The organism is Clostridium sp. AM34-9AC (assembly GCF_003480225.1).
GTDB lineage: Bacteria > Bacillota > Clostridia > Lachnospirales > Lachnospiraceae > Acetatifactor > Acetatifactor acetigignens.
The window spans coordinates 1-57,671 of sequence record NZ_QUIU01000025.1; the positions used below are offsets into that span (position 1 = coordinate 1).

General features: G+C 47.9%; 45 protein-coding genes, 1 tRNA gene and 1 riboswitch (1 of these 47 running past the window's edge). Of the genes, 6 read left to right on the forward strand and 40 right to left on the reverse strand.

Translation table 11 applies throughout. The features are described 5' to 3' along the window. Positions 1-315: 315 nt before the first annotated feature. The 19 genes from DW835_RS13925 to acpP form a co-directional block, all read right to left on the reverse strand. Positions 316-822, reverse strand: coding sequence for a CvpA family protein (locus tag DW835_RS13925; protein WP_022312771.1), 507 nt, complete (start codon positions 820-822; stop codon positions 316-318). 12 nt (positions 823-834) lie between these two features. Next, on the reverse strand, positions 835-2,034 hold the full coding sequence (locus DW835_RS13930; protein WP_118731306.1) for a DUF5711 family protein: 1,200 nt from the start codon (positions 2,032-2,034) through the stop codon (positions 835-837). 126 nt (positions 2,035-2,160) lie between these two features. Further along, positions 2,161-3,453: a LysM peptidoglycan-binding domain-containing protein gene (locus DW835_RS13935; RefSeq protein WP_182430323.1), complete on the reverse strand. Its 1,293-nt coding sequence runs from the start codon at positions 3,451-3,453 to the stop codon at positions 2,161-2,163. 137 nt (positions 3,454-3,590) lie between these two features. Further along, positions 3,591-4,640 (reverse strand): aldose epimerase family protein, encoded by a 1,050-nt coding sequence (locus DW835_RS13940; RefSeq protein WP_118731308.1) that lies wholly within the window; start codon positions 4,638-4,640, stop codon positions 3,591-3,593. 46 nt (positions 4,641-4,686) lie between these two features. Then, positions 4,687-5,283 (reverse strand): recombination mediator RecR, encoded by a 597-nt coding sequence (gene recR, locus DW835_RS13945; RefSeq protein ID WP_118731309.1) that lies wholly within the window; start codon positions 5,281-5,283, stop codon positions 4,687-4,689. Then, positions 5,283-5,627 (reverse strand): YbaB/EbfC family nucleoid-associated protein, encoded by a 345-nt coding sequence (locus DW835_RS13950; RefSeq protein ID WP_022152832.1) that lies wholly within the window; start codon positions 5,625-5,627, stop codon positions 5,283-5,285. The genes recR and DW835_RS13950 overlap by 1 nt, the downstream gene beginning before the upstream one ends. Positions 5,628-5,717: 90 nt before the next feature. Beyond that, positions 5,718-7,292 carry a DNA polymerase III subunit gamma/tau gene (gene dnaX, locus DW835_RS13955; protein WP_118731310.1) on the reverse strand — a complete coding sequence of 525 codons (1,575 nt, stop codon included), beginning with the start codon at positions 7,290-7,292 and terminating at the stop codon, positions 5,718-5,720. Between the two features lie 86 nt (positions 7,293-7,378). After that, positions 7,379-8,452: an ATP-dependent 6-phosphofructokinase gene (locus DW835_RS13960; RefSeq protein WP_117466362.1), complete on the reverse strand. Its 1,074-nt coding sequence runs from the start codon at positions 8,450-8,452 to the stop codon at positions 7,379-7,381. Between the two features lie 216 nt (positions 8,453-8,668). Continuing rightward, entirely contained in the window at positions 8,669-12,577 is a 3,909-nt protein-coding gene (locus DW835_RS13965) for a hypothetical protein (protein WP_118731311.1), read from the reverse strand. A 248-nt stretch (positions 12,578-12,825) separates the two neighbouring features. Then, the gene (locus tag DW835_RS13970) at positions 12,826-13,377 is read right to left on the reverse strand and encodes a MarR family transcriptional regulator (protein ID WP_337763073.1); all 552 of its coding nucleotides are present in this window, start codon (positions 13,375-13,377) and stop codon (positions 12,826-12,828) included. Positions 13,378-13,391: 14 nt separating this feature from the next. Continuing rightward, the gene (locus DW835_RS13975; RefSeq protein ID WP_182430324.1) at positions 13,392-14,480 is read right to left on the reverse strand and encodes a beta-ketoacyl-ACP synthase III; all 1,089 of its coding nucleotides are present in this window, start codon (positions 14,478-14,480) and stop codon (positions 13,392-13,394) included. Next, entirely contained in the window at positions 14,477-15,538 is a 1,062-nt protein-coding gene (locus DW835_RS13980; protein WP_243037190.1) for a nitronate monooxygenase family protein, read from the reverse strand. Before DW835_RS13980 ends, DW835_RS13975 begins: the two co-directional genes overlap by 4 nt. Before the next feature lie 24 nt (positions 15,539-15,562). Beyond that, entirely contained in the window at positions 15,563-17,218 is a 1,656-nt protein-coding gene (accD, locus tag DW835_RS13985; RefSeq protein ID WP_118731312.1) for an acetyl-CoA carboxylase, carboxyltransferase subunit beta, read from the reverse strand. 73 nt (positions 17,219-17,291) lie between these two features. Further along, entirely contained in the window at positions 17,292-17,720 is a 429-nt protein-coding gene (gene fabZ, locus DW835_RS13990) for a 3-hydroxyacyl-ACP dehydratase FabZ (protein WP_118668822.1), read from the reverse strand. A 107-nt stretch (positions 17,721-17,827) separates the two neighbouring features. Continuing rightward, complete coding sequence (gene fabF / locus DW835_RS13995) at positions 17,828-19,069, reverse strand: beta-ketoacyl-ACP synthase II (RefSeq protein ID WP_118731313.1); 1,242 nt, start codon at positions 19,067-19,069, stop codon at positions 17,828-17,830. Positions 19,070-19,167: 98 nt separating this feature from the next. Next, a complete protein-coding gene (gene fabG, locus DW835_RS14000) occupies positions 19,168-19,923 on the reverse strand; it encodes a 3-oxoacyl-[acyl-carrier-protein] reductase (protein ID WP_118731314.1) in 756 nt (251 codons plus the stop codon). Further along, positions 19,917-20,903 carry an ACP S-malonyltransferase gene (gene fabD, locus DW835_RS14005; protein WP_118731315.1) on the reverse strand — a complete coding sequence of 329 codons (987 nt, stop codon included), beginning with the start codon at positions 20,901-20,903 and terminating at the stop codon, positions 19,917-19,919. Before fabD ends, fabG begins: the two co-directional genes overlap by 7 nt. 139 nt (positions 20,904-21,042) lie before the next feature. Further along, positions 21,043-21,981 (reverse strand): enoyl-[acyl-carrier-protein] reductase FabK, encoded by a 939-nt coding sequence (gene fabK / locus DW835_RS14010; protein WP_118731316.1) that lies wholly within the window; start codon positions 21,979-21,981, stop codon positions 21,043-21,045. A 319-nt stretch (positions 21,982-22,300) separates the two neighbouring features. Beyond that, positions 22,301-22,525, reverse strand: coding sequence for an acyl carrier protein (gene acpP, locus DW835_RS14020; protein WP_117466369.1), 225 nt, complete (start codon positions 22,523-22,525; stop codon positions 22,301-22,303). A gap of 447 nt (positions 22,526-22,972) precedes the next feature. Between acpP and DW835_RS14025 the strand changes: the two genes are divergently transcribed. Then, a tRNA-Ser gene (locus tag DW835_RS14025) sits at positions 22,973-23,058 on the forward strand. 94 nt (positions 23,059-23,152) lie between these two features. On the opposite strand, the gene DW835_RS14030 is transcribed toward DW835_RS14025, so the two are convergent. From DW835_RS14030 to DW835_RS14050, 6 genes are all read right to left on the reverse strand, one after another. After that, entirely contained in the window at positions 23,153-23,392 is a 240-nt protein-coding gene (locus tag DW835_RS14030; RefSeq protein ID WP_022312878.1) for a cysteine-rich small domain-containing protein, read from the reverse strand. A gap of 129 nt (positions 23,393-23,521) precedes the next feature. Then, complete coding sequence (locus tag DW835_RS18080) at positions 23,522-23,683, reverse strand: hypothetical protein (RefSeq protein WP_022312877.1); 162 nt, start codon at positions 23,681-23,683, stop codon at positions 23,522-23,524. 152 nt (positions 23,684-23,835) lie between these two features. Further along, positions 23,836-24,702 carry a carbohydrate ABC transporter permease gene (locus tag DW835_RS14035; RefSeq protein ID WP_022154584.1) on the reverse strand — a complete coding sequence of 289 codons (867 nt, stop codon included), beginning with the start codon at positions 24,700-24,702 and terminating at the stop codon, positions 23,836-23,838. 12 nt (positions 24,703-24,714) lie between these two features. After that, positions 24,715-25,629, reverse strand: coding sequence for a sugar ABC transporter permease (locus tag DW835_RS14040; RefSeq protein WP_118668825.1), 915 nt, complete (start codon positions 25,627-25,629; stop codon positions 24,715-24,717). A gap of 233 nt (positions 25,630-25,862) precedes the next feature. Next, positions 25,863-27,278, reverse strand: coding sequence for a carbohydrate ABC transporter substrate-binding protein (locus DW835_RS14045; RefSeq protein WP_118668826.1), 1,416 nt, complete (start codon positions 27,276-27,278; stop codon positions 25,863-25,865). 99 nt (positions 27,279-27,377) lie between these two features. Then, a complete protein-coding gene (locus DW835_RS14050) occupies positions 27,378-28,400 on the reverse strand; it encodes a LacI family DNA-binding transcriptional regulator (protein ID WP_118668866.1) in 1,023 nt (340 codons plus the stop codon). A 491-nt stretch (positions 28,401-28,891) separates the two neighbouring features. Between DW835_RS14050 and DW835_RS14055 the strand changes: the two genes are divergently transcribed. Beyond that, positions 28,892-31,327 (forward strand): glycosyl transferase, encoded by a 2,436-nt coding sequence (locus tag DW835_RS14055; protein WP_118668827.1) that lies wholly within the window; start codon positions 28,892-28,894, stop codon positions 31,325-31,327. A 289-nt stretch (positions 31,328-31,616) separates the two neighbouring features. Here DW835_RS14055 and DW835_RS14060 read toward each other — a convergent pair whose 3' ends face one another. Both DW835_RS14060 and DW835_RS14065 read right to left on the reverse strand, forming a co-directional pair. Then, positions 31,617-32,831, reverse strand: a complete 1,215-nt coding sequence (locus DW835_RS14060) for a cation:proton antiporter (RefSeq protein ID WP_118668867.1) — start codon at positions 32,829-32,831, stop codon at positions 31,617-31,619. A gap of 67 nt (positions 32,832-32,898) precedes the next feature. Then, positions 32,899-32,995: riboswitch (Fluoride riboswitch) on the reverse strand. A gap of 72 nt (positions 32,996-33,067) precedes the next feature. Next, positions 33,068-34,021 (reverse strand): DUF3298 domain-containing protein, encoded by a 954-nt coding sequence (locus DW835_RS14065; protein ID WP_118539393.1) that lies wholly within the window; start codon positions 34,019-34,021, stop codon positions 33,068-33,070. A gap of 190 nt (positions 34,022-34,211) precedes the next feature. On the opposite strand from DW835_RS14065, the gene DW835_RS14070 reads away from it, so the two are divergent. After that, on the forward strand, positions 34,212-35,201 hold the full coding sequence (locus DW835_RS14070) for a 2-hydroxyacid dehydrogenase (protein WP_118504952.1): 990 nt from the start codon (positions 34,212-34,214) through the stop codon (positions 35,199-35,201). A 128-nt stretch (positions 35,202-35,329) separates the two neighbouring features. Here DW835_RS14070 and DW835_RS14075 read toward each other — a convergent pair whose 3' ends face one another. Beyond that, entirely contained in the window at positions 35,330-40,840 is a 5,511-nt protein-coding gene (locus DW835_RS14075) for a LysM domain-containing protein (protein WP_118731317.1), read from the reverse strand. Between the two features lie 450 nt (positions 40,841-41,290). Here DW835_RS14075 and DW835_RS14080 point away from each other — a divergent pair, with 450 nt between their 5' ends. Next, entirely contained in the window at positions 41,291-42,337 is a 1,047-nt protein-coding gene (locus DW835_RS14080) for an ATP-binding protein (RefSeq protein WP_118668829.1), read from the forward strand. Positions 42,338-42,353: 16 nt separating this feature from the next. On the opposite strand, the gene DW835_RS14085 is transcribed toward DW835_RS14080, so the two are convergent. The 7 genes from DW835_RS14085 to DW835_RS14115 all read right to left on the reverse strand — a co-directional run bounded on the left by DW835_RS14085 (position 42,354) and on the right by DW835_RS14115 (position 50,789). Beyond that, the gene (locus tag DW835_RS14085; protein WP_118668830.1) at positions 42,354-43,097 is read right to left on the reverse strand and encodes an anaerobic ribonucleoside-triphosphate reductase activating protein; all 744 of its coding nucleotides are present in this window, start codon (positions 43,095-43,097) and stop codon (positions 42,354-42,356) included. A 3-nt stretch (positions 43,098-43,100) separates the two neighbouring features. Next, positions 43,101-44,135, reverse strand: a complete 1,035-nt coding sequence (locus DW835_RS14090; RefSeq protein WP_022312441.1) for a LacI family DNA-binding transcriptional regulator — start codon at positions 44,133-44,135, stop codon at positions 43,101-43,103. Between the two features lie 29 nt (positions 44,136-44,164). Beyond that, a complete protein-coding gene (gene malQ, locus DW835_RS14095; RefSeq protein ID WP_118668831.1) occupies positions 44,165-45,658 on the reverse strand; it encodes a 4-alpha-glucanotransferase in 1,494 nt (497 codons plus the stop codon). A 25-nt stretch (positions 45,659-45,683) separates the two neighbouring features. Beyond that, positions 45,684-46,523, reverse strand: coding sequence for a carbohydrate ABC transporter permease (locus DW835_RS14100; RefSeq protein ID WP_022312439.1), 840 nt, complete (start codon positions 46,521-46,523; stop codon positions 45,684-45,686). Further along, positions 46,523-47,365 carry a sugar ABC transporter permease gene (locus DW835_RS14105; protein WP_118504942.1) on the reverse strand — a complete coding sequence of 281 codons (843 nt, stop codon included), beginning with the start codon at positions 47,363-47,365 and terminating at the stop codon, positions 46,523-46,525. Before DW835_RS14105 ends, DW835_RS14100 begins: the two co-directional genes overlap by 1 nt. Positions 47,366-47,503: 138 nt before the next feature. Then, positions 47,504-48,910, reverse strand: coding sequence for an ABC transporter substrate-binding protein (locus DW835_RS14110; protein ID WP_117466388.1), 1,407 nt, complete (start codon positions 48,908-48,910; stop codon positions 47,504-47,506). Between the two features lie 466 nt (positions 48,911-49,376). Then, positions 49,377-50,789, reverse strand: coding sequence for an alpha-glucosidase/alpha-galactosidase (locus tag DW835_RS14115; protein ID WP_118668832.1), 1,413 nt, complete (start codon positions 50,787-50,789; stop codon positions 49,377-49,379). A 260-nt stretch (positions 50,790-51,049) separates the two neighbouring features. Between DW835_RS14115 and DW835_RS14120 the strand changes: the two genes are divergently transcribed. Further along, positions 51,050-51,994 carry an AraC family transcriptional regulator gene (locus DW835_RS14120; RefSeq protein ID WP_118668833.1) on the forward strand — a complete coding sequence of 315 codons (945 nt, stop codon included), beginning with the start codon at positions 51,050-51,052 and terminating at the stop codon, positions 51,992-51,994. A 58-nt stretch (positions 51,995-52,052) separates the two neighbouring features. On the opposite strand, the gene rsmA is transcribed toward DW835_RS14120, so the two are convergent. From rsmA to DW835_RS14145, 5 genes are all read right to left on the reverse strand, one after another. Further along, complete coding sequence (rsmA, locus tag DW835_RS14125; RefSeq protein WP_118668834.1) at positions 52,053-52,907, reverse strand: 16S rRNA (adenine(1518)-N(6)/adenine(1519)-N(6))-dimethyltransferase RsmA; 855 nt, start codon at positions 52,905-52,907, stop codon at positions 52,053-52,055. A gap of 11 nt (positions 52,908-52,918) precedes the next feature. Continuing rightward, positions 52,919-54,037: a DHHW family protein gene (locus DW835_RS14130; RefSeq protein WP_118668835.1), complete on the reverse strand. Its 1,119-nt coding sequence runs from the start codon at positions 54,035-54,037 to the stop codon at positions 52,919-52,921. Positions 54,038-54,057: 20 nt separating this feature from the next. Beyond that, on the reverse strand, positions 54,058-55,473 hold the full coding sequence (locus tag DW835_RS14135; protein WP_118668836.1) for an MBOAT family O-acyltransferase: 1,416 nt from the start codon (positions 55,471-55,473) through the stop codon (positions 54,058-54,060). A 16-nt stretch (positions 55,474-55,489) separates the two neighbouring features. After that, entirely contained in the window at positions 55,490-56,122 is a 633-nt protein-coding gene (locus tag DW835_RS14140; RefSeq protein ID WP_117466393.1) for a DUF4358 domain-containing protein, read from the reverse strand. A 105-nt stretch (positions 56,123-56,227) separates the two neighbouring features. Next, positions 56,228-57,142 (reverse strand): AEC family transporter, encoded by a 915-nt coding sequence (locus tag DW835_RS14145; RefSeq protein ID WP_117466394.1) that lies wholly within the window; start codon positions 57,140-57,142, stop codon positions 56,228-56,230. Between the two features lie 222 nt (positions 57,143-57,364). Here DW835_RS14145 and DW835_RS14150 point away from each other — a divergent pair, with 222 nt between their 5' ends. Continuing rightward, on the forward strand, positions 57,365-57,671 hold the beginning of the coding sequence (locus DW835_RS14150; protein ID WP_022312428.1) for an ABC-F family ATP-binding cassette domain-containing protein. The gene runs 1,247 nt beyond the window's last position; the window shows 307 of its 1,554 coding nt (coding positions 1-307); its start codon is at positions 57,365-57,367; the stop codon falls past the right edge of the window.

Consider the following 57,671-nt stretch of genomic DNA (forward strand, 5'->3'; position numbering starts at 1 on the left):
ATATCTTATCATAACCGCTTTCGTTTGTCAACAACTTTTTTGAAATCTTTTTTCGTCTTGGAAAACTTTGTTTTCCGTGACAGGTATTTATGTTAACATATCTGTCAGACTTTGTCAACAACTTTTTTTGAAATCTTTTCAAGTTTCTTTCGAGCTGTTGTGTTGTCTCGGTGCTGCCTCAACAACGAATCTGAGTATATCATCCCCCACTGTACTTGTCAACACTATTTTTCGAATTTTTTGCACAAATTATCCCCTGCTACGTCAATTCCGCATAAACAGGGGATTTTTGCCATGTTTCTATTCTGTTTTTTACTATTTTACAAAGAACGGAAGCTTTTGTCCGAGCTGTTCCACCAGATATGCCAGATAGTTATTTTCATACAAACATGTAAGTATTCTGCTGTCTCTGGTATAATCTACGATCACCTGGCCCAGGGTTCCCAGGTCTCTGAAGATATTAAATGCGTATATTGTCCAAACAATTAGAACAGTTTCCAACATTCCAACCACAATCCCTAGTAATTTGTCCAGGCTATGTACTATAGGTAGTTTCACAATCATCTTTGCCGAGAAAAATACGATATTAAGAAGATGATGCACCAAACCGATCGCCGCCAGCAACAGTATTGTCAGGATCACATTGAATATCTTTCCATCAAAGTAACTGCTCAGACCATTCCCGATCAGGAACAGCACCACACAGGTAATCAGCAGGGAGATCAGAGAGATCAGGGATTTTACCATTCCCTTCTTGTAGCCGTCCATCACCATGCAGATCAATACTACTGCCATGATGACCAGTAATAAATTCAGATTCATTGGTATACTCCTTTATTTTAACTGTATCGTATCTATTGTACTATCTGTCACCAGATAATATTTGTAGGAACCTCCTGCAGGAAGCAGAAGCCGGGCACTCTTACCGAAGCTGCCATGGTATTTTTCCACACCGTCCGTTGTAAAGATCTGGCACTCCGATTCGTTGTAGATCACCATGTCATCATCCCCGAAGAAAATATCCGTATAATCCACATCAAAATAGTAGCTGCCCACCTTTGCCGCCGAAGTATTGTACACATCCATGCGGTACTTGGTCTCCGCCTGGTCCGAAAGGAATACCAGTCCTACATATTTATCACTGTAGAAAATCGACTGGATCTCGTCGTCATACAGGTATTCTCCCGCCGTCACAGGCTTCTGGGTACCCGAGTAGATCATAAGGCGGCTGTCTCCTACCGCAAACGCTGTATCATTATTCATAAACTGCACTTTCGGCACGACCAGGTCGGAATAAGAATATGCGCTGACCATATAATCGCTCTGATTCTCGCCCACCGGTCCGAAATTGTAGAATGTCACATTACTTTTTACTACGCCTGCATCCACATACAGGTAACTGATTGCCAGAAGCTCTCCGTCCGGTGACAGGCTGATGGATACCGGATACCCTCCGTCCGTCATATGTGCCTGTCCCGTATAGCTGTTGGTACCGTCCGCTTCGTAAGTCATGATCCAGGCTACATCCGTATCTGCCAGCACCGCTGTCACTCTTCCCGTTTCCGCTACTGTGATATTTCGGATCGGCATGGTCGTTGTAATAGTTCCCAGTTGCTTGTCCGTATTCTGCACGTAGATCTCACGGCCGTTATAACTGCCGATAGCTGCCACATCGCCACAAGCAGCGATCTTCACATCCTGGATCACATAAGTCTGATTCCACTTTACATTTCCCTTGGCATCCGTACAGTGAGCGCCGTCTTTACTATATGTAAGAATACTGTTTTTCAACCGTATGTCTGTGGCATCCGATGAGACCTCCCGGCTAATGGAAGATACGGTGTCATATCCCGTATAGATATGTCTCTTTGCCTGTACCACCACAAGAGCAAGTGCCGCTCCCAAAGCCGCCACCACCAGCAGCACCCGGTACACAATAGTCAGCCGGTGTTTACGGATCTTTTTCTTATAGTCATCCTGACTCTTTTGCCGCTTTTCTTTTTCCTTCAGATAATTCTTGATATCTGCTGCCATGTATCTGTTTCCTTATGTATTATCGTAACTATTAAGAATCGCATTCGCAAAATTACTGCGGCGCAGTCTGCTTTTTGCTCATGTAGTTACAGTATAACACACTTCCCCTTTTTGAAAATAAGTTTTTTACGGGAGAAGGATTTCCTGACCGATCTTGATATCATCGGGGTCAGCAATACCGTTCAGGGAACAGATCTCAGATACTTTACTGTTGCTGCCGTAGTTCCGCAGAGAAATACCGATCAGTGTGTCCCCTCTCCGGATAGTATAATGTGTGGGTTGAGCAACCGCCTCCACTGTAGGAGTCTCTGCCACTGCAGAGTCTGCCGTCTGTGTCACATCCTGTATTGTTTCCTGTGTCGTGTTCTGTTCTGTTGCCTCCGTCACATCTGTCGTATTTTTTGTGACATTGCTGTCCGCAGAGGTTCCATCCGCTACACTGCCCGTATTTTCTTCCGTCGGATCTACAGCACTGTTTCCTGTTCCATCCATTGATGCATTTTCCGTGCCTTCCGGCATCACTGTCTCTGCTGCAGTCCCAGTAGTATTTCCCGCCGCAGCATTTTCCTGTCGCAGGGCGTCCTCCAGCTTGTCCTCCGCCACCAGCGTGCTGATCTGGCTCTGTTCCTCCACCGCATCCGGCAGTTTCTGCTCCATCAGGTTGCTCATGGCCTGCCTGGCTGTCTCCCCCAGGGATTCTCCGGTGCTTTCCTGCTGCATCAATGCCAATGCCATCACGCAGAGCAGAACAAAGACACCGGCAGCCGCCATTTTCATCCGACGCAGCCCCGCCGTTGGCATAGGTATAATATTATCCGGCTCCTTACGCCTGGTTGCCGCAGCTCTGCGGTATTCCACGGATGTATTCTCCGTATGTCCGGCGGCACGGGAGGCATATCCGCTCTCCTGTCTCTGCCTGCGTTCCTCCTGCCGCTTCTTCACCACTTCGTATTTTTCCTGATCCACCTTCTCCGGTTCTGCCTCTTCCCCCCGGTTCTCCAGCATATACGCCAGCATACTGTCATTCTTTTCATAGAACTGCGCATACCCCGCCACATACCGGCAGATCTCCTGTTCGCAGATCTGGAAACCTTCCACCATCTCACCATTCAGGATCTGGTAGCCTAAAAAGGTCATTTCCGAAAAATACTTTCTCCGCAGCTTCTCAATCTCCTGTTCCTGCGCCTGGGACAGGTGCCGCACCGGCTTCTGCAGGAAATTCAGCTTTGCGGAGCCATAGGCGAATAGATATGCCACACCGTCCTCTGCTGTCTTCCTGCCGTATAATGCTATGGCAATATCCTTGTTCTGTGCCATTCCATTCATTTGTTTTATGTAAGATACCACATAATCTTCCACATAGATTCTGCAGTGTTTGTCCGCCTCTCCGATCTGCGTTATGTTCTTCGGTAATTCCATACAAAAAACACCTCCCATGCCGTTTCTATCCGTTATTACTAACTATAGCATCCGCACAGGAGGTATTTTAGCGTTCTTTGTCGCGTCTCTTCAAAAACAGTTCGACAAAGTTTGCATCATGTTCTATGTATTTTTATCTATGCTTCGAACTTATATACGGTAACAGAATCGTATTCTCTGCCATTCTCCCCACCAAATACATAGGAAGGGAAATTCTCATGATGAATGGTATCCGGGAAATACTGGGTTTCCAATGCAAAACCGCAGCGGTTGCCGTAGGTCACCCCATCTTTTCCGGGCTGTACACCAATAAAATTGCCTGCATAAAACTGTACTCCTGGCAGGGTGGTGTATGTCTTCAGAACTCTGCCGCTCTTCGGGCCTTTTACTGTAGCAATATGCCGCAACGTACCGTCCCAGTCATCAATGACAAAGTTATGATCATAACCGCCGGTCAGGAGTAACTGTTCATAATCGTCCCGGATATCTCTGCCGATCTTCTTCGGCTGTGTGAAATCCATGGGGGTTCCTGCTACCGCACGGATCTCACCGGTAGGGATAGATCCGGCAACCACCGGGGTAAAATGAGAGGCCCCCAGCCATACTTCATGCTCTTCAATGCTGCCTGCGCCGTGCCCGTCCAGATTGAAATAGGAATGGTTGGTCAGGTTAATGATCGTTTTCTTATCGCTGGCAGCGTGGTAATGCAGCATCAGCTCATTATCCTCATTTAAAGAATATGTCACAGACACCTTTTTATTCCCGGGAAATCCCAGATGACCGTCCTCATCTTCCAACGAAAATGTCACACTGTTCTCTCCGGTTTCCGCATTCCAGAGTCTCTTGTGAAAGCCCAGCTGTTTATGAGTATGGAGATTATTCTCACCGTCATTTTTGTCCAGCTGATAAGTAACACCATCCAGCGTATATGCAGCACCGCCGGTCCGATTCGCACAGGGGCCGATCACTGTTCCGAAAAAGCTGCCGTTTCCGTAATAACTCTCGCCGTCATCAAATCCCAACACCAGATCATCCACCTTGCCTGTAGCATCCGGCACCAGTACACGCACCAGAATAGCTCCCAGATCTGTCACCGCTGCCTTCATACCCTTACTATTACTCAGGGTATACAGCGAGATCTCTTTACCTTCCGGGCTTTTCCCAAATAAACTTTTTGTTACTGCCATTGTCTTTCCCTCCCACTTTTATCCATTTTTATTTCATGCATACTGTCTATAATTCCACTCTGCCCTCTAAAGCGCGGAGTAATGTTACCTCATCAATATATTCCAGATCTCCTCCTACAGGGACACCACTGGCAATTCTGGTCACCTTGATTCCTGTGGGCTTGATAAGCTTGCTGATATACATTGCCGTGGTCTCACCTTCCAGGCTGGAATTGGTTGCGATAATGACCTCCTCCACATCACCCTGCAGACGTTCCATCAGTTCCTTCAGCTTGATGTCACCGGGTCCCACACCCAGCATCGGGGAAATGGCACCATGCAGTACATGGTACACGCCCTCATATTTGCCGGTCTTCTCATAAGCCGCCAGATCTCTGGTGTTCTCCACCACCATAATGGTACGATGATCCCGTCTGGGATTCGCACACACCGGGCAGAGTTCCTTATCCGTCAGAGTATAGCATTCCTTGCAATAGCGGACATTGGCTCTGGCTTCGATCATGACGTTTGCCAGCCTGTCCACGCGTTCCTTCGGCATATTGATCAGATGAAAAGCCAGTCGCTGTGCGGACTTACTGCCAATCCCCGGAAGGGCTGCCAGTTCTTCTATTAATTTATTGATCTGTCCGCTGTAGAGTTCCATTAGAAAGGAAATCCTCCTAATCCTCCGGTCATTTTGCCCATAAGTTCTGCATTGGCTTCATCCGCCTTGCGCAGTGCTTCGTTGGCTGCTGCCACGATAGCATCCTGCAGAGTCTCGATATCCTCGGGATCCACGATCTCCTCTGCCAGCTTGATGGATGTGATCTCTTTTTTACCGTTGATGGTCACTTCCACAGCTCCTCCACCTGCGGATGCGGAGAACTCCTTGGTCTCCAGTTCCTTCTGTCCTTCTTCCATCTGACGCTGCATTCTCTGTGCCTGCTTCATCAGATTATTCATATTACCGGGCATTGCGCCTCCGGGAAATCCACCTCTTTTTGCCATGTTGCTGTTTCCTCCATATTATTTATAATTGAGTTATTATTCTATCTTACCTTATCTGCAAGTCTGCCGCAATCCCAAATTCACGCAGGATCACTCTTCCTCATCGATCTCCATGTTGATGACCTTACTGAGATCCACATAGTTGTCTTCGAATTCTCTGCTGCTTTCCACCGTCTGGATCGTCACTTCAATCTCTTTGCTGGAAAAATCGGACAACAGCATTTCCAGCTGCTGCTTGTTCTGTTCGTGGGCTTCCCCCTTGAAATAATCGGAAGCCAGTCCGTCTTCCAATACCACCATGAGTTTGTTGTCTCCGCCCAGACTTAATCGGGCGTTTTTCAGATACATCTTCATGGGATTCTCAGCATTTCCCACGATAGCCGGCCATTTCCGTACAATCTCCTGAATATCCCCGGGAACCGCCTTCGGCAGCTGTGGCTTCGGCTTTGCCACACCGGCCTGCGGCACTCCCTGTGCTCCGGCAGGCATTTGCGCCGCCGTAACGACAATGCCGTTTTCCACTTTTTCCTCCACCTGGCGGATACGATCCAGGACAGCCTCCTGATCCGTCTCCATCTCCGGCTTGCACAGCTTGATTAGCGCGATCTCTACCAGAATACGCTTCTGTGCCGCATAGCGGATCTGTCCGGACAGTTCGGAGAAAATATGAATATAGCGAATGATCTGATCCATGGAAAGCATGGAAGCCTCTTCCTTCAGATTCGCCAGATTCTCCGTAGACATGTCTATGACATCCTCCAGATTATCCGCTGTCTGTACCAACATCAGATTCCGCAGATACCAGGTAAAGTCCGTGACAAACTGTACCAGTTCCCTGCCCTGCATGACGATCTCTTCCAACAGTTCAATGCAGCCTAACACATTCCGGTCCATAACAAAGCGCAGCAATCTGCTGAACACTTCTGTATCCACTGCCCCCAGCACATCCAGGGTCATATCGTAGGTCAGTTCTTTGCCCAGATGGAAGGCAATACACTGATCCAACAGGCTCAAGGCATCTCGCATAGAACCGTCCGCTACTTTCGCAATGTAGCGCAGAGCTCTGTCCTCCACCTGTACCTGCTCGGTGTCCATCAGTTCCTTCATACGATCCGTGATGGTATCAATGGAGATTCGTTTAAAATCATATCTCTGGCAGCGGGACAGGATCGTAATGGGGATCTTGTGCACCTCTGTGGTCGCCAGAATAAAAATAACATAAGAGGGCGGCTCTTCCAGCGTTTTTAACAATGCGTTGAAAGCTCCGGGGGAGAGCATATGCACCTCGTCGATGATGTAGACCTTGTATTTTCCCTCCGCGGGAGAATAGGATACCTCGTCGATGATCTCACGGATATTGTCCACACCGTTGTTGGAAGCCGCATCGATCTCGATGACATTCATGCTGGCTCCTGCTGCGATTGCCTTACAAATACGGCATTCCCCACAGGGGCCGTCCTCTGTGGGGTGTTCGCAGTTCACTGTTTTCGCAAAAATCTTTGCCACCGTGGTCTTACCGGTACCTCTCGTTCCGGTGAAAAGATACGCATGACCGATCCGGTTCGCCCGCAGCTGATTCTTCAATGTGGTCACGATATGATCCTGACCTTTGACATCGGAAAAAGCATCCGGGCGGAATTTCCGGTATAGTGCTGTATATGACATGTTTTTTCTCTCTTCCTTGTAACTATTCAGAGCCATCAAATATTAGCAGATGCCTGGCGAAAATAGTTACTCATTAATTTTCTGTCTTAATCGCCGAAGCAGATGCCCAGCAGTTTCGCTTCCTGTACGATGGTAGCATCGGGATCCACGGTCTTTAACTTGCCCGCTACATCCTCTAACGGAACCCTTACGATCTCACGGTTCTTGTAACCTACCATGAATCCATACTGATTATCCAGGATCAGCTTGCCTGCCTCGGAGCCCAGACGGCTGGCGAATACTCTGTCATACGGGCAGGGGCTTCCGCCTCTCTGCATATGGCCGGGTACGGTGACACGTACTTCTCTGCCGGTCTTCTCCTGGATCTGTGCAGCCACTTCGTAAGATACGGAAGGGAACGGATATTTTTCCATCTTTTTCTTGTAGTCTTTTTTGGTCAGGGCAGCATCTTCCCTGGAAATCGCACCCTCAGCCACGGCGATAATGGTAAAACGGCAGCCCTTTTTGTCCCTGTCTTCGATCTTCTCGATCACCTTATCGATATCATAAGGGATCTCCGGGAGCAGGATGATGTCCGCACCGCCTGCCATTCCGGCATTCAGGGTCAGCCACCCTACTTTATGTCCCATAACTTCCACGATAAATACTCTGCCGTGGGAAGCTGCTGTGGTATGGATGCAGTCGATGGCATCCGTAGCAATATCTACTGCGCTCTGGAAACCGAAGGTCATATCAGTACCCCACAGGTCATTGTCGATGGTCTTGGGCAGGGTCACGATATTCAGTCCTTCCTTGCGCAACAGGTTCGCAGTCTTGTGGGTGCCGTTACCACCGAGAATTACCAGGCAGTCCAGCTGCAGCTTGTAATAGTTCTGCTTCATGGCTTCGACTTTATTCAGTCCGTTGGGATCAGGATCCTGGATCGTCTTGAAGGGGGTACGGGAGGTTCCCAGGATCGTGCCGCCCTTGGTAAGAATACCGGAGAAATCCTTGTCTGTCAGCATGCGGAAATTACCGTAAATCAGTCCTCTGTAGCCATCGAGGAAGCCATAGATCTCGACCTCTTCCTTACTGTTCGCCAGGGTCTTCACCACACCTCTCATGGCAGCATTTAATGCCTGGCAGTCACCACCGCTCGTCAACATTCCGATTCTCTTCATCGTAGGATCCTCCGTTTTCTATATTTCATTATTTTCTCTTGCGTTTGCTGTAACTATGCAAAACTGTCTTCGTTCTGCCAATACTTATTTCTATTTTAATACATTTATTTTCATCTGAAAATAGTTTGTTGTAATTTCCGGCAGATTTCTCCCCTATGGCAAAACAAACCTCAGAAGCACCGGGCCTCTGAGGTTCGCTTATCATCTTATCATACGTTATTTGAATTTAAACTTTCCTTTGATCATGGTCACGTAGACAGCTGCGCCGCCACCGCCGACCACTACGGCTCCGGCTGCTGCCGCTGCCGCCACGCGGCCTGCGTTCGTTCCCTTACCGGAGGTCTCCGTTATCTGCTCTGTGCCGGATTCCTGAGAGTCGGAAGTCTGGGCGGTCATGGAATCTATCCGCTCCTCCTGCGGTGCTTCTCCACTCGATTCCTGCGTGTCCTGTGCCTCCCCGGAGGGCTTTGCCGCATCTTCCTTACGGTTTTCGTCCGCAGCGGGTGTTGTCGGGGGCACGGGAATTACAGAAGGCTTTACCACACCGGGTGTGGCAGGCGTTGCCGTGGCTGCGGGAGGTGTTGCCGCGCCCGTGGCCTTCCGGTCCGTATTGGACGCCTGACTGCTGTCATCGTCGTCATCATCGTCATCGTCGTTACTGGCAGCAGGCTTCTTCGGTGCGATCTCATAACCGCAGACGGTACAGATCTCCGCCCGTTCTGTGGTGGCCGCGCCACCGGATGCATGCTTTTCCGTATTGCTGGTGATTCCACAGACACCACACTTATGCCAGTGTCCGGTCATATCGGACAGATATCCTTCTGCCCAGCTATGATCCGTCTTCGGAAGAACGATCTCTGTCGCTGTTATGCTCTTGCTTCCGTCCGCGGATGCAAAATACAGTCCGCAGACGTCGCAGGTCCAGTATTCGATGCTGCCCTCTGCCTGACAGGTGGGTTCCACCCGGTCGTGGCGGTTCAGCGGGCCGTGACCGGAGTTCCATGTCTTCGATACGGCGGGGCTTGCGTTATAATCATCGGTTTCCGCATAGCGGATCTGTGCAGTCACCTTCTCGTTGTGACCGACTCCGGTGGATTTGGTCTGTCCCCAGTCCGTTCCATCAAAGCTGAATTCCACGTCAGTGCGATCTGTGGTGATCTGCGCCGCCAGATCATTGCCGCTGACGGTAAAGGTCATGTCAAAGGCATCCGGATCCGGGGTATCCTCGCGGTCTGCTCTTGCGGTGCGAAGGATGTGCACACAAACATGGAAATTCTCATAATTCTGTGACTGTAATTCAACCAATAATGTGGCAGTCTTGCCGACATCTTCCACAGTATTTTCTCCCAGGGTAAATATCAGCTTTCCTTCCGAATATTCAACCTTGGAATCTGCTGCCAAAATGTTCTCTGAATCCTCTCTCGTTATAACAGTCATTCCTGTTTTTCCCAGATCTTCGGACAGCCCCGGTATCTGCACCGCCTTCTCTCCTTTGGCCGCCCAACTGTATTTGAGATCCAAGTCTTGAATCTTCGGAGCAATTGCTTTACTGATTTCCAATTTTACCTGTGCCGTCAGCGTCTGATAGTATTCCGGATGCTCATTAGGAATAAATGTTGCCGTGTAGGTCTCACTATCGCCAACATAAGGAACCTTGTCATCATCGCTCTGGATCTGCCAGGTTCCGTCGATGGTCTTGGTTTCCAGTTTTGCCGTCAGTCCTGCCACTGTGAGTACACTCAGCTTATTGCCATAGGTTCCACTGGCGATGCCAACACCCTCTGCCCTAAGTGCTGCCGGGGCGATATTCACAGTCAGATCCTTCGTCGTCTGCTCCGGGAAGAAAGAAGAGTTTGTCCCGGTGTAAACGAGGGTGAACGTGGTCTCGCCCACGGTCTGCGCCTTGTAAGTTGCGGTGCCGTTTTGGATCTGCGCTGCGCTTACCACCGTGGTATCCCCGATCCGGATCTCAAAACTGCCCTCCGTATCTTCCGCAAAGAAGGTCTGTCCGTTTGTCACAAAGTTTACCAGTGCCTTTACTTTAAAAGTAATATTCTCTCCATAGGTGGGAATGTTGGTATCTGCTCTCTCGAACGACAGACCTGTGGTGTAATTCACACCAACTGCATTATTCTCCCCAAGAGAAGGGTAGTAGGCGATTCCGTTCTCTTTGCCGTTGGCTTTCTTCGTCCAGATGTCAGGGTTAAAACCCTCATCTTTTATTAGCTTTTCAAAGAAGTCGGGTGAGGTCAGTTGCAAGGTAGAACGTCCCCGTTTCCCCTCTTCCTCTTCTTTTACATCATAAACATCATTATTGAAATAGCAATTCGTTGTACCGTAATATCCACCGTTCACTATTCCTGCACAATGTTCATCACTTGTAACAGCAGCTATACTAATGCAATGATCAATAACTTTAAATGGACTATAACCACAGATTCCTGCCGCATTATACTTTCCCTGCACGTCTCCTGCAAAAAAGCACTGGGAAATCTTAGTATATTGTCCGGCATTGCCGCTGATTCCGCCTGCCTCAGCCCCTTTTACCGTTCCAGTAAAGGAGCAGCCATAAATTTCACCCACAAACAAATTTCCGCAAATTCCTCCTGCCTCGGCATTCGAAGCAATCACTCCGTTGGCAGCCAACAGCATTACCTTACCGCTTTCGCTGAGCTGGTTTTGCGTGTAGCCAATCTGGGCAAACAAACCAGAACTATAAACATCATTTTCTTTTGTCATATCCACATGGCTTATCGTATGTCCGTCTCCACTGAATTTTCCTGTGTACGGAATTCCTGGATCTCCAATGGAACTGAGTTGTACTCCACTCACATCAATATCGTTCCCCAGGACATAGTTTGCACTCCATTTTGTCTCATCCCTATCCTGTCCGATGGCTGCGAATTCCTCCGCCGTGGTGATCAGGGTATAGGTATCCCAGTCGTTACCATTCGTTGTAACATCATAGTTGTATACCGGTACGGGAGCAGTCTTCGTCTCTCCGATCTTTGCCACCTTTGTCAGATTGATATAAGTCCCTGTGGCTGTACCGAATCTACTTCCTGTACCTGTAGCCACTGCAGTGTTGGTATCGACACTGCCCTCTTTCCAGATTGCAGAATTTAAACCCTCCGGAAGTGCACCGCAAAGCTGGCTGGTAGTCAGGGGAATCACCTTATCGCTTGCTCCTTCTCCCACCCCGGCATTATTCAAATCACTGTTGTAATAGCAGTTGCCGATAAAGTTCATATAATTCGAATACGTGCTTCCAGCTATGCCACCAACATTTTTGCCATTCCCTGTAATCTTACCACAATTCAGGCAATTACTGATTTCATACTTATTCGCTGATGCACCGGTAATACCACCTACATAGCTATCCTGTTGAGAAACTGTTACAGCACCTATATTATAACAGTATTGAACTACGCCGTTTCCAACGTTTCCTTCATAACTGGCAGTGCCCATGATTCCGCCTGCTGTAGAAATTCCACTTACTGAACTGCTATTGTAGCAGCCGGAAATATTTCCTATCAGACTTCCGCATACACCGCCTACCTGCCGCCTCGCACAAATCGTGTTTTCGATACTATAGCAGTCAGAAATATTTGCTCCTCCTCCAGCAATTGCGCCCACAAAGCTTTTACCAGAAATATTAGCCCCCTTTACTGTGACACTTTTTATATAGCTGGAATCAGCGGTAAAGTTGTGGCACTCTCCAAACAGACCCACATAGGAGGCTTCCTTTCCTGTAATTGTCATTCCGGTTATTGTATGTCCGCCGCCGTCAAAGCCTCCCCAGAAAGACTTGCCACCTGTACCTATCGGCGTCCACTCCTCACCGCTAAGGTCAAGGTCAGAAACCAGCAGAAAATGCTCCCTTTCATAATCCGTGCCATTATTCACCTGCTGCGCCAGATACGCAAGCTGCTCTGCATTTTCAATCAGCCAGGGTTCTTCTTTTGTGCCTCTACCTTGGGTAAAAGCTACCGCTGTGCCATCCCAGGTATCTACTATTTCCCCCTCCGCTCTCGCACTCACCGGCACAGCGATCCACACCAGTGCCGCCAGTGCCAGCAAGGCCAGTCTCATCTTTACACTCCATGCTTTTGTATTTTTCTTCATAACCCTCATGCCTTTCTATATCCTGCAAAATTTCAAATATTTCCCAACCCTTTGCAAATGTAAAATCCAATTTTGTTTTTATACTATCCGTATCATTTATTATACCAAAAAAGCAAAGGCACCGTCAATATTTTCCATACGATTCGTCTCATATTTTTATAAAATTTTGTCAAACAAGTGCGCCCACCGCAAAATCGAGCAGGCTGGCTCATCGTAAACACAAAAAAGGAGCCACCAGATCTCTCCGGTCACTCCTCGTTGCCTTCTCTGAAAAATATATCCAGTTTTCCCAGACATTTGATCAATGTCTTCATTTCTTCCTCGTCCAGATCCCGTATGATGGTGTGGATCATTTTCCTGTGGAAATCTCTGTGATGGAAAAAAGCTTTCCTCCCCTTCTCTGTCAGGGTCACCAGCACTACACGTTTATCTCTGGTGCTGCGGTTGCGGGTGAGATATCCTTTTCTCTCCAGACTGTTCATATTCGTGGTCAGGGTTCCCACGGTGACATGCAGTTCCCCGGCAATCCTGGACATGCTCTTGGGTTCCTCGATACCGATAGCCTCCAGAATGTGTATGTCATTATTTGTAATATCCTTGAATTCGTCTGTTATGACCGCCTTTGCCTCTGCGTCCATCACGTTATGGAACAGATTCACCAGCAATTCGTTCAGCATCCGGTTGTTGCTTTTTCCCATAGTTACCTCTACGATATCTGGAATTTTTCTTTCGTATGTCCGCAATCCTCCGAAGCCGCCTTCTCTGACGCATATCCGCAGTCTTCCTGCGCTCCGGATCATTTTCAGTATACCGTCTACCAGGTCATCACGCAAGCCCCAATCGTAAGCCCGGCTCCGAATCCCGCCAGAACGATACGATCGCCGCGGTGCAGCTTTCCCTGCCTGTGCAGTTCGTCCAGAAGCACCGGAATGGAGGCAGAGGACAGATTGCCTACCCTCTCCAGATTTGTAGGAAATTTTTCACGATCCGCATGAAGGCGTTTCGCCACTGCATCAATAATACGTGCGTTGGCCTGATGCAATACGAACATATCAATATCCGGCACAGCAAGTCCGGCATCTGACAGTGCTTCCTCGATGCACTGCGGCACCCGTCTGGTGGCGAACCGGTACACTTCCTGTCCGTCCATCTGAATATAAGGTTCTCTGCTGTCCGTCGTCTGGTTTTGGTCCGTTTTTGCCGCCGAAGCCCTTGCATACGGGGTTGTCAATTCTCTCGCTCCACATTGCAGGACTCCACCGCCGGTGCCGTCGGAGTGCAGTGCCCGGCCCAGAATGCCTGCTGGCGGTATCCGTTTCTCCTCCGCCGTCTCCTGCATCCCTTTCCCTGTCTCCGGCAAAGCGTTACTGTATTCCACCGCCCGGGACTCCGTCCTGCATCTCTCTACAACTACCGCTCCGGCACCGTCTCCGAACAGAATACAACTGCCCCGGTCCGTCCAGTCCACCAGCTTGGACAGTACCTCACTGCCGATGATCAGGGCATTTTTCGCCAATCCTGTCCTCAGATAAGCATCTGCGGTATTCAGTGCAAACAAAAATCCGGAACAGGCCGCATTCACATCAAAAGCCAAAGCATTCACCGCGCCGACAGCTGCCTGTACCTGGCAGGCACAGCAGGGCAGATACTGTTCCGGAGAACAGGTTGCCACCAGGATCAGATCAATCTCTTCCGCTCTTTTTCCTGCCTGTTCCAACGCTTTACGGGCTGCTTCTGACGCAAGTGTCACAACCGTTTCGCCCACAGACACATGACGCTCACCGATACCGGTTCTCTCCCGGATCCATTCATCCGAGGTTTCTACCATCTGCTCCAATTCTTTATTTGTAACGATCCTCCCCGGAAGCGCACTTCCGGTTCCGGTGATTCTTATGGTCCTCACGCCATTTCCTCCATGATATCCACTGTTCTTTCTATTTTCTGCGCCCGCCAGGCATTGCTGCCACAGAACAACAGTCCGTTATCCACATCTCCCGTTGCCGCATTGATCAATGCTCGGGTGATGCAATACGGTGCTGTCTTCGGATCGCAGGTCTTAATGCAATGTCTGCATCCGGTCATAAACCGTTCTCCAGCTGCCACTTTTTCCAGAAAAGCATTCTGTATAGCTCTGCCGGGCATTCCCACAGGGCTTTTCACAATGACAATATCTTCTTTCCGTGCGCTGAGATATGCCTGCTTGTATGCATCTGCTGCATCACACTCTTCGGTGGTCACAAAACGAGTTCCCATCTGTACCCCCGCAGCCCCGAGGGACAGGCAATGCTCCAGATCCCTCCGGTCATAAATACCGCCTGCAGCGATCAGTGGAATTTCCAGTTCTGCTGCCTGCCGGATCATTGCCGTAAGTTCTCTCTCATAGTTCTCCGGTGTGTAAGCATCCAGTTCTTCCCGCTTAAATCCCAGATGTCCTCCTGCCAACGGTCCCTCTGCCACGAGAAAGTCCGGCTTTCTGTCGTATTTTTTCATCCAGTATTTCGTGACGACCGACAGGGCACGGGTGCTCGACACGATCGGAGCCAGCATCGTCCGGTGGCTGCGCCCGGGCATTCCGTTTTCCGTCTCTGCCACGACTCCGGGCAGATCCAGCGGCAGTCCCGCACCGGAGATAATGCAGTCGGTACCTGCCAGCACTGCTGCCCTGACATAATCCTCGTAACGCTGCGTTGCCACCATGATGTTGACACCGACGATACCGCCTCTTGCGGTCTGTCTTGCTTTTTCTATTTCTTTTCCGATAGTACGCAGATTACAGGCGATGGGATCTCTGTCAAAATCCGGCTCCCGGAAACCGATCTGGGCAGTAGAAATGATGCCGATCCCACCGGCAGCTGCCACTGCTCCGGCCAGCCCGGACAGACTGATTCCCACACCCATGCCTCCCTGGATCACGGGAATATCTGCATGTAATTCCCCCAGGATCATTTTTCCGTGCTTCATCCCACATCACCTCTCGTTACCGCTTTAATACTTGCGGAACCTTTCATAACGTTCCTCTGCGATTTGTTCACCGGTCATGCCGGTATATTTTTGCAGAAATTCCTTGATATGTTCCTTGAGATACCCGCCTATGGCTTCCACGGTACTTTGGTCTGCCCCACCGTATTCCGGTACGATCCGCTCGATCACACCGAGGCGTTTCAGATCCTCGGATGTAATATTCATGACCTCACTGGCTTCTCTGGCACGGTCAGCATCCTTCCATAATATAGAAGCAAAGCCTTCGGGAGACAGGATCGAGTATGTGGCATTTTCCATCATCCATACCTCATTGCCTACCGCTGTAGCCAGTGCCCCGCCGCTGCCTCCTTCTCCGATAAGGATGCACAATACCGGTACTTTTAAGGCTGACATCTCCAGCAGATTCCGGGCAATGGCCTCGCCCTGGCCTCTCTCCTCCGCCTCCACGCCGCAGAAAGCTCCCGGCGTATTTACAAAGCTGATAATGGGTCTGTTGAATTTCTCCGCCTGCTTCATCAGACGCAGTGCCTTACGATACCCCTCCGGCATGGGCATACCGTAATTGCGTCTGGCACACTCCGCAAAATCCTTGCCCTTCACATCTGCCAGCACTGTCACCGGCTGCCCGTCCAGGAATGCCACTGCACCTACCAGTGCTTTATCATCCCCATAATAACGGTCTCCGTGAGCCTCCACCACATAATCAAAAATGTAGGGAATATAATCGGTCGCTGCCGGTCTGTCCACTCTCCGGACAGTCTTGACCTTTTCCCATGCCGTTCTGGGGAGTGTCAGGAATGAACGCTCCTTCACGATCTCCGTAGGTTCAAAATGGAAGTCAAAATTTTTCTTAAAATCCGCATAATTCCCCTCACTGCACCGATGCGTCGTGATCAGGAAATATAAGGTCTTCTTCAGATTCTCCCGGCGGACGATACCGTCCACAAAACCATGCTCCTGCAAAAATTCCGCTGTCTGGAAGCCATCAGGGAGGCGCTGTCCCAGAGTCTGCTTAATAACTCTCGGTCCTGCGAAGCCGATCAAGGCTCCCGGTTCCGCCATGATCACATCTCCCAGCATAGCAAAACTGGCCGTTACACCACCTGTGGTGGGATCTGTCAAGATCGTCACATAGAGAAGTCCTGCTTCTCCATGCCGTTTGATCGCTGCGGAGGTTTTTGCCATCTGCATCAGTGACACGATTCCCTCCTGCATTCTCGCACCGCCGGAACAGCAGAACAAAAATACCGGTAGTTTCCGTTCCGTAGCTTTCTCTATAGCCCGGGTGACTTTCTCGCCGACCACATGACCCATACTGCCCATCATAAATTTGGATTCGCAGATGCCGATCACAGCCTTTTCCCCGTAGATCTCGCATTCACCTACGGTCACAGCTTCTTTTACGCCGGATTTTTCCCTGGCCTCCGACAGCTTTTCTTCATAGCCCTCATATTTCAGTGGATTGCTCTCTTCTATCTCCTCGAACCAGGGCTGAAAGCTTTTCCGGTCTGCCACCATGCGGATCCGGTTGTGGGTCTTCACCCGGAAATAATAACCACACTCATAGCAGACATATTTATTTTTCGCTGCCCGGTCTCTGTTTATCATTTTCTTACATTTCGGGCATTTGATCTCTGTTTCTGTATCTACACTTCCCATACCTGCACCTCTTATTCTGCGTCACTTTTATCTCTCTGTCCCACCCATAAGAAATCACTTCCGCAGACTATTTTTATTTCAACGCAAAGGTAAGTTCTGCCTTCGCTGCCAGTTTTCCGTTTACCGTGGCGATCGCTTCCCCGACACCCACCGGTCCCTTACTGCGGATAATGGTGGTCTCCAGCTCCAAGGTGTCTCCGGGGCGCACCATCTGTTTGAATTTTGCCTTGTCGATTCCTGCAAAATAAGCGGTCTTACCACGATGCTCCGGCAAAGACAGAATTGCTACAGCCCCTGTCTGTGCCAGTGCTTCCATGATCAACACGCCCGGCATCACCGGGTTCCCCGGAAAATGCCCGGCAAAATACGGTTCGTTAAAGGTCACATTTTTTCGTCCCACTGCCCGCACACCGGGCTCCAGCTCCTCGATAGTATCGATCAGCAGAAATGGATGTCTGTGGGGCAGAATCTCCATGATTTCCTGTGTATTATAAACTGACATTGTTCCTCCGTTCCGCGAATGCTGTCGTATCAACTACTTCCTCGCATTGTGCAATCGTCCTCGTTGATGCTCTGCCTTCTATCCTGTGTCTTGAACATCTGCTGCGGTTATTCTGTGTACTTCTTCAACAACAGACTCGCATTATGTCCGCCGAAGCCCAACGAATTGGTCAATGCATAGGGCACCTCTTCTTTGTAGCTGTCCCGGCAGTAATTCAGATCAAGTTCCTCCTCCGTCTCACGCAGTCCCACGGTGCGGTGGATATAGCCTTCCTGAATTTCTTTTACGCAGGTGACAAACTCCACTGCACCTGCTGCTCCTAAAAGATGTCCCACCATGGATTTGGTGGAATTGATCTTCAGGTCATATGCATGTTCTCCAAATGCCAGCTTGATCGCTCTGGTCTCGAACAGGTCATTATGATGGGTGCTGGTTCCGTGGGCATTAATATAAGTAAGCTCCTCCGGTGCCACCCCGCCGTCTTTTAAGGCATTCAGCATGGCGGTGGCTGCTCCGCTGCCATCCTCCGCAGGGGAGGTAATATGATAAGCATCCGAAGAACAGCCGTAGCCGGTCAGTTCCGCATAGATCTTCGCCCCGCGCCTCTTTGCATGCTCCAGCTCTTCCAGTACCACGATAGCGGAACCCTCTCCCATGACGAAGCCGTTTCTCTCCTTGTCAAAAGGAATAGATGCCCGTTCCGGATCCTCACTAAATGACAGCGCTGTCAGTGCTGAAAATCCGGCAATTCCGATGGGGGTAATGGAGCTTTCCGTTCCTCCCGCTATCATTACATCCGCATCACCGTACTGGATTGTACGGTATGCTTCTCCGATGGAATGTGTACCGGTTGCACAGGCAGTGACCACGTTCAGGCTCTTGCCCTTCAGCCCATAGGCAATGCTGACATTGCCTGCTGCCATATTGGAGATCATCAGAGGCACCAGCATGGGGCCTACCCTGCCGGGGCCTTTTTCCTTCAGGCGGTCATATTCCCGCTCCATGGCCTGTAAGCTTCCGATGCCGCTTCCTACACTGCAGCCCACCATATAAGGATCTTCCTGTTCCATAGTAAGACCCGCATCCGAGATGGCCTGTCCGGCAGCCGCCACAGCAAACTGGCAGAACTGCTCCATTCTGCGGGCGGATTTTTTGTCCATATATTGTGCGGGATCAAAATCCTTCACTTCCGCCGCCAGCTTACAACGGTAATCCGCAGTATCAAAATAGGTGATAGGACCGAATCCGGTCTTGCCCTCTTTGATACCATTCCAGAATTCCTCTACGCTGTTTCCAATCGGAGTGATAGCTCCCATGCCTGTTACTACAACTCTTCTATTTTTACCCATACGTGATATACTCCCTCGCGTCCTGACTTATTTTCTATCCTGCTGTACTGTTAGCGGACATATTTTCTATTCTGCTTTACTGTTGCCGGAGGTATTTTTTACATTGCCATACCGCCGTCCACGCACAGCACCTGGCCGGTAATATAGTCCGAGGCATCTCCTGCCAGGAACAGAACCGCCTGTGCGACATCCTCCGGTCTTCCCATTTTCTTAAGCGGGATCTGTCCAACCGCATTATCCTGTACCGCCTCCGGAAGCTTATCTGTCATATCTGTCCGGATAAATCCGGGTGCCACGGCATTCACACAGATATTCCGGGATGCCAGTTCTCTCGCTACACTTTTCGTCAGACCGATCAGTCCCGCTTTGGAGGCAGAATAATTAGCCTGCCCTGCATTCCCGACGATGCCACTGACAGAAGAGATATTGATGATTTTCCCATATCTCTGCTTCATAAAGGTCTTCGTCAGATGCCGGATCATGTGAAATGCGCCTTTCAGGTTCGTATCCAGGACTGCATTGAATTCTTCTTCCGTCATCCGCACGATCAGATTGTCCCGTGTGATTCCGGCATTATTGACAAGGATGTCAACTCTGCCGTATTTCTCTGTTACTGCCTTTACAAAGGCTTCACTCTCTGCAAAATCCGCAACATTGCACTTCACAGTCTCCGCCATGCCGCCTTGGCTTCGGATGTCCTCCGCCACTGCTTCCGCCGCCTCTGCAGAGCCGTTATAATTAATGATCACCGTGGCTCCTTCTGCTGCCAGTGCCTGTGCCACTGCTTTTCCGATGCCCCGTGATGCCCCTGTGACAATAGCAACTTGTCCTGTCAGATTTTTTCCTGTCAACATGCCAGTTCCTCCATCACCCGGTCCAGATCCTCCGGTTTCTCGATATTGTATACTTTGACATTTCTGTCAATTTTCCGTACGAAGCTGCCGAGTGTCTTCCCCGGGCCGATCTCTATGAAAGTGTCCACGCCATCTGCGATCATCCGCTCTACGCTCTGGGTGAAATGAACGGGACTGGATACCTGTTGTTTCAGCAGTTCCGCAACCTGTGACGCATCTGTCACATAATCCGCTGTTACGTTGGACACGTAAGGAATCCAAGGGGTTGACAGCTTGACGCTTTTCAATTCTTCTGCCAGCTGTTCTCCCGCAGTTTTCAGCAAAGCTGAATGGAATGGTCCGCTGACCTTTAAGGGGATACAACGTTTTGCACCTGCTTCCTTCAACGCTTCCGATGCTGCCGCTACCGCATCTGCCTCTCCGGTGATCACGATCTGCCCCGGGCAGTTATAATTTGCCACCGAGACAACTTTGCCGGTTTCTTTTGCTGTCTGTCCGCAGATTTTTGCCACGGTATCTCCGTCCAGTCCTAATATTGCTGCCATGGCTCCGCCTTCCGGATAGGCCTCCTGCATATAGATACCACGCATCCGGATGATCCGGAACAGATCCGGCAGCTCCATCACACCAGCGGCAGCCAGCGCCCCATATTCTCCCAGGCTTAAGCCTGCTGCTATCTCCGCTTTCAGTCCTTTTGCCTCCAATACTTTCAGAATTGCCACTTCCATGGTCAGCATGGCGATCTGTGTGTATTCCGTAATGTTGATATAAGGATTTTCTTCAAAGGTCAGCTGTTCCATGGAGTACGGATGTCCGCTTTCCGCCTGTACTTCCCGCTTATCCTGCCAATACAGATTCTGGAGCACCTTGTCTGCCAGCTTCCATACCGCCTGTGCTTCCGGGTAAGTATCATAGAACTCCTTGCCCATTCCTATGTACTGGGAGCCCTGTCCCGGGAATAAATATGCGATCCTGCTCATTTTGTCCTCTCCTAATTACTATGTGATGCTATTGTTCTCCTCGGTTACAGCACATTTTTTATAATGCGCCGTTTTCCATATAACTACGCCGCCTGTCGCTGTTCGAAATCTGTTGTCAGCGGTTACCTGTCGCTATATTTTATTTATGCTGTCCTTGTGCCGCTATGCACTCCTGCGCCTGCTGCACTGTTTCTTCAATAATCTCACGGCAGGTCTGTTCTCTGCGGATCAAGCCTGCAATCTGTCCCGCCATCAGTGTTCCGTTTACGGTATCTCCGTCCTGCACTGCCTTCCTGAGAGATCCCAGCGTCAGCTTTTCCAGTTCCATGAAATCGGCATTCTCTTTTTCCAGCTTCAGATACTCCCTGGTCATCTGATTACGTAAAGAACGCACCGGATGTCCGGTAGACATTCCCGTCACTACAGAATCAATATCCTTTGCCTTGATGATCTGATTCTTATAATTTTCATGGACGATGGATTCCTTTGATGCGACGAACCGGGTGCCCATCTGGATACCTTCCGCTCCCAGCATAAAAGCCGCCGCCATGCCTCTGCCATCGGCGATACCTCCAGCTGCGATCACCGGGATAGATACCGCATCCACTACCTGCGGAACCAGCGCCATGGTCGTGGTGGAACCGATATGTCCGCCGCTCTCCATGCCTTCCGCCACTACGGCGTCTGCTCCTGCCCGCTCCATCATCTTCGCCATAGCTACACTTGCCACCACCGGGATGACCTTCACTCCGGCATTTTTCCACAGCTCCATGAATTTTCCGGGATTTCCCGCACCTGTCGTTACCGCTTGTACTCCTTCTTCCACAACGATCTTCGCTACTTCCTCTGCGTTGGGATTGAGCAGCATGATATTCACGCCGAAGGGCTTGTCGGTCAGCTCTTTGCATTTGCGAATTTCCTCCCGGACGACCTCAGGCGGAGCGGAAGCGGCACCGATGATGCCTAAGCCTCCGGCATTTGATACCGCTGCCGCCAGCTTATGTTCTGCCACCCAGGCCATACCGCCCTGGAAAACAGGATATTCTATTTGTAGAAGTTCCGTGATCTTTGTTTTCATTGTCTTTCTGATCCTTCTCGTCATTCTGCGTTATATTACATATTCTGATGATACCAGGGTCAAAAGGTCTAAGCCCACATGAGCTTGCTCATAAGTGGGTGAAAGACCTTAGGACCCGCCCCGATATGAGCATAAATGGGGATGATAATCCCACGATATGCGAATATTGGGTAAGGTGCTATGTGCCAGTGGCACATGTCTAGCACGGACCGAAGCGGAGCGGAGACGTAGGAGTGCGTAGCACGAAGCAATCTGTAGGTATCAAAGTCGGGGGCTTTTGATGCCTGCGGATTCTTGCATTCCGGCAGATATGCAGTCCTTATGCCTGCTCCTGAATATATCTGATAACATCACCTACTGTTGCCATATTTTCCAATTCCTCGGAAGGAATGGACACACCATATTCCTCTTCAAATGCCATTACCAGTTCAAACAGATCCAGGGAATCCACTTCCAGATCCTCCTTGAAACGGGTCGCCTCCGTGATTTCTACATTCTCCTGGTTTAACTGTTCTCTGATGATGGCTGCTACTTTTTCTAACATGTTTTTGCTCTCCTTATGCATTTCATTATTGTGTTTCTGATACCTTGCTTTACTACTTTGTCGTCTCCGGCGTGTTTGCCTTTCATTTCAAATTGTTTTGACTATCAAAGTATTTATCTGCAATATACTACGCTGATGTTGTTCTGTCAACATCTTTTTTTTATTATTACCGCTTACAAACTTATTATCATCACGTAAGCAGTAATAATCTCATTGCAAAAGATCCTTTTCCCGGAAAAATACTGCTACAAAAGCGTAATTCCCTTGCCAGGCGGTAAAATCCGGTGGTTTCCATCGGAAAATTTGCAAAAACTACCGCCTGCAGAAATAATTTTTCAAATCAGGCGGTAAATGCCATCGCAAACAATAGAAACTACTAGGTTTTTTCGTTTCTCCCCTTGCCAAACGGTTATTTTTCAGATAAAATAATCTACGTTGTAATCTTTTGGAGACGTATCGAAGTGGTCATAACGGGGCGCACTCGAAATGCGTTAGCCCTCCGGGGCACGTGGGTTCAAATCCCACCGTCTCCGCACATAAAAAGCCGGTAATCTGTCAAAACAGACTATCGGCTTTTAGTTTTAGAAAAATATGCAAAAAAACGTGTTTATTTTCCAGAAAAATGTGTTATGCCTCCCGCAGAATCTGCATGATCGTATCATAATGCTCCGGATCATGTGGGAAGGTGCAGCCCGAGCAATCCTTGATCCGTCTGCCATTTTTCTCGAAATACCTGGGATTCCCGGGGCAGTGCTCCAAGCGGTACATGGGGCAGTAGCAGAACAGGCAGTTGAAATCTGCAAGTCCCTTGTGGCAAGGGAAATATTTACAATCTTTATTCTCAAAAAAACGATAGGAATTTTCCATTTGCAACACTCACATCCTTCCATAACCTGCAAAGTTTGCGCATTGGCGCAAATTTGCGTGTGAAACATAGAACTTCTTCGCGAAAGAGCCTTTGCTCTGAGTGATTAGAAGTTCTTTTCACACTTTACACTACACTTCTTCCGCCATACACATTCCATGGGCAATACCCTGCTCCTTCAGCTGTTCCTCCAGCTGGTTCAAGGCATCATCTTCATCTTCTGCAAACACCATCGCCTGATAGACTTCCTCCGGTCCTTCCGGTGCCAGTGCTGTCACCTCATACATCTGCATGGCAATTACCTCTTTCTTCCTCAAAATACACGTTCACTCTTCTCTTTATTTTATACCCGTTTCCCCGTTTTTTTGCAAGCGAAAAGCGCCACTCCGGGGAAGAGTGCCGCTTTTCAGGAGAGATTTATGTATTGAATGTTGCTGGCGAAATATTAACCCTTGACGCTTCCCATTGCCACGCCCTGGACAATGTACTTGGAAAGGAACAGGTATACGATGATAACAGGGAAGATAGAGAATGCAATCGTTACATACACCTGACCCATATCAAACTTCAGGAAGTCTGCGGAACGCAGCTGAGCGATCAGGATAGGTAATGTCTTCATCTTGTCATCATGCAGAACCAGTGCCGGTGTGAAGTAGTTATTCCAGTTCGCTACGAAAGTGAAGATCGCCTGTACTGCGATTGCCGGCTTCATCAGCGGCAATACGATGGAATTAAATGTACGGAACTCACCGGAACCATCGATTCTGGCTGCCTCTACCAGAGACAGGGGCAATGCACTTTCCATGTACTGCTTCATATAGAAGAAAGTAGCAGGTGCTGCGATTGCCGGGATGATCAGGGGGATAAAGTTATCCTCCAGCTTCATATCAGCTACCAACTGGATAAATCCGAGTGCGGTAACCTGGGTAGGAATGGTCATGATTGCCAGGATAAAGGTAAACATGAACTTCTTTAACTTAAAATCATATACATGGATCGCATATGCGGTCATGGTAGAGAAGTAGGTACACAGCACAGCACTGCAGGTTGCTACTACAAGGCTGTTGATCATACCTCTGACTACCGGCAGGGTTCCTGCCATGACACCCTTCCAGTTCTGGATCAGATGTGTGCTGGGCAGCAGGGTAAATCCCTGTGTCAGCTCGCCTTTGGATCTGGTTGCATTTACAAACAGTATATAGAACCAAAACAGGCAGAGAAAACTCATAATAACCAGTACGATATATGCAAGTGCTCTTCTGGCATGAATGCCCAGACCTTTTTTTGTCTCGTTTGTTTCTACGCTCAACATTTCTGCCACCTCCTACTTATCCTGTTTGCCGTTCGAGAACTTAAATACGATCAAGCTCAGGATACCTGTGATAATGAACAACATTACAGACAACGCACCACTCATTCCGTAGTTCTTACTGTACAAATGGTTGTTCAGGTACATGATCAGGGTCATGCTGGATCTCATAGGATCGCCCTTACCGTTGGTCAGAATCTGAGGTACATCGAACATCTGCAGACCACCGATCAGGGATGTGATCATTACGTAGATCAGAATCGGCTTCAACAAAGGTAATGTAATCTTGAAGAATACCTGGGTAGAGGTTGCTCCGTCTACCTCGGCTGCCTCGAAGAGGGAAGTATCGATACCCATCATACCTGCCATCAGGAGGATCGTTGTATTACCAAACCACATCAGGAAGTTCATCAATGCTACCAGACCTCTGGTACTCCATATGTTTGTAAGGAACTGATATGGCTCTTTTAAGATTCCGATCTGCATCAGCATTTCATTGATAGGACCACCATCAGAGAACAGCGTGAAGAACAACATTGCAAATGCGGAAGCCATGATCAGGTTCGGCAGATAGATAACTGTCTTGAAGAATCTCTGTCCCTTTAATCTAAGGCTGGGATCCGAGAACCATGCACCCAGAAGCAGAGATATGATGATCTGCGGTACAAATCCCAGTACCCACATGATCAATGTATTCTTGGTGTACATCCACAGGTCCGGATTGGACAACAGCTTTGCATAGTTACCAAATCCGATGAAATTCGGTCCGATCTGTGTCAGTCCGGAACGATAATTTTCAAAAAAGCTGTAATAAAATGTCCTGAATAACGGGATCAACTGGAATAATACATACACTACTACAAAGGGGATCAGGAAAATATAACCCCACTTATTATAGCGTACCACCTTTCCGCGTTTTACCTTTGCCATAATGATTCCTCCCTTTTGCCGTCATGCTCTCTTAGCGACTTTACGTTTTTCGTGCCTTTCTTTGTTTCCGATCAGGCTCGCAGCAGCTCTCTTCTTTTTGTTCTTAATTATCTTCTTCTGAAAAAAGCTTCTGCCAACCGGGAATTTTGAGAGAAAAACCGTGCCTACCTGACCAGCCAGGCAGGCACGGTTCTCAATTCCTTATTATTTCGCTATTCGCTTATCATTTCGGATTAGTGAGTAAGCTCAGGATACTTCTCTTCTACACCCTTGTAGAACAGATCCAGTGCATCATCCAGAGAAGCCTTGCCATCGAAGTAGTTCTTCATAGCATGCTGGAACTCTTCGTTACATCCCTGATCATATGCAGACAGGTTGCTCAGATCGATCTTCTCAGCGCCTGCGCAGAACATAGCCAGAGGGTTCTGTCCGCCCAATACCTTGCTCTGATAAGAGGTATCTGCTGCCATAGCTTCCATAGCGGGTTTGTTGTTTACGAAATCATCATCAGCTACAACGATCTCTTTCATGATGTCTTCATCAGTGGTCATCTTCAGGATGATATCCTTAACCAGAGAAGCGTTGTCAGTTCCGGTAGCACCGCAGATCCAAGTACCGCCCCAGAAAAAGCCCTGAGGTCCTTCAGTAGCGCCCCAGCCACCCTGATTTGCGATAGATCCATCGGTATCAGCTGCCATGGAGAAGTTGATCAGCCAAGCGGGTCCAAAGTAGCAGAATACTTTGCCATCGGGATAGAAGCCTTTGCTCCAGTCATCAGACCACAGGTCGAAGGTACCGGTCTCCTTAGCGTCAACCATCTTCTTGGAGTCATCAACCCACTTCATCAGGTTGTCATCGATTACGATCTTGCCATCCTGTACCCATTTGCTGGATACGTTGTTGGAGTATACACGATAAGTATCGTTTACGGAAGATACCATGTTGTAACCGGCTGCTTTCATCTTCTCAGCGGTTGCGGTGAAGGTATCCCAATCAGATACAGACTTCTGAACCTCTGCAGGATCATCGGTTCCCAGAACAGCCTTAGCAGCCTCACGGTTGTAAATCAGAACGCCGGGGCAGCCCTGCCATGAAACACCCTTCAGATTGCCGTTGGAGTCGGTAACAACATCCTTGGTGTACTGATACTGGTTAGCCAGATCTGCATCGGTGATGCCCAGATCCTTAACAGGCATTGTGTAGTCGGTATCAACATATTTCAATGCGTAGTCAGCCTCAATCAGGAACAGGTCGATCTTGTCATCAGCTGCTGCATCAGCCTGCTTTAACAGTGTTTCATCCAGATTGTTCTGATAAGCGTTGTCATCAGAAGGAGTGATGTTCCACTTTACAGTGATGTCACCGATCTTACCGGTGGTTCCGTCTACTTCTTCATATCCGGGATAATGATCTGTCAGACGGCTCTTGAACTCTTCGTTCCAGCAGTAGATGTTGAAGACTTTGCCTTCTTCTGCTGCTGCAGGCTCTGCTGCCTCGGTGGATGCAGGTGCCTCGGTCTTAGCTTCGGTGGAAGCTGCGGGTGCCGCATCGGTGGATGCTGCAGGAGCTTCATTGCTGCTGCCACAACCTACCAGCATGCTGGCAAGCATAGCAGTTGTAAGTAAAGCACTAAGTACTTTTTTCTTCATGTTTGTTTCCTCCCATTTTTTGTTGAATGTTTGTTGTAAGTGTTTGTTGCATTTATATTCATATGTCGGCGGTTGCGTCGCTTCCATATAAATGCCTGATTAATTGTCTGTCGGAATTCTGGCCACCGACTTGCCTTCAGCAACTTTCCCGGGTACGATGACCTGTTCTATGATGGTGGTCTTGGGTCTCTCAATGAGACTGATCAGTTCTCTGGCTGCCAGGCAGCCGATCTGTTCTGTGTCCTGTTGGACTGTGGTCAGTCTGGGCTCCAACTGCCTTGCTGCCTGTATGCCATCATAGCCTGCTACCGAGATATCTTCAGGGATCTGTAATCCTCTCTGTCTGATAGCGTTGATGCCTCCGAAAGAAGCAAAGTCATCCGGATAGATGATGCATGTCGGTGGATTCGGGAGATCCAGCAGTTCATTGGTCACACGATAGGTTGTTGTTGTGTCTCTGTAAGCTGCTTCTCTGATATACTCGTCCGGAATATCCAGTCCCAGACGTTCCGCCGTCCGGTAGAAGCTGGACAACCGTCCCGAGGTAACCGCTGACATTGCTCCGTGAATATAAGCAATTTTCCTATGTCCTCTACTATATATGTACTCCAGCAGTTCTTTCATTCCCGCAACATTGTCCGACATGATTGCGATACGATTGTTGAACAGGTAGTCAATGGTGACTACCGGGATGGAACTCTGTACCAGTTCGATGACTTCGGGATCTCCGAAATCAATACAGGCGAGCACCACTCCGTCAAAGCCTCTGTACCTACTGTGTTCCAGGTAGGACATCCGATCCGGCCGGTTCTTGCAGCTATTAATGAATGTAATGTCGTAACCGCTCTTCTCTGCCGTCCTCTTGAAACTGTCCAGCACACTGGAAAAGTAATCGTGGGTAAGACCGCTTCTGGCTTCATCTGCAAAGAGGACTCCGATGCCGTAGGTCCGGTTCGTCTTCAAAGCTCTTGCGGAAAGGTTCGGGGAATATCCCATTTCCTTTGCGACCCGTCTGATATTTGCTTTTGTTTCTTCTCCAATGTCCTTGTGGTCGTTCAGTGCCTTGCTGACAGTTGCAACGGAGACTCCACAAATCTTGGAAATGTCTTTCAGTGATGCCATATCTTTCTCCTGTTCCATGTCTTCGTCATTCCGTCCGACCTGTTTTGTAACTTAATCGTTTTCGTAGTTTTAATATATAACACTTTTGAGCATTTTGCAATACTTTTTTGCAGTTTTTTTCAAAAAAGTATCCACTTTGTCTATAATTAACAATTTCAGATAGGCTGTTTTGTACATTTGGCTTGTACATAGATTGTGTTTCTTCTATATAAAGGCAAAGTGTGCGATAACGTTTGCTATTATTTTGTTTCGTAAAACCGGTGTTTCGAAGGTTCTTTCATTTTGTATCTTCTGCCCATGTTTCCCCACTGTTTTTGTATACATTGCGCATTTTACGGGCTTTTTCAAGATTCGTATTGCATTTTTCCATTTGCTTCTGTATAATACAAATCAGAAATCCGGAGCACTTAATCGTTTACTTAACATTAAGCACTCCGCAACGAAAAAACAAACACTCAACATACAACAACATGAAAGAAGGAGATTTTCTTATGAAGTATGGTCATTTTGATGATGTGCATCAGGAATATGTCATCACCACTCCCAAGACTCCGCTTCCCTGGATCAACTACCTGGGCTGCAATGAGTTTTTCAGTCTGATATCCAACACCTGCGGCGGATATACTTTCTATAAAGATGCAAAGCTGCTGCGTCTGACCCGTTATCGTTATAATAACGTACCGGCCGACATCAACGGCAAGTATCTGTACATCAAGGACGGAGATACCGTATGGAACCCCGGCTGGCAGCCTACGAAGACTGAACTGGACTCTTACGAGTGCCGCCACGGTATCGGTTACAGCCGCTTCACCTCTTCCAAGAACGGTGTCAAGGCTTCCGTGCTCTCCTTCGTTCCTCTGAACGATAATTGTGAGATCTCCCAGCTGACCCTGACCAACGGTAGCTCCGAGGACAAGAAGCTGTCCGTATTCTCTTATGTAGAGTGGTGTCTGTGGAACGCTGACGATGATATGAAGAACTTCCAGCGTAACTTAAGCACCGGTGAGGTCGAGGTACAGGATTCCACCATTTATCACAAGACCGAGTACCGTGAGCGTCGTAATCATTATGCGATCTATTCCGTAAATACGAAGATTGACGGTTTCGATACCAGCAGAGATGCTTTCCTGGGTGCTTACAGGGGGGCTGATTCTCCCGAAGCTGTAGAGAACGGCAAGTGCACGAATTCCATGGCAAGCGGCTGGTCTCCCATCGCTTCCCATCAGATCAACGTGGATCTGGCAGCCGGTGAGACCAAGACCTTTATCTTCGTTCTGGGCTACATCGAGAACCCCGAAGACGAGAAATGGGAATCCTACGGTGTGATCAACAAGACCCGTGCCAAAGAAATGCTGGCAAAATACCAGACCGATGCACAGGTAGATGAGGCTTTTGCAGCATTACAGGCTTACTGGAAACAGCTGCTGGCACGCTACACGGTAGATTCCGCTGACGAGAAAGTCAACCGTATGGTCAACACCTGGAACCAGTATCAGTGTATGGTTACTTTCAACATGTCCCGTTCCGCTTCCTATTACGAATCCGGAATCGGCCGTGGTATGGGTTTCCGTGATTCCTGTCAGGATCTGCTCGGTTTCGTACATCTGATTCCGGACCGTGCAAGAGAGCGTATCATTGATATCGCTTCCACCCAGTTCCAGGACGGCAGTGCTTACCATCAGTACCAGCCTCTGACCAAGAAAGGCAACTCCGATATCGGCAGTGGCTTCAATGATGATCCTCTGTGGCTCATTGCAGGTACCAGTGCTTATGTAAGAGAGACCGGCGATACCTCCATCCTGACCCAGATGGTTCCTTTTGACAACGATATGAGCGTAGCTGCTCCTCTGATGGATCACTTAAAACGCTCCTTAGACTATATCATCAACCACAAAGGCCCTCACAATCTGCCTCTGATCGGCCGTGCCGACTGGAATGACTGTCTGAACCTGAACTGCTTCTCCGCTCATCCCGGAGAATCTTTCCAGACCTTCGGTCCCAGTGAAGGACCCGTTGCAGAATCCGTATTCATTGCCGGTATGTTCGTAAAATACGGCGAAGAATATGCTCAGCTGTGCGAGCTGATGGGTGACGATGCCGAAGCAGCCCGCGCACGCAAGGAAGTACAGGCAATGTACGATGCGATCCTGAAGGATGGTTGGGACGGCGATTGGTTCGTACGTGCTTACGATGCTTACAGTCACAAGGTAGGTTCCAGGGAATGCCGCGAAGGTCAGATCTACATTGAGCCTCAGGGCTTCTGCGTACTGGCCGGTGTCGGTGTGAAGGAAGGACTTGCCGAAAAGGCATTGAATTCTGTAAAAGAGAGACTGGATACCAAGTATGGTGTCATGATCTTACAACCTGCATACACGGAGTATCACCTCGAACTTGGTGAAGTATCCTCTTATCCCCCCGGATATAAGGAGAATGCCGGTATCTTCTGCCACAACAATCCCTGGGTATCCATCGCAGAGACCGTTCTGGGCAGAGGTGACAGAGCTTTCGAGATCTACCGCAAGACCTGTCCCGCATACATTGAGGATATCAGTGAGATCCATCGTACCGAGCCTTATGTATATTCCCAGATGGTAGCCGGTAAGGATGCAAAATTCTACGGCGAGGCAAAGAACAGCTGGCTGACCGGTACTGCTGCATGGACTTTCGTAAATATCTCCCAATATATACTGGGTGTATATCCCACTCATCAGGGCTTGTCCGTAGATCCTTGTATTCCCAAGGGCTTCGGTGATTTCTCCATCACCCGTAAGTTCCGTGAGGGCATCTATCACATTCAGGTGAAAAACCCGCAGAACGTGGAAAAGGGTGTCGTATCCATGACCGTGGACGGCAAGGCAGTAGACGGACACATTATTCCTTACGAAAAGGGCAAGGAAGCATACGATGTAGTCATTACCATGGGTTAACAGTTCTAATAAACATAGTTTAAAGTGATTTCTATCCTCCTTAAAACCCCGGCAGTTGTTGTAGCTGCCGGGGTTTTGCATTGGATATTCGTAGTTTGCGCTACAACATCTACACCATAAGGACAAGCAGGCCGTAAGCAGACGTCGGTACTTATTGACCGTATTGGGGTCAATTATGTACCGCTACGTTCTGCGCCAGAGTGAGAGCGTGCCTGCGGTTCTTATGGTGTAGATGTTGTGGACGTTTTTGCGGCTTCCTTCCGGGACTCGATCACGTGCCGGGTGGCTGTCAAATGATATTATTTTCTCCATTTTTCTGAAGCAGCTTCCGGTATGTGGCATCCATTCCCAGTGCTCCCAGCGGGGCTGTGATAAGGATGGCCAGCACAGCCACGGACAGAACGATCTTGCCGCAGGACAATCCCATCGATAACGGCACAGAGCCGATAGCAGCCTGCACTGTGGCCTTCGGCAGATAGGCTATCACGCAAAACGTCCTCTCCTTCTTATTGAGATCCGTTCCCAACATGCACAGTGCTACACCGGCGGAACGGAACAGCAGCGCCAGCAGGATCATCCCCACCGCTGCCAGTCCAGCTTCCATAGTATAGCGGATATCCACTGCTGCGCCCACCAGCACGAACAGCACTACCTCCGCTGCCAGCCACAGTTTACCGAATTTAGCAGACAGTCTGCCGGTGACTTCCCTAGGTGCCCGTATTTTCAGCGCGCAGGCCATGCTCACCACCGCCAACAGGCCGGAGAACGCCACGATCCCCTTTAACAGGGTTTCCAAATCCATTAATAAGAAGGACAAACCCATGATGATAATAACTTTCATGCTATTGCGCACATAACTGCCCTTTCGGTACAACAGTTCAAAAAGCTGCCCCAGTAGCCAACCCACCAATGCACCGAACAACACACCCGTCAGGATCGATACCGGGATATTCACAAAATCCAGGGCATTGACCTGTCCACCCTGTGCCATTCCAACAAAAGTGGAAAACAATACTATGACATAGATGTCATCACAGGAAGCCCCAGCCAGAATCATCTGCGGAATGCTTTTCTCCGTACCATAGCTGTTCTCCATGAGATGCACCATCCGTGGCACCACCACTGCCGGTGACACTGCTGCCAGAACTGCTCCCATAACTGCCGCATCCACGCGGCTGATGTTAAGGATCATGGGTGCAAATATCACAAAAGCCAACAGTTCGCAAGTGGCAGGAACACAAGCCAGCATGACTGCGGAGCGGCCCACTTTTTTCAGATCCTTCAGATCCAATGATAATCCGGCCTTTAATAAAATGATGATCAGCGCGATCTGCCGCAGTTCTGATGAGATATTCAGGATTGACACATCCAGCAGATCCAACACATAAGGCCCCAGAATAATACCCGTAAGCAGCATCCCGATAATACGGGGCAGGTGAATCCTCTGGCAGACCGCCGCCATGAGTAATCCCAGTAAAAAGATCAGTCCCAGTGATGTAAGCATAAAAATTCCTCCGTTTTCTCGCAGCAGGACATTTTGAATTCCAACAAAAAGGCTGGTGTCCCCTGCATATTCTGCAGAAGTCATCAGCCAAATCGAATTCGTATGTTCAAATTCCGGCGGTTCGAAGCCTGTGCTTCCGGGAGAACCTCATTCCCGATGTACTTATTATATACACGGTGCCCGCCCATGTAAAGTCCTATATTTTGCAAATATACCCGCCAGCATCCTGTACTCCATTAAAAAATATCTGCTGTGAGATCATCCCCGAAGTCTGCTGCCGGAATCTCAAAGTCAACAATTCCAACTGCATAGGACTGTAATACATACTGGCCGGATTCAAATACAAAGCCATCCTCTGTAATGTAGAATGTAGGGTCTGCGGGGCCATTATCCGTACCTGCAATGTCTGGCCCATAAATTTCCTGATAGATAGCATTCAAATCTTCCGTACCATCCAACACCACCAGTTTGATACTCTTCTCGTAATCGTTAAAGAAGCAGTCCTCCTTTGCCTGCATTTCCGCTGCCTTTGCTGTCACCAGTTCCAGTGCTTTGTCGCGGAATCCGCTCCCCAGACTGTCAAAAGTAATTCTCTCTCCGGTCTGCGTATAATAGTTCATATAGTACAAGGTATACCATCCATGAGCCCCCTGATCATACCCTTCCAGCCCCCACGACAGGCTGATCACCTTATCATCCGCGCGGATCACACGGAAAGTAAGATCCTCATAGCTCTGCTCATACACCGGCATATCCTCATAAAGTGTACCAAACTCCCCGTTCTCGATTCCTTCTACAAAACTGTCTACATATTCATCCAGCTCTTTCTGAATCTTCATCTGCACCGTCTCATTGCCCGGAATCGTCACTGTAACTGTTGGATAGTAATAGGTATAACTTCTGGTCTTGTCTTCGGGATCACTGCTACCCTCGTGATCCTCTGTGGTAAACTGCACCCATTCACTTCCCTGTATTTCACTCTGGCCTTCTGTCGGTTCCGTCTGTGTGGGCACTTCCGAAGTCTCCTCAGTCCCGGCCGTCGTCTCTTCCGTCGTCTGACCGCTCTGTGTCTCCTTGATGCTGTCTATAACTGTCTCCATCTCCGGATCCGTCACCATCTCCCGGTTTCCGCAAGATGTAAAACCTAACAGTGCTCCTGCAAATACTGCTGCAAAAAATATTTTTTTCATAATCCTCGCCTCCTGATGCCAGTATATCTGCCGATTGCATCATATCTGCATCATTTTTATAATTTTTCTCGATTTCACTTTTTAAATATGATAGACAATTCCCATATTTTGAGCTATAGTAAAGCCAAATCTAAGTATGATTAAAAATAACAATACACATACTATAAAAATCAACCCGAGGAGGACTGTTATGAAAATATTATTTTATGATACCAAAAGCTATGATAAAGAATCTTTCGAGGCAACTCTGAAAAAATTTCCCGGCATCCAGATTGATTACATCCGGTCGGATCTGGATCCCCGTACTGCTGCTCTGGCTGACGGCTTCGATGCCGTCTGTGCTTTCGTCAGCTCCAATGTGAGCGAAGCCACATTAAAAATTCTCCACGAAAAAGGTGTCCGCCTGGTCCTGCTGCGTTGCGCAGGATACAACAACGTGGATCTGGAAAAGGCAGCTGCATATGACATATGTGTCATGCGTGTCCCCGGTTATTCTCCGGAAGCTGTCGCAGAGCATGCCATGGCTCTGGCTCTGGCCTGCAACCGCCGCTTATACAAAGCCTATAACAAGGTCCGGGAAAATGATTTCAGCCTCGCCGGACTCATGGGCTTCAATTTCTATGGTAAGATTGCCGGAATCATCGGAACCGGCCGGATCGGTGCAGCTATGTGCCGGATCTGTAACGGTTTCGGCATGAAAGTCATCGCCTACGATGTCTACGAGAACCCGGATCTGAAAGATTTCGTCACCTATGTGACCTTAGACGAATTACTGGCGCAAAGTGATCTGATCTCCCTTCACTGCCCGCTGATGGATTCCACCTACCACCTGATCCAGCTTGACACCATCAAGAAAATGAAGGATGGCGTCATTCTGGTAAACACTTCCCGGGGTGCTCTGGTCAAGACCGAGGATCTTATCGAGGGCATCCGCCTGCACAAGTTCGCCGGGGTCGGTCTGGATGTCTATGAAGAAGAGACGAAAAACGTCTTCGAGGATCGTTCCGATGAGATTCTGGAGCATTCTACCACTGCAAGGCTTTTGTCCTTCCCCAATGTCATGATCACATCCCATCAGGGATTTTTCACAAAAGAAGCACTGGAAGCCATTGCAGAGACTACCTTGCAGAATGCTCTGGATTTCGAAAGTGGAAAGAAGAGCCCCAATCAGGTGCAATAAAATATTTCCAATCGAGTAGGCTGACTCATCGTATACACAAAAAACGGATGGCCCTCCCAAGCCATCCGTTTTCTCGTTTTTCAGTTTCCCGTCTTGTCCTTTTTCTCTATCTCTTACAGTTTTTACGATCAGTCCAGATTCAGTTTCTGACCAACTCTGATCACATTCTGGTTTGTAATCTGTACATTTCTGCGAAGCAACTGTGCCAGAGTCATGTGATTTCTCTTAGCGATCCTGGAAAGCGTATCACCACTCTTTACCGTATAACCGCCCTCTGTATACCAGATGCTCTCGGAAGGTCTGCGGTCAGTAACAGTTACCAGATAATTGCCGCCGCGCTTCAATGCGAACATGGACTGTCCGGTGGAAGTTATGGTAAAGGATCCGCAATACTCCAGGCGTCCCTTCTCTGTATTATAGCGATACAGGTTTGCACTCTTGCCGGAATTGTCCTTGCCTACATTTACATGAATGTTGACATTCACTCCGAAGCTGCCGGTATCTCTGATACCCAGCTGTCTGTTCACGGTTCCGGACTTTGCGGATACCACATTTGCCGGGATTGTGTTGCTCGTCTGGTCTACTGTCAGATCAATATTCTGAATCTTTGACAGATCTTTATTCTTCAGATCCTGTCCACTGATGCTCAGTGCCACACCGTTTCCGCTGTGGAATGCCACCGTCAGCTTCGTACCTTTAATGGTATTCAGTACATTCTGAGGCACCTTGACTTCACCGCTGCATACAAAGTTCATGTTGACACTTGCAATAGCAGGATTTTTCATCATCTCTGCCACCTTATCCTGTACAGAGTTGCTTACATCCGTCCAGTCTACTGCAGGTGCTGCAGAAGAACCGCTGTTGTCATCATCATCGTCATCATCGTTGTTCACCACATCTGCCGCTACCGTAAATACAGCAGAAGGGGTTCCGGTCATTCTGGCTCCAACACCTTCCGGTACTGCGGAAGTCACTGCCAGGAAACCGTTCATATTGATGGTACCGTCCGTATTTCTGCGAATGCCTCCGTGGATTGCACTGTTCATATCCATGTTCTGGAACCATTCTGCTGTAGCTGCTATTCCTTCACTGTTGGTAGAGTTCTCGCCTCTCCAATAATAGTTCATTGCATTTTCGTAGGCACTGGTCTCCTGAGTTCCTTTCGGTTTGAACTGTTCTGCAACCGTCTGCCCTGCTGCATTGCTGCTATCCTTAAAGGACAGGATTCCTTTTGCTATAAATGCAGTATTCTTTGCGTCATTTGTATAGAATGCCACGTTAAAGGACTCATTGTTATAACTGGTAGAAGAATATGCCTCAATATCCGGACAGCTGTTGGAATCAATACCCTTTGCCTTATTGCCGAATGATACACTGTTGCGCAAAATATGATGTCCGCTGATGCTGGAACCACCCATCTTGAAGCCGTTACCGTTACCGGCATCTACTTCCTGTCCGTTCTCATCCAGTGCATAACCGTTCTTGAATGCCACGCAGTTCTGAATGACCACCTGACCGATAGCTCCGGTCTCTACCTTGGCGAACAGATCCCAACCGTCATCGGCATTGTATGCTGCAATACATCCGTCAAATACGTTGCCGTCTGCTACCGTCAGTTTAGCCGCAAATCCATCCGCATCCTCATATCCCGCATCTGCATTCAGATAAGAAGTACAGTTCAGGATCAGGTTGTGGGACGGCCAGTCTTCCCAGTTATCTGTGCTCTTATATCTGCTGATCTGAAGACCGGTATTACCATTTTTGTAGGTCATTACGTTGTCCACAGTGTTGTAGCTTCCGGATACCTGAATACCCTTCTGCGCATTTGCGGATCTCGTAACATCAAATCCCTGGAAATACCAATAATCGCCTGCCAGGATCATACCTGCACATCTTCCCTGGAAATCCAGTACCGGGCGTGTGGCAGCTTCCGGATCTGCGATCATGTAAATCTTCGCATCTGCGGTTCCGTTAACACCTCTTTCTACAATGACTGTCTTGTCCAGTGCATAAGTTCCGCCCTTTAACAGGATCGTCCGTCCGGGAGCAGCACTCTTCACTGCGGTATAAATATCTACAGGATCATCCTTTGCACCGCTTCCATAGCTTCTGCCGTCGGGACTTACATAAATATAACTTCTGTCTTTTACATTATAGGTTACGTTGAAATCAAATTTCACAGTATCATAACTGCTTAAAAGAGAATACTTTGCAGGCTTGTAATCTGCATCCGGTGTGAACTCCACTGCAAAAGTATTGCTGCCCTGCTCCAGAACCGTATTGACACGGAACTTGGTCTTGGCATCCACATGCTGTCCGGATACCACTGCCTCCCCCTTGCTGTTCGTAATACTCAGAACGCCATCGGCATTGCCGTAGTATACCATCTCATAGTTTGCATTGTTGGCAACCTTGGCAGACTCAATGCTGAAGTTCGGGGTTACATAAGTAATCGGTCTTGCTTCTGCAGGTGCATCGTTTTCCGGAGCCACTGTGGTCAGGCTCATATTGCTGAAGCTTACCTTAGCACTTCTGGAAGCATAGAAGCCTACATAAATATTGTTTTCATCCAGTCTGGTCAGTTCATCACCGTTGTCACCGTGGTAATATTTGTTGGTCACGGTCTCTCCGGTAGCTGCATTGGTATAGCTTAAGAAATATCCGGTATTGTTTCTCTGGATCGTCATATGGAAGGTTGTCTGTGGATTGACATCTGTGATATCCTTTAATGCTGCCTCATATCCGCCTACCATATTATAAGTTCCGGCACCCTGCCCACTTGCTACGGCACTGGTCTCAAGTGTTCTCATGGCCGTCTGGAAATCATCTACTACAGTGTCTGCCGCAAGATTCTCCGGTGTTACACCGATTTTCTCCTGAGATCCGACACCCAGCTTCATGGTGTACTTATCTCCGGCATCAGATACCTGACCGGCCTCTGCATCCCAGAAATATTCCACCTTGGTCGCACTTACCATATAAGAGTTGTTCCAGAAAGAATTACCGGAACCGTTCTCTCCCACACGGTCTGCTACCATCAGGCCGAAGCCTTCCTGACCATTGGTAAACTTCCAACTATCTACGGTTACATCTGCGGACAGCGTAAAGTTCTCTGTCTCAGGATCAATGGTGGTATAGTAGAATGCCACACCATCGGTGGAGTTCGGTACCAGCTTACCCTTGCTGTTCATACTCCATACTTTCAGATCCTGGGTATCATAACTTCCGCTGAAACCATTGTTCTTGCCGCCTTCTGACATCGTATCTACGCTGGAACCGAATGCGGAATAATTCCAGGTCTTTACTGCATCTTCTGTTATCGTTAATTTCACCTCTGCCGGTTTGGAAATATCATTTCCTCTGACTGACGCAACTCCGAAAGTATATTCCTGTCCTACGGTCAGTCCTGAAATTTTCTGTAATAACTTTGTCACACCCTCTGCATATACCTTGCCATCCACATATACTGTGTAGTTCTCCGCTTCCGGAACAGCCTGCCAGGTCAGCTTCACGTTGCCATGGCCTTTGTTCTCGGCGTTTAAGCCTGCGGGAGTTGCCATAGGAAGGACAAAGTTAACGCTGGTTGTCGTATTACTTACCTTAGAAGCTTCGCCGGTACGGATCAGCTCTGCTTTAAAGCTGTAAGTACCGGATGCTGCCGGTGTAAATTCTGCTACTCCGGATTCTCCTTCGGCAGTTATAGACTGTTTATTTACCGCCTTACCATTTGCATCGTACATAGTCACATCCAAGGTCTCTGCATAAATTCCACCTACCTGTGCAGTGTAAGGAACAGAAATTGTTCCTCCCTTTACAGAAGGAGTTCCAAGTACGGGAGTCTCGATTTTGTTCCAATCCAGAGACGTTCTGTAATCTACGGTAATTCCATACATCTTGATTTTGGATCCGTGTGTATATAAATAATAAGTTTTTCCTGCTTCTACCGGAAGAATCAGAACCTTTCCACCAGTTTGTGTATTTGTTGTATTATCAAATTTCAATACTTCCTTGGGACCGTTTGCAGTCTCTTCCAGGAAATAGTAAACTTTGCTTACAAGGGATACTGTAACCTTCAGCTTACCCGCCTTTTCTGCAACCAGTTTCACCGCAGCACCGGTAGTAGGGATTGCTCCATTATTTGGTGAAGGATTCTCTTTCGGGGTCTGTACGGTTCCCTCATATAAAACACCACATGCCTCTAACGTATTCGATGTATAAGGCATATCTGCCAGAACAGAAATACCGCCTTCATAGGTCTGTCCTTTTAACAGTCCACCGCTCAGATCCAGTTCATGCAAATCTGCATCTTTTGCACTTATAACCACATTTGCATTTGTAGTTTCTCTTGACGCTTTGTATATTGTACTGTTATTGATCTTAATAATTGCGTTGTTTACTGCGCAGCTTACTTTATATACCTCTCCAATCGTCAGAGATACTGCTTCTCCACTCTTAAAGCTATGTACGTCGGCAGTATCTTTCATATTGGTCAATGTCACCGCTCCATCACCCAGCAGACCATCTGCATCTTTCACAGTGATCGTTGTCGCTACCTGTGTGGATTCTATAGAAATGATCAGCTCTGTAGTTTCTTCTGTAACAGTAACCGTTTTTTCACCATTTACTTTCGCATCAGCTAATGCCATACTCGTAGAAATCTCGTAGGTTGCACCTACCTTAAGGGGTACTGTTCCATTAGGTGTCAGCTGAACAGTATCACCAGCATCTGCTGTATTGATCAATGTTAAAGTCGCACCATTCTCCAGTTCAGAACCTTCTGCCAGTTTTACCAGTGCTTCTACTTTTGCCTTACCTAAGGTAATGGTAGTGCTAAAAGCTTCCGTACCGGTGGTAATGGTGGTCTTACCGTCTTCTGCAACAGCGCGGACATTCTCGTTCGGAGCAACGATGTTGTACTTAGTTCCGGCACTCAAGGTAATATCCTCATTTTCAACTCCTACAGCTAACTCTACTGTATCTTTGTTCTCTGCTGCGGTCAGGCTAACCTTTTGGCCTTCCTGCACCAATCCGTTCGTGTTATCTACAACTGCAATGTTACCAGAAACGGTTGCACCTGCGGGAACATCCTGCGATGTCTCTGTTACCTTAATACTTATGATTCGAACGCTTCTCTCCGTAAATCCTTCTGCACTAATGATTGAGTAAGTACCTGTAGCAAGGTTCGAGTAAGTTACTGTTTCACCAGTTGTTCCTGTAGCTTCCTTCACAGAATCTGCTATCTGTGTTCCATCTTTTTTTAATGCCAGTTTCGAGGTTTTTCCACCACCAGTACTACTAAATTTCACTTCCAAGGTTGCCGTTCCACTAACCGTAAAATTTATGGCAGATTTTCCTTCCTTATTTGACAGTTCAACAGCTTTTACTTTTGTTGCTTCACTGTTTAATCTACACATTGCACTTCCAACAAGTGCATAATAGCTGTCTGCCATCATATCATTTGTAAATGGATCCGTATCTTTTTTTCCTTCTACAGGTAGCTTTGTAAAGTTCACCTCATGGACCGTCTCCGCAGCCTTCACACTGGCAATACCGCCCAGCAGATCCACCGGCATGACACCCAGCAACATAGCCACGGTCAACATAAATGCCAGAAATCTTTTTCTCTTACATCGACTCATACAATCCTCCCATTTTTTTACGGTAGCGCTCTAATCTCCGTAATTTTTTGCACTGTTTTCTGTTCTTGCGCTTTGTTGTAAACGATTACATTTGTAAGCTCTTACAACACTATGTACTGTATATTAGCACTATCACTTCACATTAGTAAACTGTTTTTGTGTATTTTGAATATTTTTGGAAGTTATTCCTATATTTTTTGAGCAAATTTTAGCTATTATTTTTGCGCAACATTTATTTTTTATAAAATATGCACATTTTCTCATGAAATGTCTATTTAGGAATAGTAAGTGTTTACATTTCCCTTCTGCATTCATTTCCCATAGCCGCAATATCTCTTGCCAAAAGTTATATAAACTTATATAATAATTACAAAGTTATATACACTTATATAAAGTTATATAAGATTTTAAAAGTTATATAAACTTATATAAGAAAAGGAGGTTTTCATTATGAGTGCCAATCCGTTTACGTTATCTTTTGGAAAAAAACCATTGCAATATATCTCCCGTCTCACGGAAACAAACCAAATTCTGGAAAGCTTTTGTGCCGAGATTCCATCCAATCAGATCTACATGATCACCGGTGTCCGTGGCTCTGGCAAGACTGTAATGATGACAAATATTGCTTCGGAATTACGAAAAAGAGAAGACTGGATCGTTGTGGAACTGAATCCTACCAGAGATTTACTGCAAAGTCTTGCTGCAAAAATCTACAGCATTCCCGAATTACACACGCTGTTCATTAATGCAAAACTTGACTTTTCTGCTTTTGGTCTGGGAGTATCCATTGAAAACGCTGCTCCGGTCACGGATATCGAAAACGCTCTGGAACTCATGTTGAAATATATCCAGAAAAGTGAAAAAAGGTTGCTGATCAGCGTTGATGAAGTGACGAATTCCGAATATATCCGAATCTTTGCAAGCTCCTTTCAGATTTTTTTACGAAACGACTATCCCATCTTTTTACTGATGACGGGATTATATGAAAATATTTATAATCTTCAAAATGATAAAGTACTGACCTTTTTATACCGTGCACCCAAATTAATCCTGGAGCCACTCAATTATACCGCTATCCGCAAACAATATATGGATATCTTTTCTCTGGATATAGATGCTGCCGGAGAACTGGCTTCACTGACCAAAGGCTATCCTTTTGCCTTTCAGGTACTTGGTTATCTCTACTGGGAAAATCGCGATAAAAAGACTTTGGAACAGATTTTGCCGGAATATGACCAATATCTGGATGAATATGTATACAGTAAAATATGGTCGGAATTATCCGATCTGGATAAAAAAATCGTAACTGAAATGTCTCTCAGCGGAGAGACTCAGGTAAAAGCTCTCCGTGAGCGATTAGATATGAAATCTGAACTTTTCTCTGTCTATCGTGAGCGTTTAAAGAGAAAAGGTGTCATTATTTCCAAAGAATACGGGAAAGTCACGCTGGCCTTACCTCGCTTTGATGAGTTTGTAAAAATACAACAGCTTATGTAGCTGGGAGGCACAGCGTCTATTCCACGCCCCGCAGGATAACTTTCCCCACATATTTCCGGGCCAGTTCCTCCATCTGTTCCAGTTCCTCTCTGGAAAATGCGCCGAACGGATCTACACCGCCCGGTTTCACATCGTCACATTCCGCTGTCTGTATCATCCGGTACAGGCAGTTTTCATTCTCTTCGTAATTCTGAAGATAATACGCAGGGCATCCCGCAATCCATTTACCGATTTTCTCAAATTCCGCCACGGTATGAATTCCCTTTACCACGGTAGTGCGGAATTCATAGGGGATGCCACTGCTTTTCAGGACGCCGATACTCTCCTCGATGCGGGAGATATCTATATGCGGCAGTCCCGCCGCCCGAGCATAATTATCCCTGGAAGCCTTAATATCCATCGCCACATAATCAATCAGGTGCTCCTGCAACAATTCCCACAATACCCCCGGCATATAGCCATTGGTATCCAGCTTGATCGAATATCCGAGTTCCTTGATCTTGCGTAAAAAATCCTTCAGATCCTTTTGCAGAGTCGGCTCTCCGCCGGTGACGCAGACCCCCTGGAGAATCCCCTGCCTTTTTTTCAGGTAAGAGAGTACTTCTTCCTCCGGAATGAGCGGCTGGCAGCCGGGATCCAGCACCAGTTCCCCGTTGTGACAAAACGGACAGCGAAAATTGCAGCCCCCTGTAAAAACAGTGGCTGCAATATGTTCCGGATAATCTAATAAAGTTGTCTTGTTAAAACCATGTATCTGCATAGTTTAAGTCCTCGGCATAGTAGAATCCCGCACCACCAGTTCTCCGTCGAACACGCAGTGCTGGTGCTTCGCCTTTTTCCCAATGATGTCGAACAGGATCCGGGCCGTCTCTCTCGCCATGCTGTCCACCGGCTGCTTTAAAGTCGTCAAGGACGGGATAACATATTTCCCGATTTCCACACCATCAAAGCCTGCCAGAGAAATATCCTCCGGCACCTTGTATCCGGCATCAGACAAGGCTTTCCCAGCACCGATCGCCAGCATATCGGAGATTGCGAAGATCGCCGTGCACGGAATCTGCTTCTCGAGGAATTCCTTTGTCACCATATAGCCATTCTCCAGGGAGTAATCTTCCAAATCACTCCTCATAGGCAGGATCAGTTCTTCTCTTACTTCTATTCCGTTATCCTTCAACGCCTTTTTATAGCCCTCCAGACGCAGCTTACCGATGGAAGCATCCGTTTTGCGGGCACAGAGGATTGCAATATCCTTATGTCCGTTCTTGCACAGATAGTCCACCATCTTGTAGCTTTCCTTGGTATCATCCACCGCTACGGAGGAATAGGTGTTGCGGCTGAAGCCCTTGGGTAGCATTCCCGTGGTACTTAAGATAAACGGCACATGAAGCTGTGCCAGCTTTTCCTCACTGTGCACCAGATAACCGCCGAGGAAGATAATGCCGCGAAGTCTTTTTTCCTTGACCAGCTTCAGTGCCACTTCCACTTCGTCCTCGTCATAGTCTACATGCTGCAATACCATGGCGTAAGATTTTTCCTTGATCTCTTCTTCCAATACCTTGATCATCTGGCTGAAGAAAGAGTTGTTAATACCTTTGACCAGTACTGCAATTGCCTTGGCATCCTGACGTTTCAGGTTTCTGGCACTGTTGTTGGGTACGTAGTTATTCTCTTTGATCACCCGCATGATCATTTCCTTGGTCTCAGGATTGATGTCCGGGTGGTTATTTATGGCACGGGATACCGTGCTGACACCGACACCGCAGATTCTTGCGATGTCTTTGATCGTGATTTCCTCCATGGAGCACAAACCTTTCCAAGCCTACGGACCTATCTGCCGTACAGCTTCGTCATACTGCGGATCCGTCCTGCAAGCTCCTTTGTAAAATCTCCGTTCCCCATTCTCCACTTCCAGTTGATGCCCAGTGTGGAAGGAATGTTGATGCGGGCCTCCGATCCCAGTCCAAGATAATCCTGCATGGGAATGATCGCCAGATCCGCTACGCTGGACATTGCGGCACGCACAAATTCCCAGGGAAGCTGCTCTCTGGGAATCGGCTCTCCGTCCGCATTTTTCAGACGCAGATAGTCGTCACAGAGCTTTTTGTCAGCTCCCTTCAAGGTGTCATACCACCCCATCACAGTATCATTATCATGAGTTCCCGTATATACCACGCAATTATGTGTATAATTATGCGGCAGATAATCACTTTCCTCACGGGAATCAAATGCAAACTGCAAAATTTTCATACCTGGATAACCGGATTTCTTCACTAATTCTATCACAGATGGTGTTAAAAAGCCAAGATCTTCTGCAATAACTTCTTTTTCTCCCAATTTTTCCTTCATGGAACGGAAAATATCATATCCCGGGCCATGTTCCCAGTGGCCGTGCTCCGCAGTGGGTTCCCCATAGGGAATCGCATAATAAGCATCGAATCCACGAAAATGATCGATACGTACCACATCATAGCGTTCAAAGCAGGCTGCCAGCCGCTGCATCCACCAGGCATAACCGGTCTCCTTGTGATGTTCCCAGTTATACAGAGGATTGCCCCACAGCTGTCCGGTGACGGAAAACGCATCGGGAGGGCATCCCGCCACTGCTACCGGCTCACAATTCTCATCGAACTGGAACAGCTCCGGATTCGCCCAGGCATCTGAGCTGTCAAATGCCACATAAATGGGAATATCCCCAATAATCTTGATGCCGTTATCGTTGGCATAGGTCTTTAGTTTCTCCCACTGTACCTGGAACAGATACTGCTGGAACTGGTAAAACATAATCTCTTTCGCATATTTTCTGCGATATTTGTCCATGGCAGCCGGGGTTCTTAGCTTGATATCCTCTTCCCAGGCTGCCCAGCAGATGCCGCGGAAACCATCCTTGATGGCCATATAAAGTGCATAATCCTCCAGCCAGTATGCATTCTTCTGTACAAACTCCTGAAATCTCGCATCTTCTTCAATATGACTGTTATCAAACGCTTCCTTCAACAGGCGGAAACGGCTCTTATAGATTTTGCCGTAATCCACGGAATGGATATCCGTGCCGAAGTCATAGGTATTGCACTGCTCTGCGGTCACATAGCCTCTCGCCACCAGATCCTCGGGATCAATAAAGTAGGGATTACCCGCAAAAGTGGAAAAAGACTGGTACGGAGAATCTCCATAGCTGGTGGGTCCTAATGGCAGAATCTGCCAGTAGGCCTGACCGGCTTCTTTTAATCTGTCAATAAATTTATATGCTTCCTTGGAAAAGCAACCGATTCCGTAGCGGGACGGCAGGCTGCTCACCGGCAGTAATATTCCGCTTTTTCTCATATTAATAACCACATCTTTCTATTTTTTAGCCCTTAACTGCACCGGCTACCACGCCCTCGATAATGTACTTCTGACAGGTCAGATAGAAGACGATAATAGGGATTACGGACAGTACCAGCAGTGCCATCATGGCACCCAGATCCTTTGCACCGTAAGAACCTACCAGGTATTGTACTACAACCGGTATGGTCTTGTAATTAGTACTCAGGCCGATCACCAGATAAGGCAGCAGATAGTCGTTCCAGATCCACATGGCATTCAGAATGGCTACGGTGATGGCTGTGGGCTTCAGGATCGGCATTACGACACCGAAGAAGGTCTGCAAAGGGTTGCATCCGTCGATCATGGCTGCCTCTTCGATGTCCAGTGGAATCGATTTGATGAATCCACAGAACATGAATACGGACAGGCCGGAACCAAATCCCAGATACAGCAGCACCATTCCGGGAGGGTTGTTCAGGTGGGTCATATTAGCCAGCTTGGACATAGTGAACATTACCATCTGGAAAGGCACGATCATGGAAAATACGAACATGTAATACAGCACATTGGTCACGCCGGTTTTCACTCTGGTCAGATAGTACGCAGTCATGGAAGTGAACAGAATGATCGCTGCCACGGAAAATACAGTGATAAATGCAGACCAACCGAAAGCTGTGAAAAAACCGGTTTTTTCAATACCGTTCACATAGTTGGTCAATCCCACAAAGGTCTCTGCGGTAGGCAGTGCAAACGGATTGTTGCTGATGAACAGTTTTCCCTTAAAGGAGTTGATCAGCACGAAGAAAATAGGTGTTAAAAATGCAACTACCAGCAGACACAGGATACAAAATATGATCACATTGGAAGTTTTTTTCTTAGTCATTATTGTTCTACCTCCTTACGTCTGGTAAGTACCAGCTGTCCCAGGGCTATGACTGCCACAACGATGAAGAACAGTACTGCTTTTGCCTGACCGACACCTTCGTAACCGTTTCTGCCGTAGAAAGTATTGTAAATATCCAGAGCCAGCATTGCGGTCTTTTTGCTGGGAGCACCGGCAGTCAGCGCCAGGTTCTGGTCAAAGAGCTTGAAACTATTGGATACAGTAAGGAACAAACATATAGTAATAGATGGCATAACCATCGGAATTTTCACTTTGAATAAAGTCTGTAACGAAGTAGCTCCGTCAATCTGTGCTGCTTCGATCAGGTCTGTAGGTACATTCTGTAGTCCGGCTACATAAATGATCATCATATAACCGATCATCTGCCAGTTCATCAGGATGACCAATCCCCAGAAACCATAGGTAGGATTAGCTACCAGTGTGGTCTCATATTTCAACAATACCGCATTGATCATCTGCTGCCAGATATAACCCAGGATGATACCACCGATCAGGTTCGGCATGAAGAATACGGTACGGAACAGGTTGGTTCCTTTGATCTTTCTGGTCAGTGCCAGTGCCAGAATGAACGCAAACACGTTAATGGTAATGATAGATACAACAGAAAACTTTAAGGTAAAACCGAATGCGTTGACAAAATCTTTGTCCGCAAAAATTTTGATATAATTTTCCAGGCCTACAAATTGTGCATTTGTAATCGTCTTAAATTTGCAAAAGGACAGATATACGCCCATAACAAACGGTATGATAAATGCAAAGGAAAATGCGATCAATGTAGGCAGTACAAAAATGGGAAAATATCGTTTTAATGTCTTTTGCATAAGCCTTCTCCTATTAATTCCTTTTTACATGATATTCCGGGTTTTACAAACACGGGGGCCGTGGTACCACCACCGCCCCCTGTGTCTGAAGTTATATAAGATGGATAACGATTCAGAATAGTTATAAGTTAAGATCAATTAGTTAGCTGCGGTTGCGGCCTTTTCAGTTGCCCATTCGTCAACTACTTTTGTCTTTACAGCGTCCCAGTCGATGGAACCGGAAGCATACTCCAGAAGAGCTGCACCGAAGTCATCCTTGAACTGCTGGCTGGGGAAGGAAGTGAAGTTCCAGGATACAGATGTCTTGGAGGTATCTGCCATGTAACGAAGAACTTCCTGTGCCAGAGGATCGGTGGGCTTTTCATCATCGCTAAAGGTATCGAAAGGAGCGATGAATCCAAGGTCGTTGGTTACTGCTGCCTTACCGGTCTCAGAAGAGAACAGCCATTCAACGAATGCGATAGATGCTGCCTGATCCTCAGCAGAAGCTTCCTTGTTGATGCAGAAGAAGTTCTCAGTACCGGTGCACAGTCCCTGGTTCTCTTCACCTTCAACTCCTGTATAGATAGGAAGGAACTTAACATCCTCAGCCTTAACGGTGTTACCGTCTACGCCATTGATCTGGCTCCAACCCCAGTTACCGTTCTGTACCATTGCTGCCTGACCCAGAGCGAACTCAGCCATGGAGTCGTCTACAGACTTGCTTCCCAGCAGACCGGGTGCTGTGCAGGAGTTGTTGATGTACAGATCAAAAATGTTCTTGAAGTTATCGGAGTAAGTGAACTCCAGAGTGTCGGTATCGGTGATACCCTTGTCCTTGAACTCGTAGTATACAGGGATGTTAGCCAGATGAGTCTGCCATCTCCAGTCTTCACCGGGAGTCAGGGATGTGGAAGCGAATACGCCTTCAATACCCAGCTCATCTTTCTTAGCCTGCATATCTTCTACAACCTCTTTTAACTTAGCGAAGTTGTTGATCTCATCCATGCTTGCTGCCTTAGCGCCGTCCAGTGCGAAGTACTTCTGCATGATAGCGTCGTTATAAATGATACCATAACCCTCTACTACGTAAGGGATTCCGTATACACCACCGTCTTCGCCGGTGATTGCCAGGCTCTTATCCATTAACCAGCTGTACAGGTCTGTATCCTTTAAGTCTGCGCAGTAGTCTTTCCAGTTCTGATAACCGATAGGTCCGTTGATCTGGAACAGGGTAGGTGCTTCCTTGTTAGCGATCTCAGACATCAGTGTCTGCTCGTAGGTACCGCTTGCTGCGGTAACAACCTTTACAGGAACACCGGTCTCCTCGGTATATTCCTTAGCCAGTTTCTGCCATACTTCATCAACTTCAGGCTTGAAGTTCAGGTAGTATACAGAGCCTGCTGCCTCTGCGGTCTTCTCTGCCGCCTCGGTAGTTGCTGCTGCGTCCGTCTTGTTGTCGGTAGCAGGGGTGGTTGCTGTTGCATTGTCAGCATTTCCGCAACCGGTCAGCATGGAAGCTGCCATTACTGCACAAAGTAAAACACTTGCCAGTTTCTTCTTCATAATCTTACCTCTCCTTTTTTGTTTGAACGGGAACCCTTCATAATTCTTGCTATACTCCCGTCAGGTTGTCGGAAACGGTTTCGGTATTGTTCCCGGTAACGTTTCCGTTGCTGTAATTAGAAAATAGCACATCCACGAACTGGTTGCAAGTGCTTTTCTGTAAATCCCTGGAAGTTTGTATATTGTTCTCAAAATACTTCTCGCAGTTTTGTGCATTTTCACAATGACTTTATAATTCTTCTGCCGTTTATATTCTTTTTTCAAATAATTAACCCCTCGAGCGGACTGGCTCCTACTCGATTTTTATACTTTGTACACCATCTCGCTTAAAAGCTCGATGATGTACATTCGCCAGGTACAGATTCTTGTGCAAGCACAAATCTGTCCCTGGCTCATCGTATACACAAAAAGAGGTGCCGCCTCATCGTTCTGCAGCACCTCCCGGGTTCTTTTTTCTATTTTATTTTTACAGATACTTTTTCCAGCCTTCCGGCAGATATTTTGCCGTGCTGCGGAGCATATCCCTTACCAGCTCTTCCACCTGTTCTCTGGAAGCTCTTCCTTTCACCTGCGGATCCTCCAGGAATGCTTCCACCACCAGATCAAAATCACACAGAATAGCTGCTTTCAGAATCCGCTCATGGTTTGCCACATGGGGATCCACCAGCTCCTTGATCTGCTCCGGAAGCTCTCCGGCATACAACGGGCGGATGGCATCTCTCTCGAATACCGCATTGGTCTCTACAACCGCACTTTCCGGCAGATTGGCAATCTGATGTCCGGTATTGGGAATATTGACATTGCTGATCTTGCGGGTCAGTCCGCAGAGTGCCTTGATCAGCTGGATACCTTCCTCCCCGGTAGGCTTCAACTCGATCTCTTCCTCACCGGCTGCCAGTCTCGCGCTCTTTGCCAGACGTTCCTGCAGATCCTTCTTTCTCCAGTCTACGGTAGTCAGACCGAATTTCCATCTCTTTACCGTCTCGGGATCTTTCAGGTAACTGTCACCCACACCGGGCATGAATTCCACCAGATGCCTGTCGCCTGCTGCTGCGATCAGACCATATTTGCGGAACAGATCAAATTTCACAATATGGGCACACTCGAAAGTAGAGTTCGCCCAGTTTTTATCTGCTTCTTTGTAGCCGTCTTCCTTATGCTCCTCAGTATATTTCCGGTAAATGGGGAACAGATCGACTCCTTTATAGGAAGCATAGTCGAACCAGGTGAAATGGTTGATACCCAGTACATTGACCTGGATATCCTCACGTTTCACATTCTTAAGCCCCATGGTCTCTTCCAGAATACCCTTTAACACTTTTTGGGTACCGAATACTTCATGGCAGCATCCAAAAGCTTTGATCTCCGGAAAAACATAGTATAAAGTCTTCACGCACAGGGACATGGGGTTGGTGTAATTGATGACCCAGGCTTTCGGTGCATATGCCCTGATGGCCTGTGCGATCTCCACATACATGGGAATCGTACGCAGTGCTCTCATGGCACCGCCGGGGCCTGCGGTATCTCCTACAGACTGATAGATTCCCAGTCGTTCCGGCATATGTACATCCACAGCCATCTCATCAAAAGTTCCCGGCAGAATAGAGATCACGATGAAATCCGCACCGGTCAATGCGGACTGTAAGCTGTCAGAAACAGTATAGTTCCATTTGCCCACCACATCCTCTCTTGCAGAAAGTCTGTTGCCGATGATCTCATTGTGTTTTGCCGCCTCCGCATCAATATCATACAGGCGGATGGTTCCGGACAGTTCTTCATCCATGGCCAGATCCGTCATAAATGTCCATGCCCATCCTCTGGAACCACCGCCAATATAGGCGATCTGTAAATCTTTTACCTTTCCGTCTGCATACTCCATTTTTGTATCCTCCTTATGTATTTCCGGTCCTTGGGATCCTCTGCTCCATCGGCCCGTACTGCCTTCTCTATATTGCACATTATAGCCTATGGCTGTATAATAATCTTGCTATTATTTGCGTATTTTTTTTCATTTTCGTACTATATTGACTTTTGTTTTTATACAAGCTCATAGATTTGTAATATAGCCTGCGCATACTGTTTTTCAGAATGCAGTCTAATATAGCACTAATATAGCATAGGAAAAAGGAGATCACTATTATGTTTGAAACAGGGGATTTTCAGACACCGGCTCCACCGGAATCAGGCGTTGCGGGCAATGCTGTTGCTTCGACGCCTCAGGATCACTGGCTCTATAATGAGCTTGTAGACGGATTCCACATCGACCGTGTTGTACGGGACTATAATTATTCCATGGATATCCGTCACATTCACGAAGAATACGAGATTTATTATCTTTTAGAGGGGGAACGGTATTATTTTATCAACCAGCAGACCTATCTGGTCACCCCGGGAACGCTGGTCTTCATTGACAAGGAGCAGATCCACCGCACCGGTATGGCTTCCGCCGGACCACATCACGACCGGATCGTTTTAGGAATCATGGAAGAGCCCTTTTCTACCTTTCTGGCATCTTTCGGAGGATTGCAGCTACAGAGTTTTTTCACGGAGCAGGGCAGTATTCTGACACTGCCAGAAGAAATGCGCCCCTATATCCAGTCTCTGTTGCAGGACATTGCCTCTGAGCTGATCCACAAAAAGCCCGGCTATCTTCTGGCCGCCATGACGAAGCTGGCAGAATTTTTCATTGCCGTGCTGCGCTTGCAGCCCGAGGGTCCCGTTGTCTCATTCCCGGCCAGACATTCGAACCCGAAGTATCAAAAGGTCGATGAAGTGGCGCACTATATTGTAGAACATTGTACTGAGCGGATCTCTCTGGAGGATCTCGCTGGGCGGTTCTATATCAACAAATTTTACCTGAGCCGTATTTTCAAAGAAGTCACCAGTTTTACCATCAATGATTACCTGAATGTCAACCGCATCAAAAAAGCCCACCGGCTCCTTCTGGAAACGGATGACAGCATCACTTCCATTGCGGAACAGTTGGGCTATGAAAATATTACTTATTTTGAACGGGTGTTTAAAAAATACCGGAATATGACACCGTTAAAATACCGGAATTATTATCGGTCGGAGACGGAGTGACCTATGAATCTGCAGCTGTCTGAACGTATACTCCTTGTCTGCTTCATGATAAGCCGCTCTACAACAGATCACTCAGTCTTGCGAACTGCTCCAGTGTCAATGCTTCGCCTCTTACGGTAGGGGACAGGCCCATCTGTGCCAGGGCTGCTGCCGCGGATTCCTTGGTGATGCCTGGGAGGCCCGCATTTCCCAGACCGTTCACCAGGGTCTTACGGCGCTGGTTGAAGGAAGCCCGGATCAGGGCGAACATCTTCTTCTCATCCTTCACCTGTACCGGCGGTTCTTCGTAGCGGGTCAGGCGGATGACCGCGCTACCCACATTCGGTCTCGGGATGAAGCAGTTGGGCGGTACATTCGCCACGATTTCCGGCTTTGCATAATACTGCACCGCCAGAGACAGGGCGCCGTAATCCTTCGTGCCGGGGCCTACCTGCATACGGTCCGCCACTTCCTTCTGCACCATGATGGTGATGCTCTTCAGCGGCACACGGCTCTCGAATAAGCCCATGATGATCGGTGTCGTTATGTAATAGGGCAGGTTTGCCACCACCTTGATGGGACGGCCTCCGTTTTTCTCCTCCACCAGCCGGTTAATGTCCACTTTCAGGATATCATCATTAATGACCGTGACGTTATCATAGTCCTGTAATGTCTCTTCCAGAATAGGGATCAGTGCCTTGTCGATCTCCACGGTCACCACGCTGCCCGCCCGCTCCGCAAGATACTGGGTCATGGTACCGATGCCCGGTCCGATCTCCAGCACGCAGTCCTCCTTTGTAATCTCCGCAGAAGAAATAATCCGGTCCAGAACCGTCGTGTCTATAAGAAAGTTCTGTCCGAATTTTTTTTGAAAATTAAAATGGTACTTCTGCAGTACCGCAATGGTATTCTGGGGAATGCCCAAATAAGCCATAATAAGCCTCCTTAATAATACTTAAAATCCTCTAAAAAGTGAATGCAGTCATACAACACCAGCACATCCATTCCCTGTTCCGGTTCATACTGCTCCATCAGTTGGAACAGTTTCCCGTTAAAATACCGCAGATCTACCACATAGATATTCTCATAATGGGTCGTGAGCAGCGGAATCAGGCTATTGGCATAAGAATCCTTGATGACGAACAGCGTCTTGCCGGGATTATATTCTGTGTGGATCTCAATAAATGCATGATTGTCATTCAGAAAAAAGCCGTACTGATTCTTGGTGTCCAGATAATCCGGTGCATACAGAGAATCTGCCGTGTCCGTAAAATCATAGGTCACCGATATTGCTTTTTTCTCCGTCTCCGGGAAATACTGTATGCTATCCTTCGTCCAGTCCACATTGATCCGGGACTGCAGGGTTCCCTGAAAATCCTCCGACACCGTCTTCCTGCCATTGACATCATACGGATAGGGAAAGCGTCCCACACTGTCCGCCCAGGCAAGAAATCCGTAATAGGCTCCCAGGCTGGTCCAATGATGATCCGTGCGATAATAGATGGGCTCCTGTGCATGCTCCTGCAAAGCGTGATACACATCTATATAATGCTCTTCTCCAATAGAATTCCTTACCTTCGTAAGCAGCCGTTCTTCGTCATAATAAGGTGCAAATGCCGGCAGCTTATCCGTGAGAATGTTGTCCGCCGTCGGTACCAGCATGACTTTGGCATCCCAGTGGTTCACCAGCTTTGTTAACGATGCGACACGGGAATTTTCCATCTGCTCCGTATACTCATCGGGATCGTTTACTCCGATCAGATACCGGTCTGCTCCCAGATAGACCCCGTTGATCTCTTTTTTCCGGAAACAGATATCTGCCCGGGTCTTAAGTCCTACCCATTTATCCCGTCCTACGAACTGGTCGGACATGTATTTCTCATACGCATCCCCGTATTCTCCCGTAAAAAGACTCTCCCAGGAAAAGGCAGGGCGGGAAGCCAGCACCCGGTTCTCCGCTTCCGAATATACTCTGTCACTGTTCCACAGATCTGCCACTCCCAGAACCAGAAGTACCGCACAGACCAGTCCGATGGTCAACAGCGAATTTCTTTTATCATCCATATGCGGTTCCTCCTTCCCGGTTAGAATCGAAAATACAAAAAGGGATTATACGACGCATCCACAATATACGCCACCGACAGAAGCAGCAGTACTGCCGGAATCACCTTTTCTCCCAACCGGTACAGTGCCATGGCGGGGCCTGTCTTACTGCTTTTCAAAGCATGCACCAGTCTGCTGCCTAGCGGAAGACATGCCACCAATGCGATGACCAGAAGCACCAGATACTCATTGCTCAAAAACATGGCCAGTGAATTCACGGGCCCTACCCCGTTCATTCCAAACATAGCCTGCAGATAAGCCAGAATCTCACCGGGACTTTCCAGTGCAAAAAATACCCAGCTGATCAATACCACCGCCAGCGTATAAACCCTGCCGAACACTTTGGGCACACTCTCCAGAACTTCTCCCAGAAACAGTTTTTCCAGAATCAGGAAAAGCGCAAACCACAGCCCCCAGAACAGGAAGTTCCATCCCGCACCGTGCCAGATACCGGTCAGCATCCATACCACCAGAATATTAAACAGCTGTCTCGGCAAGCCCTTGCGATTGCCACCCAGCGGAATATACACATACTCCTTGAACCAGGTACTTAGGGAAATATGCCATCTGTGCCAGAAATCTTTGACCGAAGTGGCAACGTACGGATAATTGAAGTTCTCCGGGAAATGGAAGCCTAAGACTGACCCCAGTCCGATCGCCATGTCGGAATAGCCTGAAAAATCAAAGTAGATCTGCAATGCAAAGGCGGCAATTCCCAGCCATGCCATGAGAACACTCATCTGATCCGTTCCCAGCTCCGTTACCTGTTTCCATAATAATCCCAGATTATTGGCCAGCAATACCTTTTTCGCCAGTCCCGTCACAAAACGCTTCGCACCATAGCTGATGGCATCCAGGTCGATCCGTCTGTCCTGCAGATACCGTTCCACCTGATGATACTTTAAAATAGGCCCGGCGATCAGCTGTGGGAACATGGTCACGTAGACACCGAACTGCAGAATATTGCGCTGCGCTTTTGTATCGCCCCGGTACACATCGATCACATAAGACATGGTCTGGAAGGTGTAAAAGGAAATTCCGATGGGTAACGGAAGATTCAGAAACGGAATCGACGTTCCGAAGACCGCATTCACCGTCTGCATCAGGAAATCGGCATATTTAAAAAATCCCAGGATAAAAAGATTGATGACAATGGAACATAGCAAAAAGATCCTGGAGCGATCCTTCCCTCTGTATTCTTCGATCAGCCTTCCCCACACATAATCGGATATGGTAGAAAAAAGCATGAGGAAAATATAGACGGGCTCTCCCCAGGCATAAAAGATCAGGCTCCCCAGGAAGAGAACCAGATTCTTCATCTTCCGGGGAACCAGGAAATAGCAGATCATAAAAATCGGCAAAAACCGAAAAAGAAACAATACACTGCTGAATACCATTCACTCTACTCCGTATTTACTCCAGAGTCTGTCTGATAGCCTCCAGGGCAAGTTCATTCTGCTCCTGACAGTAAGTGATCACGGCCTCATCGCCCTGTTCTTCCACAGAGGAAGTGTCCGCACCCAACTGTACAAAGCATACATAATCGCCTATCCGTTCCACTCGGGATGCCTGAATCTTGCCCAGATTCATGGGATACTGCATCGTGTCATTCACCAGACTGTCACGGTAGGCGTTCAATGCACTTTCTACCTCTTCTACCTTACCATCTTTTGCATGAATAATCAATAAAGTATCTACATTGACGCTGATCATGGGTGCCTCTCCCAGGTAGGCATCATAGAGCTCCGCACTGACACCGTAGGTCTCGTTCAGCATTTCCCCGGGTATCTCGGAATCCGGCCAGTAATTGTCTCCCAGTGCATCCGTAACTGCCTTTTTTGCACTCTGTAACTCTTTCGCAGCGTCCTTCGGATTCTGTGCAGCGGTTGTACTACCGGCCTCGCCGGTCTCCTGTCCCGCTGCGGTGCTCTCCATGGTGGACTGCTGGTTGTCTGATGCAGCGCTGTTATTATCCTTGCCTCCGCAGGCGGTCATAGAAAGTGCCAGAGCACTCATAAGTAACATACATGCTAATTTCTTTTTCATAAAATCTCTCCTTGTTTTGCAGGGATATTTCCCATGTTCAGTTGCAGTATCCCCTTTTTGGGGATCCCTATTCTATCAGACGACAATCCGGTAGAAAAAGTTTCATTAAATTTTCAACAGCCAGAACAGAAACGGCATTGTAGCTACGGACAGCACAGTGGTCAGCGCCACGCCCTTAGAGGTCAGCCGGTAATCACCGTCATATTGCTGCGCCAGCATGACTGTCATGCTGCCGACAGGTGTGGCCGTCATGACCAGACAGACACCCAGAAACATGGGGTCTGTAATGAAAAAACGCAGTCCCCACAGAAGCAGTGCCGGCATAAGCAGCAGCTTCACAACAGAAAAGAGCAGCAGCCGCACATCCGTAAACAGATCCTTTAACCGGATCTGTGCCAGCGAATCACCGATTACCAGCATACTTAATGGTCCGGTGACAGCTCCGATCCGGGTGGCAGTATCTTTGAAGACCATCGGAACCGGAAGATTACTGATATACAGGGTCACTGCAATGAGGCAGGAGATCACCCCCACATTCATCAGCTGCTTCCAGTTCAGCTTTTCCCGCTGTCCGGAGGTCTTCATCCTGTTAATGCCATAGGTATAGATCAGCACACTGTAAAGCAGATTAAAAATTGCAGCATGGATCACTGCTTCACCGCCGTACATGGCATCCAGCAGAGGATAGCCCATAAAGCCAATATTGGCGAAGATCGTCATGACCTGATAAGAACCATAATCTTCTCTGTCTGCCCGAAGCAGTCTCGGAATCAGCTCTGCAATCACAAACATGATAGCAAAAAAGATCAGCGCCACAGCCAGCGTAACCAACAATGCCGCCTTATTTTCCAATGTTTCAGGATTCATGCCGGAGGCAATGATCAGCGCCGGATTGCCGATATTAATGACGATACCGGAGATCATCTTGCCGGTATTTTCCCCGAATACTCCGACCTTTCTGCAGATGTACCCGATCAGCATGATCAGGAAAAAAATCACCATTTGTTGAAGTAAAAGCATACGCTGCCTTCTTTCTGTATTTAATCAGGAAATAGTAACTATTCAGAACCCCATTCGCAAAACCGCGTACATCATAGCACATATGTGCTCTTTTTCACAACAAAAAATTATTGTTTTCCACCCTTTTTGCTTTCTTTCTTTACAAAACTACGGACAGTACGCTATACTTGCAAAGGACTATTGATGGAAACGACGCTGCAAAGCAGCAGAATGTGAGGAAATATGAGCATATTAAACGTAGAACACCTGACCCACGGATTTGGAGACCGTGCTATTTTTAACGATGTATCGTTTCGCCTGCTGAAGGGGGAACATATCGGTCTCATCGGTGCCAACGGCGAGGGAAAATCTACCTTTATGAATATTATCACCGGTAAACTGATGCCGGATGAGGGCAAAGTGGAATGGGCGAAGAATGTCCGCGTCGGCTATCTGGACCAGCATACAGTGCTGACCCCCGGTATGACGATCCGTCAGGTACTGGCTTCCGCTTTTGATTTCTTATACGATATGGAAGCACAGATGAATG

Bases quoted from the DNA above. Each gene is read 5' to 3' on its own strand.
- DW835_RS13925 (WP_022312771.1), bottom strand. From the start codon at position 822: ATGAATCTGAATTTATTACTGGTCATCATGGCAGTAGTATTGATCTGC.
- DW835_RS13930 (WP_118731306.1), bottom strand. From the start codon at position 2,034: ATGGCAGCAGATATCAAGAATTATCTGAAGGAAAAAGAAAAGCGGCAA.
- DW835_RS13935 (WP_182430323.1), bottom strand. From the start codon at position 3,453: ATGGAATTACCGAAGAACATAACGCAGATCGGAGAGGCGGACAAACAC.
- DW835_RS13940 (WP_118731308.1), bottom strand. From the start codon at position 4,640: ATGGCAGTAACAAAAAGTTTATTTGGGAAAAGCCCGGAAGGTAAAGAG.
- recR (WP_118731309.1), bottom strand. From the start codon at position 5,283: ATGGAACTCTACAGCGGACAGATCAATAAATTAATAGAAGAACTGGCA.
- DW835_RS13950 (WP_022152832.1), bottom strand. From the start codon at position 5,627: ATGGCAAAAAGAGGTGGATTTCCCGGAGGCGCAATGCCCGGTAATATG.
- dnaX (WP_118731310.1), bottom strand. From the start codon at position 7,292: ATGTCATATACAGCACTATACCGGAAATTCCGCCCGGATGCTTTTTCC.
- DW835_RS13960 (WP_117466362.1), bottom strand. From the start codon at position 8,452: ATGAAGAGAATCGGAATGTTGACGAGCGGTGGTGACTGCCAGGCATTA.
- DW835_RS13965 (WP_118731311.1), bottom strand. From the start codon at position 12,577: ATGAAGAAAAATACAAAAGCATGGAGTGTAAAGATGAGACTGGCCTTG.
- DW835_RS13970 (WP_337763073.1), bottom strand. From the start codon at position 13,377: ATGATCCGGAGCGCAGGAAGACTGCGGATATGCGTCAGAGAAGGCGGC.
- DW835_RS13980 (WP_243037190.1), bottom strand. From the start codon at position 15,538: ATGAAGCACGGAAAAATGATCCTGGGGGAATTACATGCAGATATTCCC.
- accD (WP_118731312.1), bottom strand. From the start codon at position 17,218: ATGGGAAGTGTAGATACAGAAACAGAGATCAAATGCCCGAAATGTAAG.
- fabZ (WP_118668822.1), bottom strand. From the start codon at position 17,720: ATGTCAGTTTATAATACACAGGAAATCATGGAGATTCTGCCCCACAGA.
- fabF (WP_118731313.1), bottom strand. From the start codon at position 19,069: ATGGGTAAAAATAGAAGAGTTGTAGTAACAGGCATGGGAGCTATCACT.
- fabG (WP_118731314.1), bottom strand. From the start codon at position 19,923: ATGTTGACAGGAAAAAATCTGACAGGACAAGTTGCTATTGTCACAGGG.
- fabD (WP_118731315.1), bottom strand. From the start codon at position 20,903: ATGAGCAGGATCGCATATTTATTCCCGGGACAGGGCTCCCAGTACATA.
- fabK (WP_118731316.1), bottom strand. From the start codon at position 21,981: ATGAAAACAAAGATCACGGAACTTCTACAAATAGAATATCCTGTTTTC.
- acpP (WP_117466369.1), bottom strand. From the start codon at position 22,525: ATGTTAGAAAAAGTAGCAGCCATCATCAGAGAACAGTTAAACCAGGAG.
- DW835_RS14030 (WP_022312878.1), bottom strand. From the start codon at position 23,392: ATGGAAAATTCCTATCGTTTTTTTGAGAATAAAGATTGTAAATATTTC.
- DW835_RS18080 (WP_022312877.1), bottom strand. From the start codon at position 23,683: ATGCAGATGTATGAGGTGACAGCACTGGCACCGGAAGGACCGGAGGAA.
- DW835_RS14035 (WP_022154584.1), bottom strand. From the start codon at position 24,702: ATGTTGAGCGTAGAAACAAACGAGACAAAAAAAGGTCTGGGCATTCAT.
- DW835_RS14040 (WP_118668825.1), bottom strand. From the start codon at position 25,629: ATGGCAAAGGTAAAACGCGGAAAGGTGGTACGCTATAATAAGTGGGGT.
- DW835_RS14045 (WP_118668826.1), bottom strand. From the start codon at position 27,278: ATGAAGAAAAAAGTACTTAGTGCTTTACTTACAACTGCTATGCTTGCC.
- DW835_RS14050 (WP_118668866.1), bottom strand. From the start codon at position 28,400: ATGGCATCACTGAAAGACATTTCCAAGATTTGTGGAGTCTCCGTTGCA.
- DW835_RS14055 (WP_118668827.1), top strand. From the start codon at position 28,892: ATGAAGTATGGTCATTTTGATGATGTGCATCAGGAATATGTCATCACC.
- DW835_RS14060 (WP_118668867.1), bottom strand. From the start codon at position 32,831: ATGCTTACATCACTGGGACTGATCTTTTTACTGGGATTACTCATGGCG.
- DW835_RS14065 (WP_118539393.1), bottom strand. From the start codon at position 34,021: ATGAAAAAAATATTTTTTGCAGCAGTATTTGCAGGAGCACTGTTAGGT.
- DW835_RS14070 (WP_118504952.1), top strand. From the start codon at position 34,212: ATGAAAATATTATTTTATGATACCAAAAGCTATGATAAAGAATCTTTC.
- DW835_RS14075 (WP_118731317.1), bottom strand. From the start codon at position 40,840: ATGAGTCGATGTAAGAGAAAAAGATTTCTGGCATTTATGTTGACCGTG.
- DW835_RS14080 (WP_118668829.1), top strand. From the start codon at position 41,291: ATGAGTGCCAATCCGTTTACGTTATCTTTTGGAAAAAAACCATTGCAA.
- DW835_RS14085 (WP_118668830.1), bottom strand. From the start codon at position 43,097: ATGCAGATACATGGTTTTAACAAGACAACTTTATTAGATTATCCGGAA.
- DW835_RS14090 (WP_022312441.1), bottom strand. From the start codon at position 44,135: ATGGAGGAAATCACGATCAAAGACATCGCAAGAATCTGCGGTGTCGGT.
- malQ (WP_118668831.1), bottom strand. From the start codon at position 45,658: ATGAGAAAAAGCGGAATATTACTGCCGGTGAGCAGCCTGCCGTCCCGC.
- DW835_RS14100 (WP_022312439.1), bottom strand. From the start codon at position 46,523: ATGACTAAGAAAAAAACTTCCAATGTGATCATATTTTGTATCCTGTGT.
- DW835_RS14105 (WP_118504942.1), bottom strand. From the start codon at position 47,365: ATGCAAAAGACATTAAAACGATATTTTCCCATTTTTGTACTGCCTACA.
- DW835_RS14110 (WP_117466388.1), bottom strand. From the start codon at position 48,910: ATGAAGAAGAAACTGGCAAGTGTTTTACTTTGTGCAGTAATGGCAGCT.
- DW835_RS14115 (WP_118668832.1), bottom strand. From the start codon at position 50,789: ATGGAGTATGCAGACGGAAAGGTAAAAGATTTACAGATCGCCTATATT.
- DW835_RS14120 (WP_118668833.1), top strand. From the start codon at position 51,050: ATGTTTGAAACAGGGGATTTTCAGACACCGGCTCCACCGGAATCAGGC.
- rsmA (WP_118668834.1), bottom strand. From the start codon at position 52,907: ATGGCTTATTTGGGCATTCCCCAGAATACCATTGCGGTACTGCAGAAG.
- DW835_RS14130 (WP_118668835.1), bottom strand. From the start codon at position 54,037: ATGGATGATAAAAGAAATTCGCTGTTGACCATCGGACTGGTCTGTGCG.
- DW835_RS14135 (WP_118668836.1), bottom strand. From the start codon at position 55,473: ATGGTATTCAGCAGTGTATTGTTTCTTTTTCGGTTTTTGCCGATTTTT.
- DW835_RS14140 (WP_117466393.1), bottom strand. From the start codon at position 56,122: ATGAAAAAGAAATTAGCATGTATGTTACTTATGAGTGCTCTGGCACTT.
- DW835_RS14145 (WP_117466394.1), bottom strand. From the start codon at position 57,142: ATGCTTTTACTTCAACAAATGGTGATTTTTTTCCTGATCATGCTGATC.